The organism is Sphingomonas sp. CROZ-RG-20F-R02-07 (genome assembly GCF_022662335.1).
GTDB lineage: Bacteria > Pseudomonadota > Alphaproteobacteria > Sphingomonadales > Sphingomonadaceae > Sphingomonas.
Window position 1 is genome coordinate 505,863 of sequence record NZ_JAKNQJ010000001.1, and the last position, 56,010, is coordinate 561,872.

The 56,010-nt window shown below is 67.4% G+C and carries 55 protein-coding genes, 1 tRNA gene and 1 pseudogene (2 of these 57 running past the window's edge); 23 read left to right on the top strand and 34 right to left on the bottom strand.

Annotated elements, in window-relative coordinates; translation table 11 throughout:
* The 3 genes in view from L8H00_RS02560 to L8H00_RS02570 are tightly spaced (at most 33 nt apart) and all read right to left on the bottom strand, a layout consistent with a single transcriptional unit that may run on beyond the window.
* Positions 1 to 626 carry the 5' portion of a response regulator transcription factor gene (locus L8H00_RS02560; protein ID WP_242095650.1) on the bottom strand. Its footprint begins 82 nt before the window's first position, so the window shows 626 of its 708 coding nt (coding positions 1-626); the start codon lies at positions 624 to 626; its stop codon lies off the left edge, out of view.
* Between the two features lie 33 nt (positions 627 to 659).
* Positions 660 to 1,142, bottom strand: a complete 483-nt coding sequence (locus tag L8H00_RS02565; protein WP_242095651.1) for an NfeD family protein — start codon at positions 1,140 to 1,142, stop codon at positions 660 to 662.
* Positions 1,139 to 2,143, bottom strand: coding sequence for an SPFH domain-containing protein (locus tag L8H00_RS02570; RefSeq protein ID WP_242095652.1), 1,005 nt, complete (start codon positions 2,141 to 2,143; stop codon positions 1,139 to 1,141). Before L8H00_RS02570 ends, L8H00_RS02565 begins: the two co-directional genes overlap by 4 nt.
* A gap of 281 nt (positions 2,144 to 2,424) precedes the next feature.
* Between L8H00_RS02570 and guaB the strand changes: the two genes are divergently transcribed.
* The 3 genes from guaB (at position 2,425) to L8H00_RS02585 (ending at position 5,719) form a co-directional block, all read left to right on the top strand.
* Positions 2,425 to 3,882, top strand: coding sequence for an IMP dehydrogenase (guaB, locus tag L8H00_RS02575; protein WP_242095653.1), 1,458 nt, complete (start codon positions 2,425 to 2,427; stop codon positions 3,880 to 3,882).
* A 117-nt stretch (positions 3,883 to 3,999) separates the two neighbouring features.
* Entirely contained in the window at positions 4,000 to 5,187 is a 1,188-nt protein-coding gene (locus L8H00_RS02580; protein ID WP_242095654.1) for an RsmB/NOP family class I SAM-dependent RNA methyltransferase, read from the top strand.
* A gap of 31 nt (positions 5,188 to 5,218) precedes the next feature.
* Positions 5,219 to 5,719, top strand: a complete 501-nt coding sequence (locus L8H00_RS02585) for a hypothetical protein (RefSeq protein WP_242095655.1) — start codon at positions 5,219 to 5,221, stop codon at positions 5,717 to 5,719.
* On the opposite strand, the gene rsmA is transcribed toward L8H00_RS02585, so the two are convergent.
* From rsmA to lptD, 4 genes are all read right to left on the bottom strand, one after another.
* A complete protein-coding gene (rsmA, locus tag L8H00_RS02590; protein ID WP_242095656.1) occupies positions 5,703 to 6,545 on the bottom strand; it encodes a 16S rRNA (adenine(1518)-N(6)/adenine(1519)-N(6))-dimethyltransferase RsmA in 843 nt (280 codons plus the stop codon). The two genes, L8H00_RS02585 and rsmA, sit on opposite strands and share 17 nt — an antisense overlap.
* A complete protein-coding gene (gene pdxA, locus L8H00_RS02595; RefSeq protein WP_347340702.1) occupies positions 6,542 to 7,543 on the bottom strand; it encodes a 4-hydroxythreonine-4-phosphate dehydrogenase PdxA in 1,002 nt (333 codons plus the stop codon). Before pdxA ends, rsmA begins: the two co-directional genes overlap by 4 nt.
* Before the next feature lie 13 nt (positions 7,544 to 7,556).
* Positions 7,557 to 8,918, bottom strand: coding sequence for a peptidylprolyl isomerase (locus L8H00_RS02600; protein WP_347340703.1), 1,362 nt, complete (start codon positions 8,916 to 8,918; stop codon positions 7,557 to 7,559).
* A gap of 100 nt (positions 8,919 to 9,018) precedes the next feature.
* On the bottom strand, positions 9,019 to 11,271 hold the full coding sequence (gene lptD, locus L8H00_RS02605; protein WP_242095657.1) for an LPS assembly protein LptD: 2,253 nt from the start codon (positions 11,269 to 11,271) through the stop codon (positions 9,019 to 9,021).
* 178 nt (positions 11,272 to 11,449) lie between these two features.
* Between lptD and L8H00_RS02610 the strand changes: the two genes are divergently transcribed.
* From L8H00_RS02610 to ndk, 3 genes are all read left to right on the top strand, one after another.
* Positions 11,450 to 12,928 (top strand): leucyl aminopeptidase, encoded by a 1,479-nt coding sequence (locus L8H00_RS02610; protein WP_242095658.1) that lies wholly within the window; start codon positions 11,450 to 11,452, stop codon positions 12,926 to 12,928.
* Positions 12,928 to 13,368 carry a DNA polymerase III subunit chi gene (locus tag L8H00_RS02615; protein ID WP_242095659.1) on the top strand — a complete coding sequence of 147 codons (441 nt, stop codon included), beginning with the start codon at positions 12,928 to 12,930 and terminating at the stop codon, positions 13,366 to 13,368. The genes L8H00_RS02610 and L8H00_RS02615 overlap by 1 nt, the downstream gene beginning before the upstream one ends.
* A gap of 90 nt (positions 13,369 to 13,458) precedes the next feature.
* Positions 13,459 to 13,881, top strand: a complete 423-nt coding sequence (gene ndk / locus L8H00_RS02620; protein ID WP_242095921.1) for a nucleoside-diphosphate kinase — start codon at positions 13,459 to 13,461, stop codon at positions 13,879 to 13,881.
* A 42-nt stretch (positions 13,882 to 13,923) separates the two neighbouring features.
* On the opposite strand, the gene L8H00_RS02625 is transcribed toward ndk, so the two are convergent.
* From L8H00_RS02625 to purM, 4 genes are read right to left on the bottom strand one after another with little or no spacing between them, the layout of a single operon-like run.
* On the bottom strand, positions 13,924 to 14,511 hold the full coding sequence (locus tag L8H00_RS02625) for a hypothetical protein (RefSeq protein ID WP_242095660.1): 588 nt from the start codon (positions 14,509 to 14,511) through the stop codon (positions 13,924 to 13,926).
* A complete protein-coding gene (locus L8H00_RS02630; protein ID WP_242095661.1) occupies positions 14,508 to 14,885 on the bottom strand; it encodes an MmcQ/YjbR family DNA-binding protein in 378 nt (125 codons plus the stop codon). The genes L8H00_RS02625 and L8H00_RS02630 overlap by 4 nt, the downstream gene beginning before the upstream one ends.
* Positions 14,882 to 15,460 carry a phosphoribosylglycinamide formyltransferase gene (purN, locus tag L8H00_RS02635; RefSeq protein WP_242095662.1) on the bottom strand — a complete coding sequence of 193 codons (579 nt, stop codon included), beginning with the start codon at positions 15,458 to 15,460 and terminating at the stop codon, positions 14,882 to 14,884. Before purN ends, L8H00_RS02630 begins: the two co-directional genes overlap by 4 nt.
* Entirely contained in the window at positions 15,453 to 16,559 is a 1,107-nt protein-coding gene (gene purM / locus L8H00_RS02640; protein WP_242095663.1) for a phosphoribosylformylglycinamidine cyclo-ligase, read from the bottom strand. Before purM ends, purN begins: the two co-directional genes overlap by 8 nt.
* Positions 16,560 to 16,621: 62 nt before the next feature.
* Here purM and L8H00_RS02645 point away from each other — a divergent pair, with 62 nt between their 5' ends.
* From L8H00_RS02645 to L8H00_RS02660, 4 genes are read left to right on the top strand one after another with little or no spacing between them, the layout of a single operon-like run.
* Positions 16,622 to 17,863: a heavy metal-associated domain-containing protein gene (locus tag L8H00_RS02645; protein WP_242095664.1), complete on the top strand. Its 1,242-nt coding sequence runs from the start codon at positions 16,622 to 16,624 to the stop codon at positions 17,861 to 17,863.
* A 17-nt stretch (positions 17,864 to 17,880) separates the two neighbouring features.
* Positions 17,881 to 18,498 carry a DnaA/Hda family protein gene (locus tag L8H00_RS02650; RefSeq protein WP_242095665.1) on the top strand — a complete coding sequence of 206 codons (618 nt, stop codon included), beginning with the start codon at positions 17,881 to 17,883 and terminating at the stop codon, positions 18,496 to 18,498.
* Positions 18,495 to 20,657 (top strand): RNA degradosome polyphosphate kinase, encoded by a 2,163-nt coding sequence (locus L8H00_RS02655; RefSeq protein WP_242095666.1) that lies wholly within the window; start codon positions 18,495 to 18,497, stop codon positions 20,655 to 20,657. The genes L8H00_RS02650 and L8H00_RS02655 overlap by 4 nt, the downstream gene beginning before the upstream one ends.
* A complete protein-coding gene (locus L8H00_RS02660) occupies positions 20,654 to 22,156 on the top strand; it encodes a Ppx/GppA family phosphatase (protein ID WP_242095667.1) in 1,503 nt (500 codons plus the stop codon). The genes L8H00_RS02655 and L8H00_RS02660 overlap by 4 nt, the downstream gene beginning before the upstream one ends.
* Positions 22,157 to 22,165: 9 nt before the next feature.
* On the opposite strand, the gene rnd is transcribed toward L8H00_RS02660, so the two are convergent.
* Complete coding sequence (gene rnd / locus L8H00_RS02665; RefSeq protein WP_242095668.1) at positions 22,166 to 23,338, bottom strand: ribonuclease D; 1,173 nt, start codon at positions 23,336 to 23,338, stop codon at positions 22,166 to 22,168.
* Between the two features lie 65 nt (positions 23,339 to 23,403).
* Here rnd and aspS point away from each other — a divergent pair, with 65 nt between their 5' ends.
* Positions 23,404 to 25,230, top strand: a complete 1,827-nt coding sequence (aspS, locus tag L8H00_RS02670) for an aspartate--tRNA ligase (RefSeq protein ID WP_242095669.1) — start codon at positions 23,404 to 23,406, stop codon at positions 25,228 to 25,230.
* A 48-nt stretch (positions 25,231 to 25,278) separates the two neighbouring features.
* On the opposite strand, the gene L8H00_RS02675 is transcribed toward aspS, so the two are convergent.
* Positions 25,279 to 25,908 (bottom strand): carbonic anhydrase, encoded by a 630-nt coding sequence (locus L8H00_RS02675; RefSeq protein WP_242095670.1) that lies wholly within the window; start codon positions 25,906 to 25,908, stop codon positions 25,279 to 25,281.
* Positions 25,909 to 25,961: 53 nt separating this feature from the next.
* Here L8H00_RS02675 and lipA point away from each other — a divergent pair, with 53 nt between their 5' ends.
* A complete protein-coding gene (gene lipA / locus L8H00_RS02680) occupies positions 25,962 to 26,891 on the top strand; it encodes a lipoyl synthase (protein WP_242095671.1) in 930 nt (309 codons plus the stop codon).
* The gene (locus L8H00_RS02685; protein ID WP_242095672.1) at positions 26,891 to 27,355 is read left to right on the top strand and encodes a type II toxin-antitoxin system RatA family toxin; all 465 of its coding nucleotides are present in this window, start codon (positions 26,891 to 26,893) and stop codon (positions 27,353 to 27,355) included. Before lipA ends, L8H00_RS02685 begins: the two co-directional genes overlap by 1 nt.
* On the opposite strand, the gene L8H00_RS02690 is transcribed toward L8H00_RS02685, so the two are convergent.
* From L8H00_RS02690 to L8H00_RS02700, 3 genes are read right to left on the bottom strand one after another with little or no spacing between them, the layout of a single operon-like run.
* Entirely contained in the window at positions 27,310 to 27,822 is a 513-nt protein-coding gene (locus tag L8H00_RS02690; RefSeq protein ID WP_242095673.1) for a CinA family protein, read from the bottom strand. The genes L8H00_RS02685 and L8H00_RS02690 overlap by 46 nt on opposite strands.
* Entirely contained in the window at positions 27,819 to 28,340 is a 522-nt protein-coding gene (locus L8H00_RS02695) for a hypothetical protein (protein WP_242095674.1), read from the bottom strand. Before L8H00_RS02695 ends, L8H00_RS02690 begins: the two co-directional genes overlap by 4 nt.
* Entirely contained in the window at positions 28,337 to 29,491 is a 1,155-nt protein-coding gene (locus tag L8H00_RS02700; protein ID WP_242095675.1) for a bifunctional 2-C-methyl-D-erythritol 4-phosphate cytidylyltransferase/2-C-methyl-D-erythritol 2,4-cyclodiphosphate synthase, read from the bottom strand. The genes L8H00_RS02695 and L8H00_RS02700 overlap by 4 nt, the downstream gene beginning before the upstream one ends.
* 79 nt (positions 29,492 to 29,570) lie before the next feature.
* Here L8H00_RS02700 and dusB point away from each other — a divergent pair, with 79 nt between their 5' ends.
* The 7 genes and pseudogenes from dusB (at position 29,571) to hflX (ending at position 38,651) form a co-directional block, all read left to right on the top strand.
* Positions 29,571 to 30,569 (top strand): tRNA dihydrouridine synthase DusB, encoded by a 999-nt coding sequence (gene dusB, locus L8H00_RS02705; protein ID WP_242095676.1) that lies wholly within the window; start codon positions 29,571 to 29,573, stop codon positions 30,567 to 30,569.
* 49 nt (positions 30,570 to 30,618) lie between these two features.
* Complete coding sequence (locus tag L8H00_RS02710) at positions 30,619 to 31,632, top strand: ATP-binding protein (RefSeq protein ID WP_242095677.1); 1,014 nt, start codon at positions 30,619 to 30,621, stop codon at positions 31,630 to 31,632.
* A complete protein-coding gene (gene ntrC / locus L8H00_RS02715) occupies positions 31,629 to 33,044 on the top strand; it encodes a nitrogen regulation protein NR(I) (RefSeq protein WP_242095678.1) in 1,416 nt (471 codons plus the stop codon). Before L8H00_RS02710 ends, ntrC begins: the two co-directional genes overlap by 4 nt.
* A 73-nt stretch (positions 33,045 to 33,117) precedes the next feature.
* On the top strand, positions 33,118 to 35,367 hold the full coding sequence (locus tag L8H00_RS02720) for an ATP-binding protein (protein ID WP_242095679.1): 2,250 nt from the start codon (positions 33,118 to 33,120) through the stop codon (positions 35,365 to 35,367).
* Positions 35,367 to 36,743 carry a sigma-54 dependent transcriptional regulator gene (locus tag L8H00_RS02725; RefSeq protein WP_242095680.1) on the top strand — a complete coding sequence of 459 codons (1,377 nt, stop codon included), beginning with the start codon at positions 35,367 to 35,369 and terminating at the stop codon, positions 36,741 to 36,743. Before L8H00_RS02720 ends, L8H00_RS02725 begins: the two co-directional genes overlap by 1 nt.
* A 118-nt stretch (positions 36,744 to 36,861) precedes the next feature.
* Positions 36,862 to 37,362: pseudogene (hfq, locus tag L8H00_RS02730) on the top strand (RNA chaperone Hfq); the annotation flags it as partial.
* On the top strand, positions 37,359 to 38,651 hold the full coding sequence (gene hflX / locus L8H00_RS02735) for a GTPase HflX (RefSeq protein ID WP_242095682.1): 1,293 nt from the start codon (positions 37,359 to 37,361) through the stop codon (positions 38,649 to 38,651). The pseudogene hfq and the gene hflX, both read left to right, overlap by 4 nt.
* Here the strand turns inward: hflX and mazG are convergent.
* The 7 genes from mazG to L8H00_RS02770 all read right to left on the bottom strand — a co-directional run bounded on the left by mazG (position 38,632) and on the right by L8H00_RS02770 (position 45,728).
* A complete protein-coding gene (gene mazG / locus L8H00_RS02740) occupies positions 38,632 to 39,366 on the bottom strand; it encodes a nucleoside triphosphate pyrophosphohydrolase (RefSeq protein ID WP_242095683.1) in 735 nt (244 codons plus the stop codon). The two genes, hflX and mazG, sit on opposite strands and share 20 nt — an antisense overlap.
* Positions 39,367 to 39,411: 45 nt before the next feature.
* A complete protein-coding gene (locus L8H00_RS02745; protein ID WP_242095684.1) occupies positions 39,412 to 40,182 on the bottom strand; it encodes an MBL fold metallo-hydrolase in 771 nt (256 codons plus the stop codon).
* On the bottom strand, positions 40,179 to 40,955 hold the full coding sequence (locus L8H00_RS02750; protein ID WP_242095685.1) for a TatD family hydrolase: 777 nt from the start codon (positions 40,953 to 40,955) through the stop codon (positions 40,179 to 40,181). The genes L8H00_RS02745 and L8H00_RS02750 overlap by 4 nt, the downstream gene beginning before the upstream one ends.
* Positions 40,955 to 42,499 carry a methionine--tRNA ligase gene (metG, locus tag L8H00_RS02755; protein ID WP_242095686.1) on the bottom strand — a complete coding sequence of 515 codons (1,545 nt, stop codon included), beginning with the start codon at positions 42,497 to 42,499 and terminating at the stop codon, positions 40,955 to 40,957. Before metG ends, L8H00_RS02750 begins: the two co-directional genes overlap by 1 nt.
* Before the next feature lie 9 nt (positions 42,500 to 42,508).
* On the bottom strand, positions 42,509 to 43,474 hold the full coding sequence (locus tag L8H00_RS02760) for an AAA family ATPase (RefSeq protein ID WP_242095687.1): 966 nt from the start codon (positions 43,472 to 43,474) through the stop codon (positions 42,509 to 42,511).
* Between the two features lie 4 nt (positions 43,475 to 43,478).
* Positions 43,479 to 44,642, bottom strand: coding sequence for a D-alanyl-D-alanine carboxypeptidase family protein (locus L8H00_RS02765; RefSeq protein ID WP_242095688.1), 1,164 nt, complete (start codon positions 44,640 to 44,642; stop codon positions 43,479 to 43,481).
* Positions 44,643 to 44,732: 90 nt separating this feature from the next.
* Positions 44,733 to 45,728 (bottom strand): lytic murein transglycosylase, encoded by a 996-nt coding sequence (locus L8H00_RS02770; protein WP_242095922.1) that lies wholly within the window; start codon positions 45,726 to 45,728, stop codon positions 44,733 to 44,735.
* A 154-nt stretch (positions 45,729 to 45,882) separates the two neighbouring features.
* Here L8H00_RS02770 and L8H00_RS02775 point away from each other — a divergent pair.
* The 3 genes from L8H00_RS02775 (at position 45,883) to L8H00_RS02785 (ending at position 46,548) form a co-directional block, all read left to right on the top strand.
* A tRNA-Ser gene (locus tag L8H00_RS02775) sits at positions 45,883 to 45,972 on the top strand.
* Positions 45,932 to 46,201, top strand: a complete 270-nt coding sequence (locus L8H00_RS02780) for a hypothetical protein (protein ID WP_242095689.1) — start codon at positions 45,932 to 45,934, stop codon at positions 46,199 to 46,201. Before L8H00_RS02775 ends, L8H00_RS02780 begins: the two co-directional genes overlap by 41 nt.
* A gap of 65 nt (positions 46,202 to 46,266) precedes the next feature.
* Complete coding sequence (locus L8H00_RS02785) at positions 46,267 to 46,548, top strand: hypothetical protein (protein ID WP_242095690.1); 282 nt, start codon at positions 46,267 to 46,269, stop codon at positions 46,546 to 46,548.
* Between the two features lie 60 nt (positions 46,549 to 46,608).
* Here the strand turns inward: L8H00_RS02785 and L8H00_RS02790 are convergent, their stop codons facing one another.
* The 11 genes from L8H00_RS02790 to pyrH all read right to left on the bottom strand — a co-directional run.
* Entirely contained in the window at positions 46,609 to 46,932 is a 324-nt protein-coding gene (locus L8H00_RS02790; protein ID WP_242095691.1) for a PilZ domain-containing protein, read from the bottom strand.
* A gap of 72 nt (positions 46,933 to 47,004) precedes the next feature.
* Positions 47,005 to 47,235 carry a 50S ribosomal protein L31 gene (gene rpmE, locus L8H00_RS02795; RefSeq protein ID WP_242095692.1) on the bottom strand — a complete coding sequence of 77 codons (231 nt, stop codon included), beginning with the start codon at positions 47,233 to 47,235 and terminating at the stop codon, positions 47,005 to 47,007.
* Between the two features lie 97 nt (positions 47,236 to 47,332).
* Entirely contained in the window at positions 47,333 to 47,815 is a 483-nt protein-coding gene (gene fabZ / locus L8H00_RS02800; RefSeq protein ID WP_347340704.1) for a 3-hydroxyacyl-ACP dehydratase FabZ, read from the bottom strand.
* Positions 47,812 to 48,471: an OmpH family outer membrane protein gene (locus tag L8H00_RS02805; protein WP_242095693.1), complete on the bottom strand. Its 660-nt coding sequence runs from the start codon at positions 48,469 to 48,471 to the stop codon at positions 47,812 to 47,814. The genes fabZ and L8H00_RS02805 overlap by 4 nt, the downstream gene beginning before the upstream one ends.
* Positions 48,471 to 51,272, bottom strand: a complete 2,802-nt coding sequence (bamA, locus tag L8H00_RS02810) for an outer membrane protein assembly factor BamA (protein ID WP_242095694.1) — start codon at positions 51,270 to 51,272, stop codon at positions 48,471 to 48,473. The genes L8H00_RS02805 and bamA overlap by 1 nt, the downstream gene beginning before the upstream one ends.
* Positions 51,273 to 51,342: 70 nt before the next feature.
* Positions 51,343 to 52,476: an RIP metalloprotease RseP gene (rseP, locus tag L8H00_RS02815; RefSeq protein WP_242095695.1), complete on the bottom strand. Its 1,134-nt coding sequence runs from the start codon at positions 52,474 to 52,476 to the stop codon at positions 51,343 to 51,345.
* Positions 52,473 to 53,630 carry a 1-deoxy-D-xylulose-5-phosphate reductoisomerase gene (dxr, locus tag L8H00_RS02820; protein WP_242095696.1) on the bottom strand — a complete coding sequence of 386 codons (1,158 nt, stop codon included), beginning with the start codon at positions 53,628 to 53,630 and terminating at the stop codon, positions 52,473 to 52,475. The genes rseP and dxr overlap by 4 nt, the downstream gene beginning before the upstream one ends.
* Positions 53,627 to 54,415, bottom strand: a complete 789-nt coding sequence (locus L8H00_RS02825) for a phosphatidate cytidylyltransferase (RefSeq protein ID WP_267380209.1) — start codon at positions 54,413 to 54,415, stop codon at positions 53,627 to 53,629. Before L8H00_RS02825 ends, dxr begins: the two co-directional genes overlap by 4 nt.
* Positions 54,412 to 55,080: an isoprenyl transferase gene (locus L8H00_RS02830; RefSeq protein WP_242095925.1), complete on the bottom strand. Its 669-nt coding sequence runs from the start codon at positions 55,078 to 55,080 to the stop codon at positions 54,412 to 54,414. Before L8H00_RS02830 ends, L8H00_RS02825 begins: the two co-directional genes overlap by 4 nt.
* A 109-nt stretch (positions 55,081 to 55,189) precedes the next feature.
* A complete protein-coding gene (frr, locus tag L8H00_RS02835; protein ID WP_242095697.1) occupies positions 55,190 to 55,747 on the bottom strand; it encodes a ribosome recycling factor in 558 nt (185 codons plus the stop codon).
* Positions 55,734 to 56,010 carry the 3' end of a UMP kinase gene (pyrH, locus tag L8H00_RS02840; RefSeq protein ID WP_242095698.1) on the bottom strand. It continues 455 nt past the right edge of the window, so 277 of the gene's 732 nt are visible here — the last part of the coding sequence; its start codon lies beyond the right edge, outside the window; its stop codon occupies positions 55,734 to 55,736. Before pyrH ends, frr begins: the two co-directional genes overlap by 14 nt.

A 56,010-nucleotide genomic window follows, 5' to 3' on the forward strand; every position in this document is an offset into this window, starting at 1 on the left:
CGCAGGCGCTTGATGTGGCTGTCGATGGTGCGATCGTCGACATAGATGTCGTCCTGATACGCCGCGTCCATCAACTGGTTGCGCGTCTTGACGATGCCCGGCCGCTGCGCGAGCGTCTCGAGGATCATGAATTCGGTGACCGTCAACGTGACCGGCACATCGCCCCAGGTGGTGCGGTGCCGGGCCGGGTCCATCGTGAGTCGGCCACGGATGAGCGGACCGGCGGGCTCGCCGCCGCCCTCCGCGCCGTCCGCCTGCACGGGCTCCGCGCGGCGCAGGATGGCGCGGATCCGTGCGATCAGCAGGCGCTGCGAAAACGGCTTGGCGATATAATCGTCCGCGCCCATCGCGAGCCCCAGTGCCTCGTCCAGCTCGTCGTCCTTGCTGGTGAGGAAGATCACGGGCACGCGGCTCTTCTCGCGAAAGCGGCGTAGCAGTTCGAGCCCGTCCATCCGCGGCATCTTCACGTCGAAGATGGCGAGATCGGGCGGGTTGTCGATCAATGCCTTCAGCGCCGTCTCGCCGTCCGAATAGACGCGCGTCAGGAACCCCTCGGTCTGGAGCGCGATCGATACCGAGGTGAGGATGTTGCGATCGTCGTCGACGAGCGCGATCGAGGCCGTCATGGATGCGCCTTGCTCGGGACCGGTGCGCCGCGACTAGGGCAAAGCGGGCGGCGCTTCAACCATCTCGGGCAGCAACTCGACCAGCAGCGTGCCACCATCGATGCCCACGACCCGCACCCGCGCGCCCGTCGCCGCGGCCGCGCCGCGCGCCGGCCACGATCCGTCGCCGACCCGCACGCGCCCGCCATCCGCGGCGATCGCGCGCTCCACGCTCACCACCTGCCCGATCAACCGCGCCGCGCGATCGTTCAGCAGCGGATCGGACGCATCGACCGGGTAATCGCGATACCAGCGTTTGCCGATCAGCACCGCCACCGCGCTCCACACCGCGAACGAGGCGATCTGCGCGGCGATGGGCAGGGCAGGGAGCGCCAGCAGCGCCAACCCCGTGATCGCCGCGGCGATGGCGAGAAACACGAGGAACACGCCCGGTATCGCCAGCTCGGCGATGCCGAGCAGGATGGCGGCGGTCAGCCAGACGCCCGCCGCGCCGATCGCCACGCCCCAGAGCGTCATTGGTTCTGCTCGAACGGCCCCCGGCGAATGGCGGGTGCCGACGGAGCAGGGGCGGGGCCGGGGGCGGGGGCGGGGGCGGGGGCGGGCGGCGTCACCTTCAGCGCGTCGCGCGCCAGCTCGCCGATGCCGCCCAGCGTGCCCATCAATTGCGTCGCCTCGACGGGGAAGAGGATCGTCTTGGCATTGGGGCTGGTGGCGAACTTGCCGATCGCCTCGACATATTTCTGCGCGATGAAATAGTTGATCGCCTGGGTGTTGCCGCCCTCGATCGCGTCGGAAACGGCGCGCGTGGCGCTCGCCTCGGCTTCCGCCGCGCGCTCGCGCGCCTCGGCATCGCGGAAGGCGGATTCCTTGCGGCCCTCCGCCTCCAGGATACGTGCCTGTTTCTGGCCCTCGGCGCGCAGGATCTCGGAGGCGCGCGTACCCTCGGCGTCGAGGATGTTGGCGCGCTTCTCGCGCTCCGCTTTCATCTGCCGGCCCATCGCGTTCACGATGTCCGCGGGCGGGCGGATATCCTTGATCTCGACGCGGGTGATCTTCACGCCCCAGGGCGTCGTCGCGTGGTCGACCACGTTCAGCAGCCGAGCGTTGATCTCGTCGCGCTTCGAGAGCGTCTCGTCGAGGTCCATCGAGCCCATCACCGTGCGCAGATTGGTCGTGGTGAGCTGGAGCAGCGCGAGATACAGGTCCGACACCTCGTATGCGGCCTTGGCGGCGTCAAGCACCTGGAAGAACACGACGCCGTCGGTCGAGATCATCGCATTGTCCTTGGTGATGATCTCCTGCCCCGGAATGTCGATCACCTGCTCCATCATGTTCACCCGCCGCCCCACGCGGTAGAAAAAGGCGGGATAGAAATTGAAGCCGGGGCGCGCGACCGTGGTGAAGCGGCCGAAATGCTCGATGGTATATTGATAGCCCTGATTGACGATCTTGATGCTGGTCATCAGGTAGAACAGCACCAGCACGACCAAGGCGGCCATGAAGATCAGGAACGTCATCGCGCACTCCCCCGTGATTGTCGCGCCGATATAGCAGGTGGCGAAAGCGAGGGCCAACGGCGGCTGGGCTTGTTTAAGTGCACCGTTCCCCGGCGAAGGCCGGGGCCCGGTTGGGGGACCATGCGATGGGCGCCTCCCCCCCGCCATGAGCGGCTTCCCACCTGGGCCCCGGCCTTGGGCGGGGAACACGAGCAGGAACGGCCTCCCGCCACTAGCCGCGGCCGGCCACACTGGTTACATGGCCCGCCACTTGCTCCCCCCACGCGAGAGAATCGGCACCCATGGACATTCGGCTCGGCCTCACTTTCGACGACGTCCTGCTGGTGCCCGCGGAAAGCGAGGTGTTGCCGAGCCAGGCGGACACGCGGACCATGCTGACGCGCGGGATCGCGCTCAACATCCCCGTGCTGTCGTCGGCGATGGATACGGTGACCGAAGCCGACATGGCGATCGTCATGGCGCAGCTGGGCGGTATCGGCGTGTTGCACCGCAATCTCGAAGTTCCCGAACAGGTCGATGCGGTGCGCGCGGTGAAGCGGTTCGAAAGCGGCATGGTGGTCAACCCGATCACCATCCTGCCGACCGCGACTTTGGCCGATGCGCAGGCGCTGATGGCGCGTCACCGGATCAGCGGCATTCCCGTGGTGGAAGCGGGCGGGCGCCTCGTCGGCATCCTGACCAACCGCGACGTGCGCTTCGCCGAAAACCCGAAGCAGCCGGTCAGCGAGCTGATGACTCACGACAATCTCGTCACGGTCGGCGTGGGCGTCGGGCAGGACGAGGCCAAGCGCCTGCTCCACCAGCGCCGGATCGAAAAGCTGCTGGTGGTGGACGATGCCTATCGCTGCGTCGGGCTCGTCACCGTGAAGGACATGGAAAAGGCGGTCACCTATCCCGACGCCACCAAGGATGCCGCGGGTCGGCTGCGCGTGGCCGCCGCGACGACGGTGGGCGACAAGGGCTTTGCGCGCACCGAGGCATTGGTCGATGCCGAATGCGACCTGATCGTGATCGACACCGCGCACGGCCATAACCGCGACGTCGCGCGCGCGGTGGAGCGCGTGAAGAAGCTGTCCAACTCGGTTCAGGTCGTCGCCGGCAACGTCGCCACCGCCGAGGCGACGCGCGCGCTGATCGGCGCGGGGGCCGACGGGATCAAGGTGGGGATCGGGCCGGGCTCGATCTGCACCACGCGCGTGGTGGCGGGCGTGGGCGTGCCGCAGCTCACCGCGGTGATGGATTGTGCCGAAGCCGGGCAGAAGGCGGGCGTTCCGGTGATCGCCGATGGCGGCCTTCGCACCTCGGGCGATCTCGCCAAGGCGCTGGCGGCGGGCGCATCGACCTGCATGGTCGGCTCGCTGCTGGCCGGCACCGAGGAAGCGCCGGGCGAGACGTTCCTCTATCAGGGCCGCGCGTACAAATCCTATCGCGGCATGGGCTCCGTCGGCGCGATGGGCCGGGGCTCGGCCGACCGTTATTTCCAGGGCGACATCAAGGATCAGATGAAGCTGGTGCCGGAGGGGATCGAAGGCCAGGTGGCGTTCAAGGGCCCGGCGCGCGACGTGATCCACCAGCTCGTCGGCGGGATCAAGGCGGCGATGGGCTATACTGGATCGCAGACGATCGCCGCGCTCCAGGAACGCGCGCAGTTCGTGCGGATCACCGGCGCCGGGCTGAAGGAAAGCCATGTCCACGACGTCACGATCACGCGCGAGGCGCCGAACTACCCGACGCGCTAGGCCTGCCGCCTTACGGCTGTCCTATGCCGGCCCGATGTGCGAGGAAGCGCCGATGATCGAGCCGAACCAGACACCGCGCCAGCACCTCCACTTCCTCCACTTCGCCCGCGCGCGCGCATGACTCCCGGCGCACGGGCGCAGGCCGCGATCGACCTGCTCGAAGACATCGTCGCGGCCGCGCGCGAGCGCGGCGCGGCCGCGGACACGCTGATCGCGCGCTATTTCGCGACGCGACGCTATGCCGGGTCGAAGGATCGCAGGGCGGTGCGCGAACTCGTCTATGCCGCCGTCCGCCATGCCGGCGAACGGCCGGCAAGCGGCCGTGCCGCTTTGGTCGCGCTCGCCGATCGCGATCCCGGTCTTGCCGCCGCCTTCGACGGCGCGCCGCATTGCCCCGCGCCGATCACCGCGGAGGAACCGCGCGCCAAGGCCGGCGTCGCGCCGCTCTGGTTGCTGAAGGCGCTGACCGCATCGGGGCTGCCGCGCGACGCGATGCCTGCGCTGGTCGATCGCGCACCGCTCGACATCCGCGTCAACCGGCTCGTCACCACCCGCGAGGCCGTGATGGCCGGGCTGGCCGACGCGGTGCCCACGGCGCACGCGCCCGACGGGCTGCGACTGTCGTCGGGAACCAACGTCGAGGCGCTGCCGCTGTTCGCCGAAGGCGCGATCGAGGTGCAGGACGAGGGCAGCCAGATCGTGACCGCGGCGCTGGACGCCAAGCCGGGTGAGCGCATCGTCGATCTCTGTGCCGGTGCGGGCGGCAAGACGCTGGCGCTCGCAGCGGCGATGGCGAGCCGGGGCAAGCTGCTCGCCTGCGACGTCGACCGCAACCGCCTGCAACGGCTCGCGCCGCGCGCCGAGCGGGCGCAGACGACGATCGTCGAAACGCGGCTGCTGAACCCGCAGCGCGAACGCGAGGCGCTGACGGATTGGCAGGCGCGGGCGGACGGCGTGCTGATCGATGCGCCCTGTTCCGGCACAGGCACCTGGCGGCGCAACCCCGAGGCGCGCTGGCGGCTCTCGCCCGATCGTATCGCGCGGTTGCGCGATACGCAGCGGCACATCCTCGGCGTGGGTGCCACGCTCGTGAAGCCCGGCGGCGCGCTCGTCTATATCGTCTGCTCGCTGCTGGATGCCGAGGGGGCGGGGCAGGTGGCGATGTTCCTCGACGGCCATCCCGGCTGGCGTGCGGAGCCGCTGGCACTCGGCGCGGGGCGCACTCATGGGCCGGGTATCCGGCTCGATCCCGCGCGCGACGGCACGGACGGTTTTTTCGTCGCGCGGCTGCGGGCACCATGCTAGCGGCTATGCCGTGTTTCGAGCGGAGCCGATCATGCGTTATTCGTCCGTAGCCCTGGCCGCCGCGCTCGCCGCGGTGTGTATGGGAACCTCGCTCAGCGGGCAGAAGCCGGACGACCGGGTCGATCCGCGTTCGATGGCCTTGCTGGCGCAGGGCCGTGCCGCGCGCGCCGCGGGCAATCTCGACGGCGCGACGGACCTGCTGGAAACCGCCGCCGTGGTCGATCCGCGCAACCGGGGCGCCTTCGTGACGCTCGCCGAGGTGGCGCAAGCGCGTGGCCTGCCTGGCAAGGCAATCCGCCTCTACCGCGAGGCGCTGCTGCTCGAACCCAACGACGTGGCCGCGCTGCAAGGGCAGGGCGATGCGCTGGTCGCCAAGGGCGCGATCATTCGCGCCCAGGCGAACCTCGCGCGCATCCGGACGCTCTGCAAGACGGGCTGTGCCCCCGCCACTGAATTGGCCGCGACGATCGCCAAGGGTCCGCCGGTGACGACCGCGCAGATCGACAAGCCGGCGGTCAAGTCGGCCGAATAGCGCGCGCCAGGTCGACGAAGTCGGCGACGCTCAGCGTCTCGGCGCGGCGGGTGGCGTCGATCCCGATCCGCTCCAGCGCGTCGAGCGCACCGGGAACGCTCTTCAGGCTCTGCCGCAGCATCTTGCGGCGCTGTCCGAACGCTGCCCCGGTGATCCGCTCCAGCATCGGAAACGCGACGCCCGCCGGGGCCTCGCCCGGCACGATATGCACCACCGCCGACATCACCTTGGGCGGCGGGGTGAACGCCGAACGGTGGACGGGCATCGCGATCCGGGCGGTCGATCGCCACTGCGCCAGCACGGCGAGGCGGCCATAGGCATCGCTGCCCGGCGCCGCCACGATCCGCTCGGCGACCTCTTTCTGGAACATCAGCGTGCAGGAGGCCCACCACGGCGCCCAGGCCGCGGACAGCCAGCCGACGAGCAGCGCGGTGCCGACATTGTAGGGAAGATTGGAGACGATGTGCGGCTTTCCCGCGAACAGCGACGGCGCATCGACCTTCAGCGCATCTTCCTCGATCACGCGCAACCGGCCCGGGAAATGCGCGCCCAGCTCGGCCAGCGCCGGAATGCAGCGGCGATCGCGTTCGATCGCGGTGACGCGCGCCCCCGCACCGAGCAGCGCGCGCGTCAGGCCACCGGGACCGGGGCCAACCTCCAGCACTTCGGCATCGGCGAGATCGCCCGGCACCGCAGCGATGCGCGCCAGCAACTGCCCGTCGAACAGAAAATTCTGCCCCAGTGCCTTGCTGGCGGTGAGCCCATGGCGCGCGATCACCTCGCGCAGCGGTGGCAGCGCGCTTGCCGACGGCACCGGATCGCTCACCCTGCCTGCGCGTCCCGTGACCGGCGTTCGGCCGCTTCGCCCGCCATTGCGATCGCCGCGATCATCGCACCCGGTTCGGCCTGATCCCGACCGGCGATCCCGAACGCCGTGCCATGATCGGGCGAAGTGCGCACGATCGGCAGCCCGAGCGTCATGTTGACGCCCTCGTCGAAATGCAGCGTCTTGATCGGGATCAGTGCCTGGTCGTGATAGCAGCACAGCGCCACATCATAGCCCGCCCGTGCTCGCGGATGGAACATCGTGTCGGCCGCGAACGGCCCCGTCGCGTCGATCCCCTCGTCGCGCAGCATGGCGATGGCGGGTTCGAGGATATCGATCTCCTCGCGGCCGATCGCGCCGCCTTCGCCCGCGTGCGGATTGAAGCCGGCAAAGGCGAGCCGCGGGGCCTCGATCCCGAAATTGCGTGTGAGCCCCCGCGCGGTCGCACGCGCCTTGGCGACGATCAATTCGATATCCAGCAGCGCCGACACCTCGGCGAGCGGCACATGCGTCGTGATCGGCACGACGCGGAGGCTCGGCCCTGCCAGCATCATCACCGCATTCTCGCGCGCAATGCCGCAGCGCTCCGCGACGAATTCGGTCTGGCCGGGATGCGTGAAGCCGATTGCGTAGAGTTGCGCCTTGGACACAGGGCCCGTGACCAGCGCCTGCGCGGCGCCCGACTTCACGAGCCCCGCCGCCATCTCGAGCGAATGAAGCGCGCAGCGGGCGCCCTCCGCATCGGGAACGCCGGGCACGATGTCGCCCGCATCCTCGATCGTCAGCACGGGGAGCGCCTGATCGAACACCGTGGACACCTCGGCCAGATCGGTGATCGGCCGCACCGGACCCGCCCAAACCCGCGTGATCGCGCGAACGTCGCCTACCGCGACGAACGGCGGCAACCGATGCGCGTGCCGCGCCGCCCATGCCTTGGCGATGATCTCGGGGCCGATCCCGGCGGGATCGCCCATCGATACGGCGAGCGGCAAGGTCACCTTCGGTCGGTCCTCAGCGATATTCGATCACCGCGTCACGCCGCAGATCGCGGAGTTTCTGTTGCGCGCGCAGGTTCACGCGCGCCTCCTGAAGCTGGTCCTGCACCTGGTCGGCGCGGGGCAGGGCGCCGCTCTTGGGATCATCGCGACCGCACAGCACCAGCGCGCGGACGCCTTCCTCGGGCGAGCCGAAGGGCGGCGTCGACTGACCGATCTGCATCTTCAGCAGGATTTCCTGAAGCTGCGGCGGAAGGTCGCGGATCCGGACCGTGTCATTGTCGACCACTTCGGCGCCGATCGAGGCGGCGACCTTTTCCACCGTGCCGCAGCCGGCGATCGCCTGCGTCGCCTTGGCGAACACTCCCGCTCGGGCGGTCGCATCGGCCTGGCTGGTGTGCGGCGGGAAGCGGATCGTGAGCTGCTTCAGGTTCAGCCGTGCATCGCGCGGATCGGCGGTGAGCACCTGGCGCTTGTCGGTCAGATACAGGATCGAATAGCCACCGGGGATCTCGATCGGCCCCGCGACCTGCCCGACCTGCATCTGCGTCACGGCGTCGGCAAGAGACCCAGGCAGCGCGGCCACGCGCACCCAGCCCAGATCGCCGCCGACGCCGCGCGTCGAGGCTTCCGAATATTGGCGGGCAAACGCATCGAACGGCTGTTGCCCCTTGCGGATCTCCTGAATGAGCTGACGCGCATTCGCATAGACCTGCTGCCCCGTGGCGGGCGTCGCGCTCAGGTAGATTTCCTTGACGTTATACTCTTCGGTGCCCTTGGCAGCCTCCAGCCGGGCGAGGATCGACTTGACCTCCTCGTCACCCACATTGACGAACGGCTCCACCTTCCGGCGCAGATAGCGTTGCCATGCCAGCTCGCCCTCGATCTGCCGCTTCAGCGACCGTTCGGAGGATCCCGACTGGCGGAGAAACGTCCGCATCTCGGCGGGCGTGTGGCCGAAGCGTTTGGCCACCGCGTTGTAGCTCTGGGTGATCTCGTCCTGCGTGATCGTGATATCGCTCGACTTGGCTTCCTGGATCTGGAGCGTCTCGTCGATGATCTGGCGCAGCACCTGAAGCTTCAGCCGCTCGCGATCCTCGGGCGACAGCGTCTGGCCGCCATTGGCCGCCGCGATCAGGCCGACCCGCTGGTCGACATCGGTGCCGGTGATGACGGAATCGTTCACCACCGCTGTGGGCTTGCGGACGTTGGGATCGAGCTTGCCGAAAATCTGGAGGTTGGCCGGGATGTCGAGGCCGGTCGACGGCACGCTGGCGTCGGGGACGGTCTGCGCGAGGGCACCCCCGGCAACGACCGCCAACATTGCGTTGCCGAGCGCCACGCGGCGGACGGCCGTCGATCGAAAGAAATTCTTCACGGTCGTTTCATATCCCATCATAGCCCCGCCGTGTCGCCAGCCCGGCCCATCGCGGTTGAAGCACCAGATCGCGGCTGCCGCATCATGCCTGAACCGCGGCTTAGCGACCGAGGCTGGTGAAGGCCAGCGTCAACAGATAGCTGTTGCCGGCCTTGGCATCGCCGGTCGCCTGATAGTCGCGCCGCCACGTAAAGCCGAGCCGCAGACAATCATCCTCATATTGCACGCCCGCGCGGGTCCGCACCGGCTCGAAACCATCGGCGAGCGAGGTGGGATCTTCCTTGCGGTCGGTCAGATCGATCACGGTGGATCCGAACGCAGACCAGAAGCGCGAGATCTGCACGCGACCGGCGACACGCGCCTCCTCGCTGTTCAAGAGATCCTCGGTGACCGGCACGATGTTGCGGTTGAGCCGCAGATACCCCAGCAGCAGGTAGGTCGCCCGGCTGCCGATCGTCGCGTCGACTTCGTTGCGCCGGACGGCGAGATCGTCCTTGTCCAGCCGGTAGCGATGGACGAGCGAGACGAAGTCGCGAAACCGCACTTCGGTGCGCCCGACGATATCGGATAGCCGATCCGAAAGGCCGGTTCCGGGATAGAGGATCGTCGGCCGGTCATCGAGGCGGTAGCTTTGCCCCACCTGCGCGTCGATGCTAAGACCCGGCAGATCGGCCGCCCATTCGACGCCATAGGTGGCGCGGCTCGAATCCTCGAACCGATCATAGCCGGGAAAGCGGTTGAGCGCGAACAGGTTGGTATCGTCCAGGTCGATCGATCGCGAATCCTCGTTCGGCACCTCGTAATTCGCGATGTGCGGCGAGGCGACGATCTGAAAGCGCGGCGTGAACCGCTGGGTGCCGCTCAGGAAGGTGCCGACGAACGGCCATTTCACGTCCACCGCCAGCGCGCCGATCGCGCGGCCGTGAAAACCCTCCAGCCCGCGATAGCCGACGATGTCGGTCGCCAGCGTGTCGCTCGTGTTGTACACGTCTCCGCGCGCAAAGGCGGTGAAGGTCACTTCCTGGCCCCAGCGGGTGATCTTGCGCAGATCCCATTCGAGACTGGCAAAGGCGCGCTGCGTATCCTGGCCGCCGGTGCGGGTCAGCGCGAGCGTGTTGAGCTGGAGTTCGAAACGGCCACCCAGCAGCGGGTCGGCGATCCGGCGGCGATAATCGATCTCGGGCAGGGCGATCGGCTGCTGCCCTTGCGAGTCGCCCACGCGGAGAGTCTGCACGAACCAGCCGTCGATCGCAAAATAGCTGTCGTCGTCGATCCGCTGGATGCTGGCGGTGCTGCGCAGCCGGTCATCGCGTGAGATGTCGTACCGGCGCAGGAAGGTGCGGTCAGACGCCAGGCGGATGGAGGAACTGATGCTCCAATAGGGCGATAGCTGATAGCGGGCGATGCCGTCGATATAGCCGCGCACCGCCTGCGACGTATCGGTGGGGTTCTGCGTGTCCAGGTCGTCGCTGCGGCGACTCGAGGTGAGATAGCCGGTGAGATGGAACGCGCCCGTCGGATCGAGCTCCTGATAATCCATCTGAAGCATCGGCGCGACCGCGCTGAAGATGCGCGGCGTGATCGTGAGCCCGCGGTCCGTCCCCATGCGCCAATAATAGGGTATCGCCACCTGAAGCCCGTTGACGCGCATCAGCCGGATATCGGGGCTGAGCAGCCCGCTGCCGGCCGTGCCGGCGACCGGTGCGGAGAAGTTGGGCAGCGGGAGCGGCGGCAGGCCGAAAAGGTTCATGCGCGGGCCGCGGAAATACACGCGGCCCCGATCGGGGCGGTAGGTCACGCGAACCGCGGTGATCTTCCACGTCGGCGATTTCGGACAGCCCGAGGCGTTGGTCACCGCGCAGGGGGTATAGGCCGCCTGCTGCAGATCGAGCGTGCCGTCGGCCTGCCGCGTACCGCGCTCCGCTGCGATCCGGCCGCCCTGTTCGAGCACGACGAGCATGTTGTCGACCACGCCGTCCTTCAGCGAATCGGTCAGGTCGATCGAGTCGCCATAGGCGATGTCACCCTGGGGGTTGGTGACCGCGACATTGCCGGTGGCGAGCACCTTGCCGGTCTTGCGGTTCCAGACGACCTTGTCCGCGCGCAGCCTTTGTCCCGCGCGAAACATGCGGACGTCGCCAGTGGCAGTGACGATGTCCGCCTTGCTGTCATATTCCAGGCCGCCGGCCGAGAACTGGACCTGATCCTCGCCGTTCGCCGCGGGTGGCGGCGGAGCGGCGTCCGACGGGGGCGGTGGCTGGACCGTGCGGTTCTGGAGATCCTGGGCGGCCAGCGGCGATGCCGCCAGCGCAAGGGGCAAGGCACAACCGGCCAACAGGGCAAGACGCAACACGATGTTCGTAACCACCCCATCCAACCGGTGCGCATCGGGCCCCGAACCGCGACGCTGCCCCCACCGCCTATCGCACCGCCGACGCCGCTGCAATCGCCGCTCGGAAGCATCGCCGCTTTGCCAGCGCCACCGCATCGGCCTAAGAGATGGGCCATATAGAATTTGTTCGAGGATTTTCATGAAGATCGACTTCGCGCCCTCCGTTTCCGCCGATGCGGCGATCCTCGTACTGCCCGTCGCCAAGGATGGGCTGGGTGCGGTGAACTGGAGCAGCGGCGGCGCGAACGTCTCGACGATCGCGACCGCCGCGGCGACGGCGGCGCGCTTCGCCGGCGAAGCGGGTGGCGTGGTCGATGCGTTCGTCGCAGATGGTGAACGTGTCCGCCACATCATGCTTCTCGGCACCGGCGCCGGCACCGAGGCCGATTTCGAACAGGCGGGCGGGGCGCTGACGGCACGGCTGCTCACATCGGGCGCGACCGAGGCGAGCGTCGATCTCTCCGCGCTGGCTGCCGCTCCCGCGCCGAGCGCCGCGGCCCGTCTGGCCGCCGCGATCGTCCAGCGTGCCTGGCGTTACGACGTCTATCGCACCAAGCTCGCCGAGCGTTCCAAGCCGACGCTCGCACGGGTGACGATCGTGGGAGCCCCGACGGGCACGGATGCGGCTTGGCCCGGAGCGGACGCCGCGACGCAGGGAATGGACCTCACCCGCTGGCTCGTCGCGACGCCGCCCAACATCCTCTATCCCGAAAGCTTCGTGGAGAAGGTCCGCGCCGAGGTGGAAGGGCTGGGTCTCGACATCACCGTGCTCGACGAAGCCGATATGACGGCCCACGGCATGGGCGCGCTGCTCGGCGTCAGCCAGGGATCGCGCCGCGACGCTCGCATCCTCGCGCTGAAGTGGAACGGCGCTGGGGAGGGCGCACCGACGCTCGCGTTGGTGGGCAAGGGCGTGACGTTCGACACCGGCGGCATCTCGATCAAGCCTGCCGCGGGCATGGAAGACATGAAGTGGGACATGGGCGGTGCGGGCGCCGTGGCGGGCGCGATGAAGGCGCTGGCGCTGCGCGGCGCCAAGGCCAATGTCGTGGGCGTCATGGGTCTCGTGGAGAACATGCCCGACGGCAACGCCCAGCGCCCGGGCGACGTGGTCACGTCGATGTCGGGCCAGACGATCGAGGTCATCAACACCGATGCCGAGGGCCGGCTGGTGCTGTGCGACTGCATCACCTGGGTGCAGAAGACGTTCGCGCCGACCACGATCGTCGATCTCGCCACGCTGACCGGCGCGATGATCGTCGCGTTGGGCAGCGAGCATGGCGGCCTGTTCGCCAATGACGATGCGCTCGCCGACACGCTGCTGGCGGCCGGAAAGGCGACCGGCGACCTGTTGTGGCGCTTCCCGCTCGCGCCCGCTTACGACAAGCTGATCGACAGCCCGATCGCCGACATGAAGAATGTGGGGCCGCGCGGCGCGGGTTCGATCACCGCGGCGCAGTTCATCCAGCGTTTCGTGGACGAGGGCGTGAAATGGGCGCATCTCGATATCGCCGGCATGGTGTGGGCGGACAAGGCCGGCAGCACGTACGACAAGGGCGCGACCGGTTACGGCGTCAGGCTGCTCGACCGGTTCGTGGCGGAGCATTTCGAGGGCTGATGCAGGTCGATTTCTACCACCTGACCGGAACGCCGATCGACCGGATCCTGCCGCCGATCGCGGAAAAGGTGCTGGGAAGCGGCGGCCGGTTGGTGGTGGTCGCCGACGATGCGGAGCGCCGTGCCGCGCTAGACCGCCTGCTCTGGGCCTATGCGCCCGACAGTTTCCTGCCGCATGCCCAGGCGGGTGCGGCCGATGATGCGGCGCAGCCGGTGTTGATCGCGGGTGACGCGGTCGGGACCAACCATGCCCGCAACATCGCGGTGGTCGATGGCGTCTGGCGCGACGCCGCGCTGGATTTCGACCGCGTGTTCCACATGTTCGACGACGATGCGATCCGCGAGGCGCGGCTTGCCTGGAAGGCACTGGCGGATCGCGACGGCGTGGAGCGGCGCTATTGGAAGCAGAACGAGGCCGGGCGCTGGGAACAGGCGGCCTGAGGCAGGGGCTTCGGCTTGCATCGCCGCAGGCGCACGACTAGGGAACCGCGACTTTTCCGCCACCGTCCAACTTGGGAGCCCGTGACCATCATGGCCGCGAACCGTACCTTTTCGATCATCAAGCCCGATGCCACCCGCCGCAACCTGACTGGCGCCGTCACCAAGATGCTGGAAGATGCCGGCCTGCGCATCGTCGCATCGAAGCGTATCCAGATGACCCGCGAACAGGCCGAGGGCTTTTACGACGTTCACCGCGAACGCCCCTTCTTCAACGATCTGGTCGAATTCATGATCTCCGGCCCGGTCGTCGTTCAGGTGCTCGAGGGCGAGAACGCCATGCAGCGCAACCGCGACATCATGGGCGCGACCAACCCGGCGAACGCCGAGCCCGGCACGATCCGCAAGGAGCTGGCGGAATCGATCGAGGCGAACACCGTCCACGGTTCGGACTCGGACGAGAATGCCGAGATCGAGATCGCCTATTTCTTCCAGCCGAGCGAAATCGTCGGCTGACTCCGGCGGGCGGCGGCGTCCTCCGGAGCGCCGCCGCCCATTCTACTGGTGCGCCGGCTTCCAGAGCGCATCCACACGGGCGACGCTGCCGCCGCGTTCGCGCAGACGAAAGCCGATGATCCGTGCGACCCGGCCGCGCAGCAGGCGCGCATCGGTGCGCCACACGATATCGTAAATCCCGCTCGTGGTGCGCGTCGCGTCGCCGTCGAGAAAGCGCGCGGTGACCAACACGGGAAGACGCCCCTGATGCGCGTCGCCCACCGCTTCGGTCAGCGGCCCGGAAAACATGTCGACTCCGATCGCGTTGTCCGCCGGCGTCTGTGCGGACAGGCCGAGCGACGTGGGGAAGGCGATGGTCAGATCCGTCACGTCATGCGCGGGATCGGCCAGCACCAGCCGCCGACCGCCGTCGCTCACCGTGCCGCGAAACTGGACGCGCCCGTGCGCCTGCGTGGCGGACGCGACCGCCTCGGTGTGCTCCGCTTCCTGCGCGCGCCGCTCCTGCCAGCTATTCCATAGCGTCAGCGCCGCGATGACGACGCCGGCCAGCGCGACGATCTCCGCTAGCGTCACCCAGCGCCGCCGCGTGGCCGCCGCCTCGCGGCGTTCGTTCGGGGTTTCGCCGCTCATCGTCCGCCAGCCTCCAGCAAACGGCGCGGCGCGGCCAGTTCCCAGCTGATCGCGATCCGATCGCCCACCCGGTCCCAATCCACATCGGCCCGATCGAGCCGCATCGCGATCCATCCCGACGGCCCGAGATAGGGCGGGCTGTAATAGCAGGCGGGATCCGCTTCGATCAGCATCGCCTGCTCGTCGGCGCCGCTCGTCTTGACGATCACGACCGTCTCGCCGTCGCCATGATGGTCGTGCCAGAAATAGGCGAAGAACTTGCCGTCTTCGATGTGGAAGCCGGGTGCGCCGTGCGAGACACGCTCGGCGGCCTCCGGCATGGCGAGGCAGAGGGCGCGCACCCTGGCCAGTGGGATCTCGGGATCGGGACTCATCGTGCGACGAACTCCGCAAGCGTTGCCGGATAGAGGCGGTGTTCGGCGGCGAGCACGCGCTCGGCAAGCCGGTCGGCATCGTCGCCCGGCAGGATCGGCACCTCCGCCTGGCCGAGCACCGCGCCGCCATCGAGTTCCTCGGTGACGATATGCACCGAACAGCCCGCTACCGCATCGCCCGCGGCGATCGCGCGCGCATGCGTATCGAGCCCCTTGTAGCGGGGCAGCAGCGACGGATGGATGTTCACGATCCGGCCCCGCCACTTCGCGACGAAGCCGTCCGACAAGAGACGCATATAGCCGGCCAACGCGATCGTACCCACCTCCGCCGCGCGGAGCGCCGCGTCGAGCGCCGCCTCATAGGCGGGCTTGCCAAGCCCCTTGGGCGAGAGCGCGAAGATGGCGATGCCGCGCGCACGCGCCCAGGCCAGACCCGGCGCATCGGACTTGTCGGAGGCGACGAGGACGACCTTGTAGGCGGCATCCGGCGCGTCCGCTGCCTCGACCAGCGCCGTCATGTTCGATCCACGGCCGGAGATCAGGATGGCGACTGAGCGGGCGTCCGCCTCAGCCATGATGCGTCGCGCTCCAGTCTTCGCGCGCGCTCCACGTGTCGGTCGATCCGCGGACGGTGCAGCCGCGCTGCCCCGCCTCGACCCGGCCCATGGTGACCACCGTTTCGCCAGCGGCTTCCAGCGTAGCGGTGACGGGTGCGGCCTCGTCCGGCGCGACGACGGCGACCATGCCGATCCCGCAGTTGAACGTGCGCGCCATCTCGCCCGGTTCGATCGCGCCCTGCGCCTGGAGGAACGCCATCAGCCGCGTCTGCGCCCAGCCATCGGCATCGACCATCGCATGCACGCCCTCGGGCAGCACGCGCGGGATGTTTTCGAGCAAGCCGCCACCGGTGATGTGCGCCAGCCCCTTGATCCGCTTCTCGGCCAGCAGCGGCAACAGGCTCTTCACATAGATTCGTGTCGGCGCCATCAGCAGGTCGATCAGCAACCGATCCTGGTCGAACAAGGCGGGGCGATCGAGCTTCCAGCCGCGATCGGCTGCCAGACGGCGCACCAGCGAAAAGCCGTTCGAGTGCACGCCGGTCGAGGAGAGCCCCAGCAACACGTCCCCGGCTGCGATGCCGCGGCCGTCGAGGACGCGGTCCCGCTCCACCGCGCCGACGCAGAAGCCCGCCAGATCGTAATCGCCCGCGGCATACATGCCGGGCATCTCGGCGGTCTCGCCGCCGATCAGCGCGCACCCAGCCTGTTTGCAGCCTTCGGCGATCGAGGCGACCACCTGCTCGGCGACGGCGGCATCGAGCTTCCCGGTGGCGTAATAGTCGAGGAAGAACAACGGCTCGGCACCCTGCACGATCAGGTCGTTCGCGCACATCGCGACGAGATCGATGCCGACGCCGGCGTGCCGATCCCATTCGATCGCGAGCTTCAGCTTGGTGCCGACGCCGTCGTTCGCCGCCACCAGCAGCGGATCGACAAAACCTGCCGCCTTCAGGTCGAACAGGCCGCCGAAGCCGCCCAGTTCCGCATCGGCGCCGGCACGGCGGGTGGACTTGGCGAGCGGCGCGATCGCCCGGACCAGCGCGTTGCCGGCGGCGATCGAAACCCCCGCATCGGCATAGGTATAGGATGCGGCGGAGGGCGTGGGATCGGTCATGCCCCATGCTGCTAGACATATCGCGCTTGGATTTCCACGCCTGCTTCGCCAAAAGGCATCGGATGCGCGCCCGACCGACCCTCAAGCCGTTCGCGGCCGCAACGCTGCTGCTGCTCGCGGGCGGTGCGGTCGCCCAGATCGACGGCACGCGCGGGGTGGCCCCGGTGGACAGCGGCGGCGCCTACGAGGTGAGCGGCGTCGCGGTGGATGTCGCGGCCAAGACCGCCGATGCCGCGCGGCTGGGCGGCTGGCGCCTCGCGCAGCGCAGGGCCTGGGTGCAGCTTTCCAATCGGCTCGGCGGGGGCGGGGGGTTGATCTCGGATGGCGCACTCGATTCGATCGTGTCGGGCATCGTGGTCGAGAACGAGCAGATCGGGCCGCAGCGTTACATCGCGAAGCTCGGCGTGTTGTTCGATCGCACGCGCGCCGCGTCGATCCTCGGCATCTCGACCTACGCCACGCGCTCGCCGCCGATGCTCGTCATCCCCGTCATCTGGTCGGCGGGCGTGGGCACCGTCTTCGAACAGCGCAACCCCTGGCAAGAGGCTTGGGCCCGGTTCCGCACCGGCAACAGCACGATCGACTATGTCCGCCCATCGGGCACCGGGCCCGATTCGCTGCTGCTGAACACCGGGCAGATCGGCCGGCCCGGCCGCGGCTGGTGGCGCACCATCATCGACCAATATGGCGCGACCGACGTCCTGATCCCGGTCGTGCGGCTATACCGGCAATGGCCCGGCGGCCCGGTCATCGGGGTGTTCCAGGCGCGCTACGGCCCGGACAACCGGCTGATCGGCGGCTTCACCCTGCGCGTCGGCAGCGCGGACGGGGTGGCGCAACTGCTCGACACGGGCGTGAAGCGGCTCGACGATCTGTATCAGCAGGCGCTGCGCAGCGGTGCGCTCCGCCCCGACGTCAGCCTCCTCCCGCTGCGGACGGAGCCGGATCCCGCCACGATCGCGGCAGCCGAAGACAGCGTCGGCGCGCTGATCGACGGCACCACACCCGCCGGCCCCGGGATCGCGGTCGTGGTACAGTTCGATACGCCCAATGCGGGCACGGTCTCCGCGACCGAAGCCGCGTTGCGTGGCTTGCCGGGGGTGCGATCGGCCACCACCACCAGCCTCGCGCTTGGCGGCGTGTCGTTGCTGCGCATCGTCTATGACGGCGATCCCGCCGCGCTGAAGGCCGCGATCGAAGGCCGTGGCTACCAGGTCTTCGGCGAGGGGCAGACCCTGCGCATCCGCCGCGCGCCGCAATTGCTGCCGCCGGACCTCCCGACGGACGACGCGACCACGCGATGAGCCCCGCCGGGACCCAGATGGCGCTTCCGCTGGACTGGCCAGCGGATCCGCGCGACGACGCCTTTCTCGTGACACCGTCCAACGCGCGCGCGGCGCATACGCTCGAACATTGGGCCACCTGGCCGGTGATGACGGCGGTGCTGACCGGCCCGCGCAAATCCGGCCGCAGCCTGCTCGCGCGAATCTTCGCCGCCAAGAGCGGCGGGACGATCGTCGACGATGCCGAGCGCCTGCCCGAGGCGCAGCTCTTCCATGCCTGGAACCGGGCGCAGGAGGCGCACCGGCCGCTGGTGATCGTCGCCGACGCCGCGCCCCCCTCCTGGTCGGTCAGGCTGCCCGATCTCCGCTCGCGCCTGGCCGCCAGCCCGATCGCCGCGATCGGCGCGCCCGACGACGAACTGGTCGTCGCGCTGCTCGCGCATCTGTTCCACCGCCGCGGGCTGGACGCGCGTGCCGATCTGATCGAGTGGCTGGCCAGCCGGATCGAACGGAGTCACATCGCCGTCATGCGGACGGTGGATATACTCGATCAGGAGGTGATGGAACGACGCAAGCGTCTGTCCATTCCCTTTGCACGAAGCACGCTTGCCGAGGCCGGCCTGATCGCCGTGCCCAACCCTGTCGAGGTACGATGACCCGTCCCGCTCACATCGCGCGCATCGCCGACGATGACGAACCCTTCGCCACCGACGCCACCGATCGCTATTTCAACCGCGAACTCTCCTGGCTCGCGTTCAATCGCCGCGTGCTCGAAGAGGCATGCAATGCCGCGCATCCGCTGCTGGAGCGGCTGCGCTTCCTCTCGATCTCGGGTTCCAATCTCGACGAGTTCTTCATGGTCCGCGTCGCGGGGCTGAAGGGGCAGCAGTTGCAGGACGTGGAGAAGCGCTCCGCCGACGGGCTGACGCCGTCGCAGCAGCTCAGTGGCATCACCGCCGCCGCCGATGCGTTGATGCTGAGCCAGCAGCAGGTCTGGAGCGATCTGCGCCTGCTGCTCGACGAGGCGCAGTTGTTCGTGCTCCGCCGCGACGAGATCGACGAAGAGGCGTCGGACTGGCTTGAGACGCATTTCCGCGAACAGATCTTCCCGATCCTGACGCCGCAGGCGCTCGACCCGGCGCACCCGTTTCCGTTCATCCCGAACAAGGGACTGTCGGTCATCTTCGATCTCGTCCGCCGGTCGGACAAGGAGCCGATCCGCGAGCTCGTGATGCTGCCCGCGACGATGGCGCGGTTCGTCCGCATTCCGGGCGAGGTCGCGCGCTATGTCGCGATCGAATCGATCCTGAAGCGGTTCGCACCGTTGCTGTTCCCCGGCTATGAGGTCCACGGCGCCGCGACGTTCCGCGTGCTGCGCGACAGCGATATCGAGATCGAGGAAGAGGCGGAGGATCTCGTCCGCTATTTCGCCAATGCCATCAAGCGCCGCCGCCGCGGCCGCGTGATCCGGCTGGAGCTGGAGACGGGCACCGCCGATGCGCTGGCCGCGGTGCTCAAGGACGAGCTGGGCGGGGCGGACGCGATCATCACCGAAAGCGGCGATCTGCTCGGCATCGGCGATCTGGACGGGATCGTGGACGAGGATCGGCCCGACCTCAAATTTCCGCCCTTCTCCCCGCGCTTTCCCGAGCGGATCCGGGAATTCGGCGGTGACTGTTTCGCAGCGATCCAGTCGAAGGACATCGTCGTCCATCATCCGTACGAGACGTTCGAGGTGGTGCTCGCATTCCTGAAACAGGCGGCGAACGATCCCGACGTGGTCGCGATCAAGCAGACGCTCTACCGCGCGGGCAAGCAATCCGCGGTCATCAACGCGCTGATCGCCGCGGCCGAAGCGGGCAAGTCTGTCACCGCTGTCGTGGAGCTGAAGGCGCGCTTCGACGAGGAGCAGAACATGCTCTGGGCCTCGGCGCTGGAGCGGGCGGGCGTCCAGGTCGTCTATGGCTTCATCGACTGGAAGACGCACGCGAAGGTGTCGATGGTCGTGCGGCGGGAGGGCGGTGCGTTTCGCACCTACTGCCATTTCGGCACCGGCAACTATCACCCGATCACCGCGCGGATCTACACCGATCTCAGCTTCTTCACCGCCGATGCGCGGATCGGGCGCGATGCGGCGCAGATGTTCAACTACATCACCGGCTATGTCGAGCCGGTGGACATGAACGTCATGAGCCTGTCGCCGCGCGACCTGCGTCCGCGGCTCGTCGGCCTGATCGACGCCGAGATCGCCAACGCGCATGCCGGCAAGCCGGCCGCGATGTGGGCCAAGATGAACAGCCTGGTCGACCCCGCGATCATCGAGAAGCTGTACGAAGCCAGCAACGCCGGCGTCGAGATCGAGCTCATCATCCGCGGCATCTGCTGCCTGCGGCCGGGCGTCGAGGGCATGTCGGAAAATATCCGGGTGAAATCGATCGTCGGGCGGTTCCTCGAACACAGCCGCATCTGGGTGTTCGGCAACGGCAAGGCGCTGCCGAACGACGGCGCGCGGATCTTCATTTCGTCGGCCGACTGGATGCCGCGCAATTTCGACCGGCGCGTCGAATATATGCTGCCGATCGAGAACCCCACCGTTCACGACCAGATCCTGGACCAAGTGATGGTGGCCAATCTGATCGACAACGAGCAAAGCTGGGAGCTGGAACCGGACGGGAGCTATACGCGTGAGGTCCCCGGCGACAAGCCGTTCAATCTTCACCGTTATTTCATGACCAATCCCTCGCTCTCGGGCCGGGGCGCGTCGCTCGCGACGGCGGGCTCGGTGCCGACGTTGTCGCTCAGGCGGCAACGTTGAGCATCCTCCCGCTCCGCAAGCCGATCGTTGCCGCACCGCCTTCGGACGTGCAGCCGCGCACCGCGATCATCGACATCGGGTCCAACTCGATCCGTCTGGTCGTGTATCAGGGCCATGCGCGGCTGCCCGCGATCCTCTTCAACGAAAAGGTGCTGGCGGGGCTCGGGCGCAGCCTCGCGGTCAGCGGCAGCATCGATTCGCAGGCGATGGCGGCGGCGCATGTGGCGCTCGCGCGCTTCGCTGCGGTGGCACGCGCGATGGAGGTCACGAATCTGCGCACGGTGGCGACCGCCGCGGTGCGCGACGCGAAGAATGGCGGCGAACTGATCGCCGCGGCCCAGGCCTTGGGGCTTACGGTCGAGATGCTGTCGGGCAAGCAGGAGGCGCGCGCGGCGGGCGAGGGCGTGCTCTCCGCCATTCCGCAGGCCGACGGCATCGTCGGCGATCTCGGTGGCGGCAGCCTGGAGCTGGTCCGCGTTCGCGCCGGCAAGGTGGAGGACCGCGTGTCCTTCCCGCTCGGCGTGCTGCGTATCGCGGGGGCGCGTGCCAAGCGTGGCAAGGTGCTCGAACGGCTCGTCGCGCGGATGGTGCGCGAGGCGGGATGGACCGGAAAGGGCAAGGGGTTGCCGCTGTATCTCGTCGGCGGCTCATGGCGCGCGCTGGCGCGACTCGACATGACGCTCTCGGGCTATCCGCTGCCCGTGATCCACCAATATGTGATGACGCCGACGACCATCGCACAGCTCGGCCGGCGCGTGGCGCATTTGAGCAAGGCGCGGTTGAAATCGGTGGCGGGGCTGTCGTCGGGGCGCGCGGGAACGCTCGGCGACGCCACCGCATTGCTCGGCGTGCTGCTCCGCCAGATCGGCAGCAGCACGACCATCACCTCGGCGTTCGGCCTGCGCGAGGGGCTGCTCTATGGCGCGCTCGATGAGGAGACGAAGCGGCTCGACCCGCTGATCGTGGCGGCGCGCGAGGAGGGGCGGATCATCGGCCGCTTCCCCGAACATGGCGATCTGCTGGATGCGTGGATCGCGCCCCTGTTCGCGGGCCAGCCGCTCGCCGTCGCGCGGCTCCGCCACACCGCTTGCCTGCTGGCGGATGTGGGCTGGCGCGCCAATCCCGAATTCCGGGCCGAACGCGGCGTCGAGGTCGCGCTTCACGGCAATTGGGTGGCGATCGAGGCGAGCGGTCGCGCGATGCTGGCCCAGGCGCTCTACACCAGCCTGGATGGCGGGATGACCGCGCCCGACCCGGTGGGGCAACTCGCGAGCGCGGCCGAATTGCGGATGGCGTCCGCCTGGGGCCTCGCGATGCGACTCGGCCAGCGACTGAGCGGCGGCCTTGCTGGCCCGCTCCAATGCTCGCGCCTCACGCTGGAAAACGGCATTCTGACACTCGCGCTCAAGGATCGCGCGCTTTACGGCGAGGCCGTCGAAAAACGCCATCAGGCGCTAGCGGCCTTGTGGCAGGTCAAGGCCGTCGTCCGCGATCTCTGAGGCGCCCGCTCAGCCGTCTTCGGTTCGCGTCATCTTCAACTTGCCGCCGATCACGGCGAAGGCGAGGCGCCCCTCCACCAGATCGAGCGCATCGCGGCCGAACTGATCGAACCGCCAGCCCTCCAGCATGGGCAGCCCCGTGCGCACGCCCGCCGCCAGCGCCTCCAGTTCCTCCGTCCGCGCCAGCAGCTTGGAGGCGACGTCGATGTCGCGCGACCGAATCTTCAGCAGCAGCTTCAAGAGATCGGCGACGAGCGAACCTTCCTTGCCCATGCCGGGCTTGCGATCGTCGCGCGGCGGCATCTCGTCCGCCGTCATCGGCACCGCGCCCTCGATGGCCGCCATCAGCCGCGCGCCGATCTCGTTGGCCGCCCAACTCGCCGAAAGCCCGCGCACCTTCGCCAAATCGGCCTGACGTTTGGGCGGATGGCCGGCGATGTCAGCGATCGTCTCGTCCTTGACGATGCGGCCGCGCGGCAAGTCCTTGCCCTGCGCCTCCAGCTCGCGCCACCGGGCGATCGCGCGCAGCCGCCCGAGCAGATCGGGCTTCCGCCCCGAGACGCGCACGCGCTTCCATGCGAGCTCGGGATCGTTCGCGTAATTGGCGGGATCGCCCAGCCGCTCCATCTCCTGGTCGAGCCAGGTACCTCGACCGGTCTTCTTCAGGCGTTCGAGCATCTTGGGAAAGATCTTGGCCAGATGCGTCACGTCGCCGATCGCATATTCGATCTGCCGCGCGTCGAGCGGTCGCCGCGACCAGTCCGTGAAGCGCGCGCCCTTGTCGACCGCGATGCCCAGCCAGCTGTCGACCAGGTTCGAATAGCCGATCTGTTCGCCTTGCCCCAGCGCCATCGCCGCCACCTGCGTGTCGAACAGCGGGTGCGGCGTCTTGCCGGTCAGATTGTAGACGATCTCCAGATCCTGACCGCCCGCATGCACGACCTTCAGCACGTCCTCATTGTCGACCAGCAGGTCGAGCAATGGCTTCAGATCGATGCCCGGCGCCATGGGGTCGATCGCCGCGGCCTCGTTCGCATCGGCGATCTGGATCAGGCAGAGTTCAGGGTAATAAGTGCTCTCGCGCATGAATTCGGTGTCGACGCACACGAAGTCGGCTTCGGCCAGGCGGGTACACAGGTTCGCGAGCGTCGCGCTGTCGGTGATGAGCGGATGGATATGCATCGCCCGTCCATAGCGAGGGTCGTTCGGGTTGACAAAGGCGGGTCGGGCGAGGAAGCGCGGCGCCCATGAGCACCACCCTGCACGCCTACCGCACGCACACCTGCGCCGATCTCCGCCCCGAACAGGTCGGCCAGACGGTCCGCCTCTCCGGCTGGGTCCACAAGAAGCGCGATCATGGCGATCTCGTCTTCATCGATCTGCGCGATCATTACGGCATCACCCAGATCGTCACCGATGTGAGCGGCCCCGCCTTCGCCGTGATCGAGAAGCTGAAGAACGAAAGCGTCGTGACGATCACCGGCATGGTGACGGCACGCGCCGCGGACGTGGTGAACCCCAATCTTCCGACCGGCGCAATCGAAGTGCGCGCCGCCGAGGCCGTCGTCCAGTCCGCCGCGCAGGAGCTGCCGATGCCGGTGGCGGGCGACGCCGAATATCCCGAGGATATCCGGCTCCGCTACCGCTATCTCGATCTTCGCCGCGAGCGGGTCCATGCCAACATCATGCTGCGCTCCAAGGTCATCACCTCGCTGCGCCAGCGGATGGAAGGGCAGGGCTTCACCGAGTTCCAGACGCCCATTCTCACCGCGTCGAGCCCCGAGGGCGCACGCGATTATCTGGTGCCGAGCCGCGTCCATCCCGGCCGCTTCTACGCGCTGCCGCAGGCGCCCCAGATGTTCAAACAATTGCTGATGGTGGCGGGCTTCGACCGCTATTTCCAGATCGCGCCCTGTTTCCGCGACGAGGACGGTCGCGCCGACCGCAGCCCGGGCGAATTCTACCAGCTCGATTTCGAGATGAGCTTCGTGACGCAGGAGGATGTGTTCCAGGCGATCGAACCCGTCCTGCACGGCGTGTTCGAGGAATTCGCCGGCGAACGCTCGGTGTCGCCGAGCCCGTTCGTTCGCATCCCCTATCGCGAATCGATGCTGAAATATGGCAGCGACAAGCCCGATCTGCGCAACCCGATCGTCATCACCGACGTGTCGGAGCATTTTCGCGGCAGCGGCTTCGGCCTGTTCGACCGGATCGTTTCGGGCGGCGACGTGGTGCGCGCGATCCCCGCGCCGGGCACGGCGGGCAAGAGCCGCAAATTCTTCGACGATCTGAACGAATGGGCGCGCAGCGAGGGCCATGCCGGCCTCGGCTATATCACGCAGAAGAACGGCGAACTGGGCGGCCCCATCGCCAAGAACCATGGCGAGGAGGCGACGCGCAAGCTGATCGCGGACCTGGGACTCGGCCCCGATGACGGCATCGTCTTCGCCGCGGGCAAGGAACTCGCCGCGGCCAAGCTCGCGGGCGCGGCGCGCACCCGGATCGGTCAGCAACTGGAACTGATCGACGAAAATCGCTTCGAATTCTGCTGGATCGTCGATTTTCCGATGTTCGAATATGACGAAGACGCCAAGAAGGTCGACTTCAGCCACAACCCGTTCTCGATGCCGCAAGGCGAGATCGCGGCGCTGGAAAGCCAGGATCCGCTCGATATTCTTGCTTACCAATATGACATCGTCTGCAACGGCGTGGAGCTCTGCTCGGGCGCGATCCGCAACCACAAGCCCGAGATCATGTACAAGGCGTTCGCGATCGCCGGCTATAGCCAGACCGATGTCGACACCAATTTCGCGGGCATGATCAACGCGTTCAAATATGGCGCCCCGCCGCATGGCGGTGCCGCACCGGGCGTCGATCGGATCGTGATGCTGCTGGCGAACGAGCCCAATATTCGCGAGGTGACGCTGTTCCCGCTCAACCAGCGCGCCGAGGATCTGATGATGGGCGCGCCGAGCTTCGTGAGCGCCAAGCAGTTGCGCGAACTGAACCTGCGCTCGACGGCGGAAGTGGGCAAGCCGGTCGACAAGCTGGTGGCGCCGAACGCGGCGAACTGATCGAACGGCGCCGCTGCGTCGCCTTGGATGCGACGCAGCGGCGCTGCCTCAGGCGGCCTCGAACGCGCCGTCGTCGCCCAGGATGCGCAACTTGCCATCGGCGATCGCGAACACCGCGCCGTGCAGCGTCAGCGTGCCGGCCTCGATCCGTTCCTTGACGAACGGGAACGTCTGGAGGTTGGCGATCGACACCTTCACGCCCTCCTGCTCCAGCGCTTCCTGACCTTCGGCGCCGGTGCCATGCTCCGCGACGACGCGCTCGCGCGCCTCGTCCAGCAGCTTGATCCATGCGGCCACGAAACCGCCTTCGCCTGGGCGTGCATCGGTGAGGGCGCCCGAGAGCGACGCCTTCACGCCGCCGCATTGGCCATGACCGAGAACGAGGATCTCCTCGACCTCCAGGCTGGTGACGGCGAATTCGAGCGCGGCGGAAACGCCGTGCAGACCGCCGCTCGGATCGAACGGCGGTACGAGATTGGCGACGTTGCGGACGACGAACACCTCGCCCGGCCGCGTGCCGAAGATGGTGGCGGGATCGACGCGGCTGTCGGAACAGGCGATCACCATGATCCGCGGCGTCTGCCCGCCCGCCAGCTCGTTCCACCGTTCGCGCTCGTCGATCCACTCGTTACCGCGAAAGCGATAATAGCCGTCGATCAGATCCTTGAACTTTCTCATCCCACAAAAGCCCTTCGTTGTTTCGGCGCGTCACAGGCGCTATCTGCCCATGCATGAACGCCATGCCCCCTCTTCCGGCTCCCACCCGGCAACGCAAGCCCGACTGGATCCGCGTCAAGGCACCCACCTCCGCCGGGTTCGCCAAGACCCGCGAGCTGATGCGGTCGAAAAGCCTGACGACGGTCTGCGAAGAGGCGGCTTGCCCGAATATCGGCGAGTGCTGGTCGAAGAAGCACGCCACGGTGATGATCCTGGGGGACACGTGCACCCGTGCCTGTGCCTTCTGCAACGTCAAGACCGGCATGCCGCGCGCGGTGGATCCGATGGAGCCGCAGAATGTGGCCGATGCCGCGCTGCAGATGGGGCTGCAGCACATCGTCATCACCTCGGTCGATCGCGACGATCTGCCCGACGGCGGCGCATCGCAGTTCGTGAAGGTGATCGACGCGCTGCGCCGCACGACGCCCCACACCACGATCGAGATCCTGACACCCGATTTCCGCAACAAGGCGCAGGCCGCGGTGGAGTCGATCATCGCCGCGCGGCCCGACGTCTATAACCACAATCTGGAGACGGTGCCGCGGCTCTATCCCACCATCCGCCCCGGCGCGCGCTATTACGCGTCGCTGCGCCTGCTGGAGAGCGTGAAGCGTCATGATCCGTCGATCTTCACCAAATCGGGCGTGATGCTGGGGCTGGGCGAGGAACGGCTGGAGATCCATCAGGTGATGGACGACATGCGCTCGGCCGACATCGACTTCCTGACGATGGGCCAATATCTGCAACCCACCCCGCGCCATGCGAAGGTCGCCGAGTTCGTGACGCCCAAGGCGTTCGACGCCTATGCCGGAATTGCACGCGCCAAAGGCTTTCTGCTGGTGGCATCGTCGCCTCTCACCCGTTCGAGCTATCATGCCGGCGACGACTTCGCGCGCCTGCGCGCCGCGCGTGACGCCAGGCTCGGCCGTTCGCGCGCGGCCTGATGCCCAAGCACCACGAGACGCGGCATCTGCCCTACACCGCCGAACAGATGTTCGATCTGGTCGCCGATGTCGGCCGCTACGCCGAATTCCTGCCCTGGGTCATCGCGATGCGCGTCCGCAGCGACACGCCGACCGATACGCTGGCGGACATGGTCGTCGGCTTCAAGGGCTTGCGAGAAACCTTCACGTCACGCGTCGAGAAGGTCCGTCCCGACACGATCATGGTGGATTATGTCGACGGGCCGCTCAAATATCTGCGCAACGAATGGCGGTTCCGCAACGAGCCGGGCGGCTGCGCGGTGGAGTTCAGCGTGGATTTCGCGTTCAAGAACCGCATGTTCGAGATGCTGGCCGGCCAGGTGTTCGGTGCCGCCCTGCGGCGGATGATCGGGGCGTTCGAAGAACGGGCCGCCGTCCTCTACGGCGTCGGCAACAGCAGTTCGAGCGCGCACAGCGCCGCCTGAAGGCGGATGCCGCCACGGCCGATCTCGCCGAAGTCGCGGCGATCGGCATGGACGTCGGACGGATCGCCGCCGCGCTCGGCGCGCGCGAACACCACCGTGCCGACCGGCTTCTTCGCGCTGCCGCCGCCGGGGCCGGCGACCCCGGTGATCGCGACCGCGACATCGGCCCCGGATTGCGCCAGCGCGCCCTGCGCCATCCGCCACGCCACCGCGATCGAAACCGCGCCGAACGTGTCGAGCACATCCGCGCTCACCCCCAGCAGCGCCATTTTGGCGTCGTTCGAATAGGTGACGATCCCCGCCTCGAACACGTCGGAGGATCCCGGCAATTCGGTAAGCGCCGCCGAGACGAGCCCGCCGGTGCAGCTCTCGGCCACGGCGACCGTGCGGCCGAGCGCGCGATTGGCCTCGATGACGCGCCGCGCGGCGTCGACGAGCTCGGGTGGCAGGATCGTGTCCATCGTCATCGTCCGTCCGTGCACAGCGGCAGGTCAGGCACCGCGACGTTCTTGCCGCGCGCCTTCTGCGTCTTGAGGTAGCGAAGCGTCGCGACGACGATCCCGGCGGTGTTGCGCGGCGGGAGCGGATCGAGCAGCGTCACCAGCCGGTCGATCGTGCCGCAATCCTGCACCGCGATCCTTCCGACGATCAGCGGCACGATCGTGGTGACGATCAGCGGCCGGGCATATTCCGACTGGAGCAGGATCTCGACCATCGGATCGCTGAGCTTGACGATCGCACCGCGTGCCGCCGGCCATGCCCGGTCGGCCTCGGCCTGATAGCGGCCGATCATCGCGCCCTCAGGCTGGCGGATCAGGCTGGAAGGCGGCAATTGCGCCGCACAGACCCGGCCCGTCTCGCGCAGGATATCGGGCAGCGCGACGAGCGCCATTGCCTCCGCATCGCCTTCGGTCAGGCACTTCGTCTGCGCGGTCGCAGGAGCCGCGAGCGCCAGCGCCGCGATCAACGCGACGAGGCGCTTCATCGCGGCTGTTCCGGCAGCCGAATCGACGCGGCAGCCTGCGCGGCGATGCCCTCGCCGCGGCCCGTAAAGCCGAGGCGTTCCGTAGTGGTCGCCTTCACGCTCACGCGTTCGGGCGAGATTTCCAGCAACGCCGCGATGCGCGAAACCATCGCGGCACGGTGTGGGCCGATCTTCGGCGCCTCGCACATCAGCGTCAGGTCCACGAAATCAATTCGGCCGCCCTTGTCCGTGACGAGCTTGGCGGCGTGGCGCAGAAACCGGGCGGAGTCGGCGCCCTTCCACTGCGGGTCGCTGGGCGGGAAATGCGTGCCGATGTCCCCCGCCGCGATCGTGCCGAGCAGCGCGTCGGTGATCGCGTGAAGCGCGACATCGGCATCGCTATGGCCGGACAGACCCTTGTCGTGCGGGATCAGAACGCCGCCGAGCCAAAGCTCTTCGCCGGTTTCGAGCCGGTGCACGTCGAAGCCGGTGGCGGTGCGGAATTCCCAGGCGATCCGCGCCTCGGCCGCGGCGAAATCCTGCGGGTATGTGACCTTGTCGAGCATCGGATCGCCCTGCACCAAAGCGACGCTGCCGCCAAGCCGGCGCACCATCTGCGCGTCGTCGGTCGCGGCTTCGTCCGCCGGCCACGCCGCATGGGCGCGCCGCAGCGCCTCCAGACGGAAACCCTGTGGCGTCTGTATACGGACGAGACCGGTACGATCGACCACCGCGCCGAGCAGCGCATCGCCCCGCGCCAAGGTGTCGGCCACCGCCAGCGCCGGCGTGGCGCCGTCGTGCGTGTCCAGCGCGGCCAGCACGCCATCGATGACCGCAGCCGGGACGAAGGGTCGGGCGGCATCATGGATCAGCACATGATCCGCACCCATTCGCGTCGCCTCCGCCAGTCCGTTCGCCACCGACCCCTGGCGGGTGGCGCCACCCAGGACGAAATCCACATTGCCAAGCGCCGCACGGAGGCGCGGTTCGTCGCCACGGGCGATCACCACGAGCACGCCGTCGATCCCGGCATGGCCGGCGAACGCGGCATGGGCATGCGCGATCATCGGCCGGCCCGCCATGGCGGCATATTGTTTGGGAACATCGCCGCCGGCTCGGCTGCCCGAGCCGGCCGCGACGATCAGCGCGATGGTGCGCGGTTGGTCGGTCATGCGCCGTCTTTAGCCATCCCGGCGGCGCCTTGCCAGCACCGCCATCTTCGCGTATCTGCCCATTTTTCAGGCAGTATCGATGCGCAATCTCGCTCCTCTCCAGATCGGCCCCGTCCGGATCGAAAGCCCCGTCGTGCTCGCGCCGATGACGGGCGTGACCGACATGCCGTTTCGCACGCTCGTCCGCCGCTATGGCTCGGGGCTGAACGTCACCGAGATGATCGCGAGCCAGGCGATGATCCGCGAGACGCGGCAGTCGCTGCAAAAGGCGGCGTGGCACGCGACCGAGGAGCCGGTTTCGATGCAACTCGCCGGCTGTACCCCGCGCGAGATGGCGGAGGCGGCCAAGCTGAACGCCGATCGCGGCGCGGCGATCATCGACATCAACATGGGCTGCCCCGTGCGCAAGATCGTCAATGGCGATGCCGGATCGGCGCTGATGCGCGACATTCCGCTCGCCGCGGCGATCATCGACGCGACCGTTCGGGCCGTGGACGTGCCGGTCACGCTCAAGATGCGGATGGGCTGGTGCCACGATAGCCTGAACGCGCCCGAATTGGCACGAATCGCCGAGGATCTGGGCGTGAAGCTCATCACTGTCCACGGCCGCACACGCAACCAGATGTACAAGGGCACCGCGGACTGGGCGTTCATCCGCCGCGTCAAGGATGCCGTGTCCGTGCCGGTGATCGCCAACGGCGACATCTGCACGGTCGAGGATGCCGAAGCGGCCCTCGATCAGTCGGGCGCCGACGGTGTGATGATCGGCCGCGGCGCCTATGGCCGGCCGTGGCTGCTGGGGCAGGTGATGGCGTATCTGGCGACCGGCCGGCGCGTGCCCGATCCGTCGCTCGACGAACAATATCGCGTCATCGCCGAGCATTATGATGCGATGCTCGATCATTATGGTGACGAAACCGGCGTCAACATGGCCCGCAAGCATATCGGCTGGTACACGCGCGGGCTGCACGGATCGGCCGAGTTCCGCAACCGCGTGAACCAGATCGCCGACCCGAAGGTAGTGAAGGCCATGCTCGCGGAATTTTACGCGCCCTGGCGCCAGCTTGCTGCCGCCTGAAGCAGCCCGGGTGGGGACGGGGCGGGGGCGCCCGGGGTTCGGCGAACTCATGGCCGCGCTTCCCGTGGCCGTGATCGTGATCGATCCGGACGACCGCATCGCCCATGCCAATGCGCAGGCCGAACAACTGCTCAACTTGTCCGAACGGCTGATGCTGGGGCAACCGCTCAGCGCGATCATGCCGTCGCCGCCCGCCGCCCAGGGTCTCGATCGCCAAGCGCTGGCCGTGTTCGACGTGGAGATCGCGACCGTGCGCGGGGTAAAGCTGCGCGTCGATTTCGCCGAAGCCGAGATCGCCGATTATCCCGGGTGGCGCGCCATCGCGCTTCACCATGCGGCCACCGCGCGCCGGCTCGGCCATTCGGCCGACCGGGCCGGCGGTGCGCGCGCGGCGGTCGGCGCAGCCGCCATGCTCGCGCACGAGATCAAGAACCCGCTTTCGGGCATCCGCGGTGCTGCGCAGTTGTTGGGCGCCGGCGAACTCACCACGCTCATCACCACCGAAGTCGATCGGATCGCCGCGTTGATCGATCGCATGCAGGATTTCAGCGACACGCGTCCGCTGCCGCTGGCGGGCGAGAACATCTATCCGCTGCTCAGCCACGCCCGCGCGCTGGCACTGGCGGGGTTCGCGCGCGGGATCAGCGTGGAGGAACGATTCGATCCGTCGCTGCCGCCCGCACGGATCAACCGCGACGCGCTCTTGCAGATCCTCATCAACCTTCTGAAGAACGCGCGCGAAGCCGTTCGCAACGAACGTCATCCCCGGATCGTGGTGACCACCGCCTATCGCCATGGGCTCGCGCTCAGTCTCGCACCCGGCAAGCCGCGCCGCCCCTTGCCGATCGAGATCTGCGTGATGGACAACGGGCCAGGCGCACCCGCCGACATCGCCGAACACCTCTTCGATCCGTTCATCTCGGGCCGCCCGGAAGGCCGGGGTCTCGGGCTGGCTCTGGTCGACAAGTTGACCCACGACATGGAAGGCATCGTGCAATATGCGCGAGAAGGCGAGACGCCGATGACCGTGTTCCGCCTGCTACTGCCCAGGGCGGCGGCATGACGCGCGTGCTGGTGGTGGACGACGACGCGGCGATCCGCACCGTCGTGGCGCAGGCGCTGCGCCGCGAGGGCCATGAGGTGGTGCCCGTCGAAAGTCTCGCGCGGATGGAGCAGGCACTGTCGCAGGCGCTTCCCGACGTGCTCGTCACCGATGTCGTTTTGCCCGACGGCGACGGCCTCGAACGTGCCCGGGACGTGGCGATCCGCTATCCTCAGTTGCCGATAATCATCCTATCGGCCCAGAACACGCTGACCACCGCGGTGCGCGCGGCGGAGGTCGGCGCCTATGACTATCTGCCCAAGCCGTTCGATCTGGACGTGCTCGCGCGTGCCGTGCGCGGCGCGCTGGCGCGCGGCGCTCTGGCCGCGGACGAAGGGCTCGGCGCGGACGATCGCGCACTGCCGCTGATCGGCCGGTCGCCGGCGATGCAGGACGTGTATCGCACCATCGCGCGTGTCGTGTCGAACGACCTGACCGTGCTCGTGTCCGGCGAGTCGGGAACGGGCAAGGAGCTGGTGGCGCGCGCCATCCACGATCTGGGGCAGCGCCGCGGCGGTCCGTTCGTCGCGATCAACATGGCCGCGATCCCGCGCGAATTGATCGAGGCGGAGCTGTTCGGCCATGAGCGCGGGGCGTTCACCGGCGCCGCGGCGCGCAGCGCGGGCCGCTTCGAGCAAGCCGCCGGGGGCACGCTGTTCCTCGACGAGATCGGCGACATGCCGATGGACGCCCAAACGCGTCTGCTGCGCGTGCTGCAATCGGGAGAGTTCACCAGCGTCGGTGGCGCGCGGTCGATCCGCGCCGATGTGCGGATCGTCGCGGCGACCAACCGGGCGCTGGCGCAGGCCGTGGCAGGCGGGCAGTTTCGCGAGGACCTGTTCTACCGGCTGAACGTCGTGCCGATCGCGTTGCCGCCCTTGCGCGAACGCCATCACGACATCGCGCTGCTGGCCCGGCATTTCCTCGATCACGCAGCGAACGAAGGTCTGCCGCGCCGCCAATTGGCCGCAGAGGCGATCGCGGCGCTCGAGGCGTATGACTGGCCGGGCAATGTGCGCGAGCTCGAAAATCTGATGCGGCGCCTGGCCGTGCTGGCCCGGGACGAGCGGATCGACGCGGAAGCGGTTCGCGGCATGATCGGCGGCAGCGCGCCGGCGGTCGAGACGGCCGATACGGGGATCGCCGACGCGGTTCGCGCCCTGATCGAGCGGATCGCGCGCGAGCGCCCCGGTGCGCTTGACGATGGCAGTCTTTACGACCGGGTGATCGGCGAGGTCGAGCGGCCCTTGATCGAGGCGATGCTCGCGCGCCATGGCCGCAACCAGCTTCGTGCGGCGCGCGCACTGGGAATCAACCGCAACACCTTGCGCAAGCGGCTGGATACGCTTGGTATCAGCACCGAGCCGGGATGAAAGGGCTCAGCCCTGCATCGATTGCGGCAGATTGTGGTTTCGCGGCAACGGTGGACGTTGTATTGCGGCAACGATGATCGCCGACGCGACGCCCTACATCGACGACGGCGAGCAGCCCGCGCGCTTCTCGATCACGCCTGCCTTGGAGCTGATCGTGCTGGGCGTGGCCGGCGCGATCGCGGTGGCGAGCTATTTCGTCGTGCGGGGCGAACTTGCCTCGTCAACGCCACTGACGCCTGCGGTTGTGGCCTCTTTGCTTGTCGCAAACATGGTGCCGGGAATTGCTCTCCTCGTCTTGATCGGGCGAAGGGTGGCGCGACGCAAGGCAGCCAAGTCGCCCGTTGGCGGCAACGGCCAGTTGCACGTACGCCTCGTGGTTCTTTTTTCATCGGTGGCTGCGATCCCGATGATCCTCGTTGCGATCATAGCCTCGCTGTTGTTTCAATATGGCGTGGAATTCTGGTTCTCGGATCGTGCGCGCGGCATGTTGGAGAATGCCCAGAGTCTTGCAAAAGCTTCCTACTCGGAATTGCTACGGTATGTGGATAACGAGAACGTTGCCATGGCTAACGATGTCAGCCGGATGCTTCTCGAGAAACACTGGATGCCAGACAGCCAGCAGTTTATAGCACTGTTCGGCCAAGATGTGTTTCAGCGCAGTCTGTCAGGAGCGGTTTTATTCTCGATAACACCTTCAGGAGAGATCCACACCGAGGCCTTGGTCAAGAATTCCGACCGTAGCCCGGTTCAGGACATTGACGCACGCGAGATGCGGACCATCCTGCAAGGAGCGCCCAGCGTGGCGGGTACCGACTCGCTGCGTACCCACTCGATAACCCGTGTGTTGGGCACGCCACTCTTTCTCTATGCGACCCGAGAGGGCGGGGCCAAAGTCATGGCGGAGCGCATGGAGCGTGCGCGGGCTGTGTTCACCGATTACCGGACGCTGCTGTATCGTTCGCGAGCGATTCAGCTTCGCTTCAACATCGCGCTTCTTGCACTCTCTTTGTTCGTCGTCGCAATCGTGGTGTTCGTGGCCTTGACCGTCGCCGATCGCCTCGTACGGCCGGTCAACGAACTGGTCGACGCCGCGCGGCGTGTGGAAGGCGGGGACCTTACCGCGCGCGTGCCCGATCCCCGCACGCGCGACGAAGTCGGCACGCTCGCCAAGGCGTTCAACCAGATGACGGGGCGACTTCAGGAGCAGAACACCGCGCTCGTGACCGCCAACGACCAGCTCGACAGCCGTCGCGCGCTGATCGAAGCGGTGATGAGCGGCGTGTCGGCGGGGGTGATCGCCACGACGCCCGATGGCATCGTGAGGATCGCGAACAGTTCGGCCGCGGCCTTGCTCCACGCCGGCGATGACGGGCTCGCCGGACAGCCTCTGGCGGCGCGCGCACCGGAACTCGGCGCGCTGATCGTGGAAGGCGCGCGCGAAGCAATCGTCCAGGTGGGGGAGGGTGCCGAGGCCCGAACGCTTGCAGTGCGGATCGCCCGGACGGATGCCGGGCCGATCCTCACCTTCGACGATATCACGCAGCAATTGCTCGATCAGCGGCGGGCCGCCTGGTCCGACGTCGCCCGGCGGATCGCGCACGAGATCAAGAATCCGCTGACGCCGATCCAACTGGCGGCCGAACGCCTCCAGCGCCGCTATGGCGCCAAGATCGAGGGTGACGATGGCACGTTCACGCGGCTGACGGACACGATCGTTCGGCAGGTGGGCGATCTGCGGCGGATGGTCGACGAATTCTCGTCGTTCGCGCGCATGCCCAAGCCCGTATTCCGAGAAGAATCGTTGGTCGATGCGGCACGCCAGGCGCTGTTCCTGCACGAGGTCGCGCACCCCGGTATCCGTTTCGCGCTGGTGCACGACGATCCCGGTCCCAATCTCGTTTGCGATCGGCGCCAGATCGGCCAGGCGCTGACCAATATCGTCAAGAACGCGGTCGAGGCGATCGAGGCGAAAGGCGGCGACGGCGGCACGGTGACGATGACGCTCACCGAAGAGCCCGGGCACGGCATCGGGATCGCGGTCGCGGACTCGGGCGTCGGCCTTCCTGCCGAGCGGGATCGGATCATCGAACCCTATATGACGACGCGCGCGCGCGGCACCGGGCTGGGGCTCGCGATCGTCAAGAAGATCATCGAGGAACATCATGGGACGATCCAGTTTTCGGATCGCCCCGGCGGCGGCACGGTCGTCACGATGATGTTCGACGTGGCCGCACTCGCTGCGCTCGATCAGGGGGCGTCGACGCCCGAGCTGGCAGGGGAGGGCCAGCTCGCTGCACTTACTCGAAACCGGATGATGGGCTGATGGCACTCGATATTCTCGTCGTGGATGACGAACGCGACATCCGCGAGCTCGTCGCCGGCGTGCTGGAGGACGAGGGCTATGGCACGCGTTCCGCCGGCGACAGCGACTCCGCGCTGGAAGCCATCGCCGTACGGCGGCCCTCGCTCGTGCTGCTGGATGTGTGGCTTCAGGGATCGCGGCTCGACGGGCTCGAACTGCTGGAGGAGATCAAGCGGCGCGATCCCTCGATCCCGGTGCTGGTGATCTCGGGCCATGGCAGCATCGACACGGCGGTGGCCGCGATCCGGCGCGGCGCGGTCGATTTCATCGAAAAGCCGTTCGAGGCCGAACGCCTGCTGTTGATGGTGGAACGCGCCACGGAAACCGAGCGACTGAAACGCGAAGTCGCGTCGTTGCGCGCCAGTGTGGGCCGCGAGGATGATCTGACCGGCAGTTCGGGCGCCATCAACGGCGTTCGCGCGACGTTGAAGCGGGTGGCGGGAACGGGCAGCCGCGTGCTGCTGATGGGCGGCGCCGGCGTCGGCAAGGAGGTCGCCGCCCGCCTGCTCCACGGCTGGAGCCAGCGCGTGAGCGCGCCGTTCGTGATCGTCAGCGCGGCGCGGATGACGCCCGAACGGGTCGACGAGGAGCTGTTCGGCGTCGAGGAAAGCGGCGATCTCGTGCGCCCCGGCCTTTTCGAGCAGGCGCATGGCGGCACGCTGTTCCTCGACGAGATCGCCGACATGCCCATCGCGACGCAGGCGCGGATCCTGCGCGTGTTGACCGACCAGAGCTTCAGCCGGGTCGGGGGTACGCGCACGGTGAAGGTCGATGTGCGCGTCGTCTCTGCCACCGCGCGCGATCTGGTCGAAGAGATCGCCGCCGGGCGGTTTCGCGAAGATCTCTATTACCGGCTCAATGTCGTGCCCGTCGTCATCCCGCCGCTGGCCGACCGGCGCGAAGACATCCCCGCGCTCGTCGCGCATTTTCTCGCGCATTACGCCTCGGAACGTCGCGTGCCGACGCCGGAGATCGCGCCCGATGCGGTGGTGGCGATGCAATCCTATGATTGGCCGGGCAATGTCCGCCAGTTGCGCAACGTGGTGGAACGGACGATCATCCTCGCGCCGGGCGACCGGGTCGGCCGGATCGACCTCGACATGCTGCCCGCTGAGGTTCTGGGAGAACAGGCGAGTGGCGGCGGCGGCGGCTCGGGCGCGATCATGGGCACGCCGCTGCGCGAAGCCCGCGAGACGTTCGAACGCGAATATCTGCGGGTGCAGATCCGGCGCTTCTCGGGCAATATCTCCCGAACTGCGAGCTTCATCGGGATGGAGCGATCCGCGCTTCACCGCAAACTGAAGCTGCTCGGCATCACCGAAACGCGTGACGATTGAGGGCGTCGGGGTGGACGAAGCGCCTCGCCAACCATAAGTACCGCGCGTCGCCCGTAACGGGCGCAACTCCGACGCCGAGGAACGGCGCTATCGCGGGAAACATCCCGCCAAGAACAAAGGGCTAAGCATGGCCGAGAAACCGGGATCGCTTCAGGATCAATTCCTCAACGCGCTCCGCCGATCCAAGAGCCCCGTCACGATGTTCCTCGTGAAGGGCGTGAAGCTCCAGGGGATCGTGACCTGGTTCGATAATTTTTCCGTGCTGCTGCGCCGCGACGGGCAGTCGCAACTCATCTACAAGCACGCCATCTCCACCATCATGCCGTCCGGCGCGATAGATATCGCCGCCATCGTCGAGAGCGCTGCGGAGGGGCAGAAGAAGAACCCGCTGCTTCAGGAAATCTTCCTGAACGCGGTGCGCAAGTCCGATGCGAGCGTGACGATGTTCCTCGTCAACGGCGTGATGCTCCAGGGCTATATCGCGGGCTTCGACCTGTTCTGTATGCTGTTGCAGCGCGAGGGACTCGCGCAGCTCGTCTACAAGCATGCGGTTTCGACCATCCAGCCTTCGCAGCCGTTGAACCTGGCCGAAGAAGCGACCGGTTCGGACGAGGATTGAGTACGGGTTTCGAACGCGATCGGGACGAGTTTGCGCGGGGTACGCGCGCCATCGTCGTGTTGCCCGATCAGGGCGATCCACTGCGCGACGCGGGCGCACGGCTTGAGGAAACCGCGGGGCTGGCGGCCGCGATCGGGGTCGAGGTCACCGAAAAGATCGCCTATCGCGTCCGTACGCCGCGTGCGGCGACGCTGATCGGCAGCGGTCAGGCCGACCTGCTCGCCGTCGAGGTCCAGCAGGAAGAAGCGGGGCTCGTCGTCTTCGATGCCAGCCTGTCGCCGATCCAGCAGCGCAATCTCGAGACCATCCTGAAGACCAAGGTGATCGACCGGACCGGGTTGATCCTCGAAATCTTCGGGGAACGCGCGGCCACGGCCGAGGGGCGACTGCAGGTCGAGCTGGCGCATCTGGATTATCAGGCGGGGCGGCTGGTGCGCAGCTGGACCCATCTCGAGCGGCAGCGCGGCGGCTTCGGCTTCCTCGGCGGCCCCGGTGAGACCCAGATCGAGGCCGATCGTCGCCTGATCCGAGATCGCATGGCCAAATTGCGCCGCGAACTCGATCAGGTGAGCCGCACGCGCGGCCTTCATCGCGACCGGCGCCAGCGCGCGCCCTGGCCGGTGATCGCGCTCGTGGGCTATACCAATGCCGGAAAGTCGACGCTGTTCAACCGGCTGACGGGCGCCGACGTCATGGCCGAAAACCTGCTGTTCGCCACGCTCGACCCGACGCTGCGCCAGATCCATTTGCCGGGGATCGACAAGGCGATCCTGTCCGACACGGTGGGCTTCGTATCCGACCTGCCGACCCAACTCGTCGCCGCGTTCAAGGCAACGCTCGAAGAGGTGGTGTCGGCCGACCTGCTGATCCATGTCCGCGACATCGCGCATCCCGATACGGAGGCGCAGCGGGCCGATGTCGAGACGGTGCTGACCGAACTCGGCGTCGACGAACAGACGCCGCGCTTCGAGGTGTGGAACAAGCTCGACCTGCTGCCGCCCGAGGAGCATCAGGCCGCGGTCGCCAAAGCCGATCGCGATCCCGATCTCATCGCGATCTCGGCGTTGAGCGGGGAAGGGGTGCCCGCGCTGATCGAGCGCGTCGCGGCCAAGCTGACGGGTGCGCACCGGCGTTACACGATCGAACTCGACGCTGGCGACGGTGCCGCGGCGGCGTGGCTGCACGCGCATGGCAAGGTGATCGATCAGAGCGCCGATGACCTGAAGGCGACGTACACCGTGCGGATGTCGGACGCCGATTTCGATCGCTTCAGCCGCCGCGGCGCTTGACGGCCTGCCAGAGCGCTTCCTTCGCATCGAGGTCGAGCGCGGCGAAATCCTTGCCGCCATCGGCCTCGATCGCGCGGAAGCGGCGCTCGAACTTCGCGTTGCCCGCGCGCAGTGCCGCTTCGGGATCGATGCCGCGATGCCGCGCCCAGTTCACGACCGCGAAGAGCAGATCGCCGAACTCTTCCTCGATCGTTTCCGCCGGTGCTTCGTCGATCTCGGCGATTTCCTCGATCACCTTGCCGCGCGGGCCGTCGGCTTCGGGCCAATCGAAACCGACCCGTGCGGCACGCTTTTGCAACTTTTCGGCGCGAGACAAGGCAGGCAGGCCGATCGCCACGCCCGCCAGCGCGCTGGCATCGGCCTTGCCGGCCCGTTCGGTGGCTTTGATCGTCTCCCAACCGGGCGATGTGGTCGCGCCGCCGAAGATATGCGGGTGGCGGCGCTCCATCTTGTCGCCGATCGCAGCGGCGACGTCGGCGAGGGAAAACAGCCCGGCTTCCTCGGCGATGCGGCTGTGGAACACCACCTGGAGCAGGAGGTCGCCGAGTTCGTCCTTCAGATCGGCGGCATCGTCACGCGCGATCGCATCCGCGACTTCATAGGCTTCCTCGATCGTGTAAGGCGCGATCGTCGCCCAGGTCTGCACGCGATCCCATTCGCAACCATTCAGGGGGTCACGCAGACGCGCCATGATATCCACGAGCCGCTCGATCATGTCGCATCTCCAAAACCGATAATATACATTATGTAAGTTACGGATCTATCGATTGAGGTCGAACGTCAGTCCGTCATAGCCCGGTTCGATCCCCCCCGGCAGCTCCACCGCCAGCGTCGCATAGTCCATCGTCTGATCCATATGGATCAGCGCGGTTCGATCCGGGCGAAGGCGCTCGACCCATTCGAGCACCGTTTTGAGGTTCGCATGCGTCGGATGCGGCCGGCGGCGGAGCGCGTCGGCGATCCAGACGTCCAGCCCTTCATACAGCGTCGCCATCTCGGGCGTCACGTGGCTGAAATCCGTCGCATATCCGACGGCCGCGCCACCGGCCTCGAAGCGCAATCCTGCCGAGCGGATATTGCCATGTGGCTGATCCACCACACGCACCGTGATCCCGCCGATCGTCAGCATGTCCGGCAGGATCGCCGCCGCGATCGTCGGCGGATAGCCCGTGCGCCCGGCAAACGCATAGGCGAAGCGTGCCGTGATCGCATCCAGCACCTCGGCCCGCGCATAGCCGCGCACCGGATGGCCCATCGCGTGATAGACCTGCCGCAGATCATCGATGCCATGGCAGTGATCGGCGTGATCGTGCGTCCAGATCACCGCGTCGATCCGCGCCACATCGGCCGCCAGCAGCTGCTCGCGCATGTCGGGCCCGGTGTCGACGAGGATCGTCGTGCCGTCATGCTCCACCAGCAACGACGCCCGCGTCCGGCGATTGCGCGGCTCGGCCGGATCGCATTCACCCCAATCATTGCCGATCCGCGGCACACCGGACGATGTGCCCGAGCCGAGGATGCGGACCTTCATGCGCGCGTCCGGGCGAAGAGCGTGTGGAAATTCTCCGCCGTGCGCGCGGCTAGCGTTTCAGCATCTTCCCCCCGCAGCTTTGCGAGGAAGGCCGCGGTATCGGCGACGAAGCCCGGCTCGCCCGGCTTCCCGCGATGCGGCACGGGCGCGAGAAACGGCGCGTCGGTTTCGATCAGCAGCCGGTCGATCGGCAACCGTGCGGCGGTGTCCTGAATATCGCGCGCGTTCCTGAACGTCACGATCCCCGAGATCGAAATGTAGAAGCCCAGCGCCAAGGCGTGATCGGCGAATGCGCCGCTCGCGGTGAAGCAATGGATCACCCCGCCGAAGCGCCCCTTCCCCATTTCCTCGGTCAGGATCGCGGCGGTATCCTCCTCGGCATCGCGGGTGTGCACGACGATCGGCAGCCCCGTCTCGCGGGCGGCCGCGATGTGCGCGCGAAAGCTCGCCTGCTGGCGTACGCGGTCGGACCGTTCGTAATGATAGTCGAGGCCCGTTTCGCCCAGCCCCACCACGCGGGGCTGCCGCGCGCGTTCGATCAACCGTGCGACGCCCACATCCGGGTGCGCGTCGGCCTCATTGGGATGGATGCCGATCGTCGCCCAGACGTCCGGCTCGCGCATGGCAGTGGCGAGCACCGCATCCCATTCGCTCTCCCGGGTGGCGATGTTGAGCATGGCGGTCACGCCGCGCGCGCGCGCGCGTTCGAGCACCGCCTGCTGCTGTTCGAAGACACCCTCGTAATTGAGGTGGCAGTGGCTGTCGGCGAGCATCAGCCGGCCTCCACCGGAAGTTCGAGCCGGGGGAAGATCGGGCTCGGCGGGGCGATCCGGTGGGTCGCGGCCGCCCGATCGTACCAGCGGTCATCGTCGATCGCGGCATGGGCGCGCTGGTCGGCGCCGATCTGATCGAGCATCCGCGCGGCCGATCCGGGTACCACCGGCAGGATCGCGATCGCGAGCATGCGGATCGCCCGGATCAGCGTGCCGAGCACGGCGTGCATCCGCTCGGGATCGGTCTTGCGCAACGCCCAGGGCGCCTGCGCATCGATATATTGGTTGCAGGCGAACACGCCGCGCATCCAGGCCTCGATGCCTTGCGCGAGTGCGAGATCCTCGAACGCGGATTGGAGCGCCGCACATGCCACGACGACCTCCTCGATCAGCATCGCATCGGCCGGATCGCTGCGCCCCAGCGCGGGGAACGCGCCGTCCAGATTCTTGGCGACGAACGACAGCGTTCGCTGCGCCAGATTACCGAAGCTGTTGGCCAGCTCGGCATTCACGCGCGTGACGATCGCTTCGGCCGAATAGGATCCGTCCTGCCCGAAGCTCACATCGCGCAGCAGGAAGTATCGCAGCGCATCGACGCCGAATGCCTCGGCCAGCTCGCCGGGAGCCACCACATTGCCGAGCGACTTCGACATCTTCTCGCCGCGATGAAGCAGGAAACCATGGCCGAAGACCTGCTTGGGCAAGGCGATGCCGGCCGACATCAGAAATGCCGGCCAATAGACGGCATGGAAGCGCACGATGTCCTTGCCGATCAGATGGAGGTCGGCAGGCCAATAGCGCCATTCCGCAGCCGCATCGGGATAGCCCAGCCCGGACAGATAATTGGTGAGCGCATCGACCCACACATACATCACATGGCCGTCGGAACCGGGAACCGGCACGCCCCAGTCGAAGCTGGTGCGCGAGATGGACAGATCGGACAGGCCCCCTTCCACGAAGCGGATCACCTCGTTGCGGCGGCTCTCCGGCCGGATGAAATCGGGGTTCGCGGCGAAATGGTCGAGCAGCGGCTGTTGATAGGCGGAGAGGCGGAAGAACCAGCTTTCTTCTTTCGTCCATTCGACTGGCGTGCCCTGTGGCGACAGGCGCGCGTCCCCCTCACCGATCAGCTCCTTTTCGTCGTAGAACGCCTCGTCGCGCACCGAATACCAGCCTTCGTAGCGGCTGGGATAAAGATCGCCCTTCTCCGCCATCGCGCTCCAAAGCGCTTGGCTCGCGCGGTGATGGCCGGGCTCGGTGGTGCGCAGGAACCGGTCATAGGAGATATCCAGCGCGTCGCACATCGCCCTGAAATGCGACGACATTTCGTCCGCCAAAGCACGGACTTCCACGCCCGCCCCCCGCGCGGCCTGAACCATCTTGAGGCCGTGTTCGTCGGTGCCGGTCTGAAAGCGGACGTCGCGCCCGGCCTGACGCTGGAAGCGGGCGATGGCATCGGCGGCGATCGCCTCATAGGCGTGGCCGATATGCGGGCGGCCGTTGGGATAGCTGATCGCGGTGGTGATGTAATAGGGTTCGGCCATGCCGATGCCCTAACCAATCGGATCCTTCAGGTGAAGCCCGGCGACGATGCCGCCGATTTCGAATATGGTGGCTTGCGGATCGAGCGACAGCCCGATCGCGGCGCCGGCGATCTCGCGCACCTTGGCATGCGCGGCGATGGCATCGGCGAGCGCGGGCCCGGTGCGCTGCCTTGCGGTTCGGGCGATGAAGCTCGGAACGCGTTCGAGGAAGGCGGCATAACGTGGCGCGGCCGCTTTCCCGGCCAGCGCCTTGGCCAGCGCCGCCCGGCGCGCGTTGTTCGGATCTCCCTCCGCGAGGCCGGCGATCGCGGCGTCCAGGCCGGCGATATCCAGCCCTGCATAGCGCAGCGCCTTGCCCGGCGCGCCGTCCGCCGCCCGCACCAGCGCCTCCACCTCGGCGTTCTCCGCCTCGGGGCGGAGCTCACGAATCGCCGCGGCGACATCCTCGTCCGACAGCCGTTCGAAGCGGAGCAGCCGGCAGCGCGAGCGGATCGTCGGCAACAAGCGACCGGGCGCATGGCTGACGAGCAGGAAGATCGTTCCGGCGGGTGGCTCCTCGAGATTCTTGAGCAGCGCGTTGGCACCGCCGCGTTCGAGATCGTCGATCGAATCGATCAACACGACGCGCCGCGAACTCATCGACGGCGCGGTCGCGAACAGCGGCTGCAACGTGCGCACCTGCGCGATCGTGACGCTCCGTGCGAGATCCTGATCCGGCTTTTCCGCATCTTTGGGAAGCCGGGAAAGGATGCGGAAATCGGGGTGCGATCCTGCATCGACCAACGCGCGGGTACGCGGCATCGGCGCCCCCTCGCCCGCCGCCTCGCCGAGCATCCGGATCGCCGCCTCGCGCGCGTATCGCGCCTTGCCGACGCCCTCGGGGCCGGCGAACAACCATGCGTGATGGAGCGTTCCGCCCCGTGACGCCGCCGCAAAGGCCGCGTGCGCCGGGGCATTGCCGTAGATCGGCGTCACGGCGTCACAGGAACGACTTCAGCCCCGCCCAGGCACGGCCGAAGAAACCGGCGGCCGCGACATCCTTGTCGGCGACGAGCGGCAGCCGCTGTTCGGGCACGTCCGGCGACGACACGACCAGATCGGCGATGTGCTGCCCGGCCTTGATCGGCGCCTTGATCGGACCTTCGTACACGACCTTGGCCTGCATCACCGGCACCGCACCCGCGGGCAGCGTGACCGTCAAGGCGTTCGCCGCAACGAGCCCGACCGTGGCGGAGTCGCCGAGTTGAACCTCGGCGGTTTCGACCTTCCGGCCCTTGGCGACCAGCGGCTTGGCCTGCCAGGCGCGGAACCCCCACTCCATGAAGCGAACCGACTCCTCGATTCGCTGGTTGAAGCTCGACAGCCCGGCCATCACCATCACGAGGCGGCGACCGTTTTGCTGGGCGGAGCCGGTGAAGCCATAGCCCGCTTCGTCGGTATGCCCGGTCTTCAGGCCATCGGCCCCGGCGACGCGGCCGAGCAGCGGATCACGATTGGCCTGCGTGATGTCCGTGCCGGCGCCGAGCGTCTTGCCCCAAGTGAAATTGGGAAGGGAGTAGAACTTCTTGTAGAGGTCGGGAAAGTTCGTGATCGTCGCGGATGCCAGCTTGGCGAGGTCGCGCGCCGTGACATAGGTCACGCCATTGTCGGGCCAGCCATTGGCGGTGCCGAAATGGCTGTTCGTCAGACCGAGCTGCTTCGCGCTGTCGTTCATGCGGCTGACAAAACCTTCTTCGGTGCCCGAAATCCCCTCGGCGAGCACGACGCAGGCGTCGTTGCCCGACAGCGTGACGATGCCCTTCAGAAGATTCTCGACGCTGACATTCTCGCCGGTCGCCAGGAACATCGTCGATCCGGCTTTGGGTCCATGCCACTTCGCCCATGTCTCCGGGCGGACCGGGAAGGTCTGGTCGAGCTTCAGTTCGCCTTTGCGGATCATGTCGAACGCGACATAGACCGTCATCATCTTGGCCATCGAGGCGGGCGGCATGCGCTTGTCCGCATCGCGGCTGTAGAGCACCGCGCCCGACGACAGGTCCTGCAGATAGGCGATCGGCGCCGGCGTCTGAAACTGCGGTGCCGCCGCCATCGTGGGCACGGCCAGCAACGCGGCGATAACGGGGGCGGCGATCAGCTTGTTCATGGGGGCGGGTCCGTGGCGTTTGGAGAAGCGATGGGATTGGCGGCGAATGGCCAAGGCCGCCATAACCCTCGAAGAACCCGCCGTCACGCGTTAGCGCGCGACGGCGTCGGCGAGCAGCCCCACCGACAGCGCGTAGAAATTCGAGCAGTTGTAATCGAGGATCACGCGGTAGTTGCTGGTGAGCAGATAGGCCGTGGCACCCGGGCCATCGGGCTCGAATAGGGTCGCCATCACATGGTCGCCGGGCCAGATGCCCGATTGGGGCGCGATCCCGAGCGCCCGCCATTCGGCCATCGTCCGCCAGCCGCTGGCGCGCGCGAACACGCGTGGGCAGCGCGGCGAAACCAGCCGATTGGCGACCTGAGACCGATCGAACCCGCCCGGCACCGTCACGGCGATGCCCCAGGGCTGCCCCGTGCGCCAACCGGCATCGACGAAGTAATTGCCGATCGAGGCCAGGGTGTCCGCCTCGCTGTTCCAGATGTCGACCCGGCCATCGCCATCGCCGTCGCGGCCGACGCGCAGATACACCGAAGGCAGGAACTGCGGATTGCCGGTCGCACCCGCCCAACTGCCCTTCAGCCGTTCGCGCGGCACGCCGCGATCGATCATCTTGAGCGCGGCGATGAACTCGCCGGCGAACAAAGGCCGGCGCCGTCCGTCATAGGCCAGGCTGGCGAGCGACCGGAGGAGGTCGAAATTGCCCGTATAGGCGCCGTAGTTCGTCTCATGCCCCCAGATCGCGACCATGATCGATTCGGGAACGCCCGTCTCGCGCTCGATCGTCTGGAGCCGCCATCGCTGCGCGCGATAGACGCTCTGGCCGCGCGCGATGCGGGCAGCGTCGACATGCTGCGTCCGATAGGGCGCGAACATCGATACCGGGCCGTACACGTCGCTACCCGGTTGCTGGCGATCGAGATCGACCACCCGCTGGTTGAGCGTCAGCGTCGGAAACACGGCATCGGCGGTCTGGCGCGACACGCCTTGCGCAAGCGCCTGGGTGCGGAGCACCGAGAGATAATCCTGGAAGCCGTTGTCCTGGCTGGTAGCCGGTTCCTGTGCGCAGGCCGGCCCCGCCAGCATCAGCGCCAAGGCCGTGCCGAATGCCCGCAACGCCATATCGATCCGTTTTATCCCACCCATGCGAACGAGAGTGGCACAGTGGCACGGATGCCGGAACCCCGCATCGTCGCAGCGCTTGCACAGACCGGCGCGAGGCGCCTATCGGAGCAGCCGAGGAACGGTGGCCGAGTGGTTTAAGGCAGCGGTCTTGAAAACCGCCGTGGGTGCAAGCCCACCGTGGGTTCGAATCCCACCCGTTCCGCCACTTCAGTCCCAAGCTGGGCACGCCGATTTCCCGCTGGAAACGGCCGAAAGCGTGCGAAGCAGTTCTCCCTTCGATCCCATATGGCGTTCGCGCGTTCGGCATCGACCGCAACCTGTTCGACACCTGTTATTCGAGCGGCTGGCAGATCTACGGCGCGCTCGGCCTGCTCCACTACACGACGCCCAACGCGTATCACACCGTCGGCGGTTTCGCGCAGTTCAAGGGCTGACCGACGCAACCGGCGTCGCGGCACGGGTCGCGGCGCCGCCCTCACGCATGATGCAGGATCTCGCCATGAACAAGACCGTGATCGGCCTGGGCCTTGCCATCGGTTGCGCCACCGCCGCGCTGGCGGGCGACCGCGCGAGGCCGGCCGATGCCGACATCCGGCTCAACCAGCTCCAGGTGCCGGGTACGCACAACGGCTGCTCGCAAGGAGTCGATCCGATCCTTCGCGATGCCGCCGATGCCGCGATCGGGCCGCAGCTTGCCGCCTTCGTCAGCCACCTGACCGGCGGCGGCACCATGCGCTGCAACCTCGTCAACGCGCCCCGGACTTGCCGGCTGACGCGCTGACGGACCGGTCCGCAATCCCTCTGCCGTCCGGCCATCGTCGGGCGCGGACCGCCGATCGGATCACGATACCGGGTGCCTCTCGGTCAGCGTTTCGAACGCGGCGAGATCCAGCGGCGCGCGGAACTGGCAGCCGGCGTTGAAGTCGTCGGCCCACATCACGTCGGCCGCCACCGCACCGATCAAGGGCAAGGTCAGCCAGATCATCGCGCCGCGCTTGAGAGCCGAATAGGTCTGGATCCGCGCGCCATGGATCGACACGTCGATGACCTTGCACAGCGTGCGCTCAAGACCGTCGCCGCCCACCTTGGCCTCCAGCGCGACCGGGGCGCGGGCGGAGCGGCGGCGGCCTTGATCCTGGAATGGCTGGAATTCGGCGGCGAACATCTCGTCCTCTCATGTGACAGGAGAGACGTGTACGTCCGCCACCCTAACGCGCCGTTAACGACGCGCGGTCGGTCACTTGCGGAGCGTGAGACCGCCACCGAAGCGCTTGTTGAAGCGCGCGACCTGGCCACCGGCATCGAGCATCGTACCGCGACCACCGGTCCAGGCCGGATGCGCCAGCGGATCGATGTCGAGCTGCATCGTGTCGCCCTCCTTGCCCCAGGTCGAGCGCGTCTCGAACACGGTTCCGTCGGTCATCTGGACCTTGATCATGTGGTAGTCGGGATGGGTATCGGTCTTCATGGGGAACGCTCCGGCTATGGCTGGTTCCGACCAGCCTGAAAGGAGGCGCGCCCTTAGCCGAGCGCGGCGCCTTAGTCAAAGTTGGCGAAGTTGGCGCCTAGGCGCTGGCCGGCGGATCGGCGATCATGGCGGTGAAGTTCGCTTCCGCAACCACTTGGCCCGCGATCTTCGCAACGCCGGCGAACTTGCAGACCGTGGCGCGCTTTTGCACGAACGCCACCTCGAGCGAGAGCAGCACGCCCGGTTCGACCGGCTTGCGGAACTTCGCGCCGTCGATCGCCATGAAATAGACGAGCTTGCCCGAGCCGGCGAGCCCGAGTGATTCCACCGCCAGGATCCCTGCGGCCTGCGCCATCGCCTCGACGATCAGCACGCCGGGCATGATCGGCCGCCCCAGGAAATGGCCCTGGAAGAAGCCCTCGTTGATCGTCACCGCCTTGATCGCGACGATCGACCGATCGGGGACGAGCGTCTCGACCCGATCGACCAGCAGCATCGGATAACGGTGCGGCAGCGCCGCCATCACCCGCCCGATATCGAGCGGACCGATGGCGGCGCGGCCCTCGGCGGCTTCGCTCACCGGCCCGTCGCGCGGCCTGCGGGGGTGGCGCGCGCCGCCGGCGCCGTGGCGGCGGGCGCCGCACCGGCGGCACCGTTCTGGCCGGGCTGCCAGCCGGCCGGCGGCGTGATGCCGACGCTCGGCACGACGCGGTCGAGCTCGGCGGTGATCGCCGGGGTTACGTCTGCCGCCGGCTGGGCGAACGAGGCGGCTTCCGGACGGAGCAGCAGGCTGACGTTCTTGGCGCGCACAGCGGCCTGAACGGCCTCGTTCATATGGCCCGAGATCTGCTCGATGGCATAGGCCTGCGCACGCTGGACCGGCGCGGTGATGCGGTTCAGTTCCTGCTGGGCCGACGCCTCGCGCGCCTGGATCGCCTGATATTGCGGCTGGAGCGACGCCTGGGTCGCGCCCGGCGCGGCCTGCGCGGCCTGGAACTTGGTCACCATCGGCTGAAGCTCGGCCTGCAGTGCGGCGCGGCGTGCGTTCGACTGATCGATCTGCGCCTTGTAGGTCGTCTCGATCTGGGTGCGTGCAGCAGCCCAGGCCTTGGTGTTGGCAACGGCGGCCTGGAAATCGGCAACGCCGACGCCGTTGACCTGCGCGCTCGCCTGGCTGGCGACGACGAGGCCGGGCGTGGCGAGAGCGGCGGCGAGAAGAAGCGTCTTGATGGTCATCAGAACTGTGTCCCTACGTTGAAGGTAATGAGCTTGGGATCGTCGCCCGGCTGGGTGAGGATCGCCTTGGCAAGATCAATGCGCAGCGGGCCGAACGGCGAGTTCCAGTTGACGCCGATGCCGATCGAGATGCGCGGCGTGGCGTTGCTGCCGTAATAGCGTTCGTACACCGGCGTCGTGGTGGTCGTATATGGGGTGTTGGCCATCGTCCCGACGCAGGTGCCGCCATAGGTCGAGGACGATCCCACCGCGCAGGTCGTGTAGACGATCGTCCCGCTGGTCGTGCCGTTGGTGAGCGGATCGGAATTGGTATAGACCTGTTGCCCGTTCGACGTGACGTTGCGCGTGAGCGGCAGCAGCGAGGGCGACCCGTCCTTGTTGTACGCCAGGCTGCCATCGGGATTGAGTGCCTGCGGGAACGTGCCGTTCACTGCGGGCGTCCGCAGACCCCAGAGCGAGCCGGCCTGCACGTAGATCGACGGCCGCAACCCGAGTTCGCGCGCGCCCGAGCCGAGCGGCAGTTCGAGTTCGATCCGGCCGAGATAATATTTGTTGCCGCCCAGCGCGTCGTCGACGCGGCTGTCCTTCGACGTGGTCAGAAGCTGATCGCCCGTCGCCACCGATCCGGTATATTGCACGCGCTGCACGCGCGGTCCGACGCCGCGGATGTCGAAGCCGCGGAACTGCGGCTCGCCGAGATAGAAACGATCGGTGATCCGCGCATCGGGGCCATCGAACGAGTGGATATAGCCCGCCTCGCCCACCGCCGACAGAATGAAGCCGCTGCCGATATTCTTGTACTTGGACGCCTCGATCCGGGTGCGCGCATAATGCACGTCCCCGCCGAGCCCCGCGAGATCCTCGCTGATCGAGAAGCGCTTGCCCGCGGTCGGGCGCAGGCGGCTGTTGAGGCTGTCGTAGATCAGCGATGCGCCGACTGACGAGGTGATCCGGTTGCCGAGCGCCTCGCAGAGATAGCGCCCCGCGATCGCCGGATCGCAGACGCCGTTGGTGTAATAGGTGTCCTTGTCGAGGCTGACCTGATCGTAGGACAGGCCATAGCGGCCCGCGAGCGACCAATATTCGGTGAGCGGCAGGCCGGCGCGAAGCTGGAAGCCCGTCGACACCTGGCTATAGGTCGTCTGGCGCGTGTCGCCGGCATAGTTGAACGAGTTATAGTCGCGGCGGAAGATGTCACCGCCGACCGCGATGTTCTTGTCGAACAGATAGGGTTCGGTGAAGCCCAGCTCGATCGACTTGGAATAGCTCGAATAGTTGACGCCGGCGCGCAGCTCCTCGCCCTTGCCGCGGAAATTACGCTGGGTGATGTTCGCCTGGATGATGAAACGCTCCAGGCTCGAATAGCCCGCCGAAAGCTGCAGCTCGCCCGTCGACTTCTCCTCGACATTCGCCTCGAGTTGAACGCGGTCGGGCGACGAGCCCGGGTTCTGCTTGATCTCAAACTTGTCTTGGAAATAGCCGAGCGAGTTGATCCGGTCCTGCGAGCGCTTCACCTGAAAGCTGTTGAACGCATCGCCCTCCGCCAGACGGATCTCGCGGCGGATCACCTTGTCCTGCGTCTGCGTGTTGCCGTTGATGTCGATGCGCTCGATATACGAACGCTGCGCCTGCGCGATGTGGAAGTTGATCCCCATCGTCAGCGTGTCCTTGTCACGCTGGAACTCGGGATTGGTATCGGTGAAGGCATAGCCGAACAAGCCGGTCGCCTGGTTCAGCTGATCGACCGAATCCTCGACCTGCTTGGCGTTGTACCAATCACCCTTCTTCATCGGCAGCGAGGCGGCGAGCTTCTTGTTGTCGAAATCGCGGATGTCGCTGTCGACGGTCACGTCGCCGAACTTGTAGCGCGGCCCCTCCTCCACAACGTAAGTGATGATGAAGTCCTTCTTGTCCGGCGTCAGCTCGGCGACCGCGGAGGTCACGCGGAAATCGGCATAGCCTTCGGTCAGGTAGAATTGGCGCAGCTTCTGCTGGTCATAGGCCAGCCGATCCTGATCGTAGGACGTGTTCGAGGACAGGAGGCGGAAGAAGCGCGACTGTTTGGTCGCCATCTGCTGGCGGATCTTGTCGTCGGAAAACACATGGTTGCCGATGATGTTGATCTGCTCGACCTTGGATTTCGGGCCCTCGGTGATCTCGAACACCACGTCGACGCGATTCTGGTCGAGATTGACCATCTTTGGATCGACCGAGGCAGCGAAACGGCCCTGACGGCGATACAGTTCGATGATGCGCGCGATATCCTGGCGGACGGCGGTGCGCGTGAAGATCTGCCGCGGCGCGAGCTTGATCTCCTTCTTGATCTTGTCTTCCTTGATGCGCTTGTTGCCCTCAAGGATCACCCGGTTGATGATCGGGTTCTCGCGCACCTTCAGGACGATGTCGCCGGTCTCGACGCCGCTGATCGAGTAATCGGCGAACAGTTCGCTCGCCTGCAGGTCCTTCAGCGCCTGATCGAGCGATTCCGCATTGTATTTCGCGCCTACGTGAAGGCGGGTGTAGGACAACACCGTTTCCGGCTCGATGCGCTGCGATCCTTCGACGCGCAACGATTTGATGGTGAGCGCGTTGGGATCGGTGACGGTGATGGCGGGACCGGTAGGTCCCGCAGCCGGCAGCGCACGAACGGGGCCTGTGGCAGGGCGCCCGGCACTCGGCGGTCCGCCGCGACCACGACCGCCGCCGCCGCGCTGGGCCTCGGCGGGGACGGACAGGCCTGCGAGCATGCTTCCCGTGAGAAGCAGGGCAACAGCGCGCACGCCGAAAGAGGAACCGTTCATCGCTGTCACTGAAAACCCACCCAAGATAAGCCGCACCGACCCCTGCGTTCGCCGCCCTGCCCCAACAGCGTCAACCAATCAACCCGGCAAGCCCTTTCCAGAGCCCGAAGCTGCCCAGATCGTTGAACGTCACGAGCAGCATCAGCGCAAGGATCGCGGCAAGGCCGCCACGATAGGCCCATTCCTGAACATGCGGCTCGACGGGGCGCCGACGCACCGCCTCGATCGCATAGAAGAACAGATGGCCGCCATCGAGCATGGGTATTGGCAGCAGGTTGATGAACCCCAGATTGATCGAGACGAGCGCGATCAGGAACACGAACGCGCCGACACCCAGGCTCAACTGTTCGCCCGACACCTTGGCGATGCTCAAGGGGCCGCCGAGTTCCTTCACCGATCGACGGCCGGTAACCACCTGCCCCAGCGTCTCGACCATCATCGATACAATCTGCCCGGTGCGCCGCACCGCGACGATCGGCGCCTCGACCACGCTTACCGGCACGATCACCGGGCGCGGTCCTTCGATCCCCAGCCGGCCGATGCGGTAATCATTGCCGAACCGGTCGCGTTCGTGATCGGTGGCGACGGTGACGCTGCGCGTCAGCCGCGCGCCGCGCCGATCGAGATCGATCGCGACCGTTTCGCCTGCACGGATGCGGACATAGCGTGCGATGTCGTCAAACGTGTCGACGGGCCGGCCGCCGATCGCGATGACCCGGTCGCCGGGCATCAGCCCCGCCGTCGCGGCGGGGCTGCCGGCGACTGCCGCGCCTACGACCGGCGCCATGCGCACATCGCCATAAGCGAGCGCGAAGCCGGCGAGAATCAGCAGCGCGACGATGAAATTGACGACCGGCCCCGCCGCCACGACGATCGCGCGCTGCCATACGGATTTGGCCTGGAACGTCCGCTGGCGTTCGAGGGCGGGAAGCGCGAGCCAGTCGGCGCTGGGCTGGCTGCCCGCGTTCATGTCGCCCGCGAACTTCACATAGCCGCCGAGCGGCAGCCAGCCGAACTTCCACCGCGTGCCGCGCCGGTCGGTGAAGCCCGCCACCTCGCGGCCGAAGCCGATCGCGAACGCGTCCGCCTTGATGCCGAACATCCGGCCGGCGAGATAATGGCCCATCTCGTGGACGAACACGAGCGGCCCGATGACGCACACGAACGCGACAATGGTCAGCAGGATTCCCGGAGTCTGGATCAAATCACGCCATCCTCGATACGCTCGCCCGCTAGGACCCGCGCGTGCGCGTCGATCGCGAGCACCGCGTCGAGCGTCTCCGGCGCGGCCGGGTCGTAACGATCGAGGATATGCTCGACGATTGCGGCAATTTCGAGGAAGCCGATCCGGCGGCGGAGAAACGCCGCCACCGCCACCTCGTTCGCCGCGTTCAGGATCGCGGGCCGCGCGCCGCCGGCCACCAGCGCCTCGCGCGCCAGCCGGATCGCGGGAAAGCGCAACGGATCGACGCTCTCGAAATCGAGCCGCCCGATCGCCACCAGGTCCAATGGCGCCATCGGGGTCGCCATCCGGTCGGGCCAGGCGAGCGTGTGCGCGATCGGCACGCGCATGTCCGAGGGGCCAAGCTGCGCCAGCATCGATCCGTCGACATAATCGACCATCGAATGGATCACCGACTGCCGGTGCATCACCACCTCGATCCGGTCGTCATCCACCGGGAACAGCCGGGCGGCCTCGATCAGCTCGAGCCCCTTGTTCATCATCGTGGCCGAATCGACTGAGATCTTGGCGCCCATCGACCAATTGGGGTGCGCCACCGCCTGTTCGACCGACACGCCGCGCATCGCGTCGAGCGTCCAGTCGCGAAACGGGCCGCCGCTCGCGGTCAGGATGATCCGCCGCACGCGCTCGGGCCGGGCGAAATCGAAACACTGGTAGATCGCGTTGTGCTCGGAGTCGGCGGGCAGCAGCGTCGCGCCCGATCGCGCGGCGGCGGCGAGGATCACGTCGCCGGCCGACACCAGCGGCTCCTTGTTGGCCAGCACCACGGTGCGGCCGCCCTCGATCGCCGCCATGACGGGCTTCAGCCCCGCACAGCCGACGATCGCGCCCATCGTCCAGTCCGCGCCGCTGCGCGCGGCGTCGCACACCGCCTCCGCACCGCCCGCCGTTTGGATCCCGGTGCCCGCCAGCGCCTCGCGCAAGGCCGGCAGGCACGCCGCGTCGGCGACCACCGCCAGTTCGGCGCGGGTGCGGATCGCGGCGGCGGCGAGTTTCGCCACATCGGCATTGGCGGTGAGCGCGACGACGCGGAACGCATCGGGCTCGCGCTCCACCAGGTCGAGCGTCGAGGTGCCGACCGAGCCGGTCGCGCCGAGAATGGTGATGGTCTTCATGTCAGCCAGATGAGTATCGTGGGAAGGACGGCCAGAAAGGCGGCAACCGGCGCCACCGGGACGATGCCGTCGAGCCGGTCGAGCACGCCGCCATGGCCGGGGATCAGCGTGCCGCTGTCCTTCACGCCCGCGCGGCGTTTCAGCCAGCTTTCGTAGAGATCGCCGCCCTGCGCCAGCACGGCAAGGAACGGCGTCGCGAGCGTGAAGCGCAGCGGCAGGCCATAGGCCACGTGCAGCGCGGCGCCGAGCAGTGTTGCGAGCAGCACGCCGCCACCCAGCCCCGCCCAAGTCTTGGCCGGGCTGATCCGCGGCGCGAGCTTCGGCCCGCCGATCGCGCGGCCGGCGAAATAGGCGCCGATATCGGTCGCCCAGACGAGCGCCAGCGCCCACAGCGTCCAGACGATCCCCTCATGCTGGCGGCGCAGCAGCAGCAGCGCCAGGATCGGCAGCCCGACATAGATGGTGCCGAGCGCCAGCGCCGGGCGGCGCGTGACGATCACGGTGAAGAACGCGGCCCCCGCGAGCAGCCCCAGCGCGAAGAAATCGGGCCCCGCCGCGATTGGCGCCATGATCGCCAGCGGCACCGACAGGCTGAACAGCGCCAGCCGCTTCGTCTTGGCCGGGATGGCGTGGAGATCGCACCACTCCGCCATCATGAACAGCCCGGCGACCACCGCGAGCAGCCAGAAGAGGAGCCCGCCGGCGACGAGCGCGAGCATCGCCACCGCGATCATCGCCAGCCCCGCCGCGGCACGCACCGGCAGGTCGGACGGCCCGGTGCTCACAGGCCGCCGTAACGGCGTTGCCGCCGCCCGAACGCGGCCACCGCGGCGACCAGCGCTTCGGCATCGAAATCGGGCCAGAGCGTATCGACGAACAGCAATTCGGCATAGGCCGCCTGCCACAGCAGGAAATTGGACAGCCGCTGCTCGCCCGAGGTGCGGATCACGAGATCGAGCGGCGGCAGCGCATGGGTGTCGAGCGCGGCCTCGATCATGCCCGCATCGATCGCGGCCGGATCGAGTTCGCCGTCGCGCGCGCGTTCGGCCAGGCGCCGGGCGATCCCGGCCAGCTCGGCCTGCGACCCGTAGTTGAGCGCGATCGCCAGGATCGGCCCGCTGTTGCGCGACGTCCGTTCGACCGCATCATCGACCAACGCGACAAGATCGGGCGAGAAGCGCCGATAGTCGCCGATGATCCGCAGCCGGACATTCTCGCGGACCATCTCGTCGATGTCGCTGCGGATGAACAGCCGCAGCAGCCCCATCAGGTCGCTTACCTCGGCTTCGGGCCGGCGCCAGTTCTCCGAGGAAAAGGCGTAGAGCGTCAGCGCCTCGATCCCCATCTCGCGCGCGGCGCGGGTAACGCGGCGCACCGCCTCCACCCCAGCCCGGTGCCCGGCCAGTCGCGGCAGCATCCGCTTCTTCGCCCAGCGGCCGTTGCCGTCCATGATGATCGCGACATGGCGCGGCACCGTACCACCCGCGGGAACGGGCGTCAGCTTAACGGCGGAGCTCAAAGCCCCCGCCCCGCCGTTCGACCGGAACGCGCCGCGGCGTTCACTTGCCGAGGATTTCCTTTTCCTTGGTGGCGAACACCGCGTCGATATCGGCGATCGTCGCGTCGGTGATCTTCTGCACCTCGGTCTCGTGGCGCTTGCGCTCGTCCTCGCCGAAGACGCCCTTCTTCTCGTCGGTCTTGAGCGAGTCCATGCCGTCGCGGCGCACGTTGCGCGCGGCGATCCGTGCCTTTTCGGCATATTGGCCGGCCAGCTTCGCCAGCTCCTTGCGGCGCTCCTCGGTCAGGTCGGGGATCGGGAGGCGCAGCGTCTGGCCGTCGACGATCGGGTTGAGCCCCAGCCCCGCCGAGCGGATCGCCTTGTCCACCGGGCCGACATTCGTCTTGTCCCACACCTGCACCGACAGCATCCGCGGCTCGGGCGCGGAGACGGACGCGACCTGGTTGAGCGGCATCGACGATCCATAGACGGTGACCGTCACCGGATCGAGCAGGCTGGTCGCCGCACGCCCGGTGCGCAGGCCGCCCAGATCGTGGCGCAGCGCCTCGACGCTCCCGGCCATGCGGCGTTCGATATCGGCCTTGTCATAGGCGGGCATTGGTCATCTCCTGGCTTTGCACGGTCGTCGACACGCCATCGCCCGCGAGCACGGCGGCCAGATTGCCGGCTTCGCGGATGTTGAACACGACGATCGGAATATGGTTGTCGCGGCAGAGCGCCACGGCGCTCGCGTCCATCACCTGCAGGTTCTGCGAGAGCACCGCATCATAGGTAACGGTTTCGTAGCGGGTCGCGCCCGGCACCTTCTTGGGATCGGCATCATAGACGCCGTCCACGCTGGTGCCCTTGAAGAGCGCGTCG

Coding starts and splice junctions, on each gene's coding strand:
- L8H00_RS02565 (WP_242095651.1), bottom strand. CDS start 1,142: ATGACGCTCTGGGGCGTGGCGATCGGCGCGGCGGGCGTCTGGCTGACC.
- L8H00_RS02570 (WP_242095652.1), bottom strand. CDS start 2,143: ATGACGTTCCTGATCTTCATGGCCGCCTTGGTCGTGCTGGTGCTGTTC.
- guaB (WP_242095653.1), top strand. CDS start 2,425: ATGGACATTCGGCTCGGCCTCACTTTCGACGACGTCCTGCTGGTGCCC.
- L8H00_RS02580 (WP_242095654.1), top strand. CDS start 4,000: ATGACTCCCGGCGCACGGGCGCAGGCCGCGATCGACCTGCTCGAAGAC.
- L8H00_RS02585 (WP_242095655.1), top strand. CDS start 5,219: ATGCGTTATTCGTCCGTAGCCCTGGCCGCCGCGCTCGCCGCGGTGTGT.
- L8H00_RS02610 (WP_242095658.1), top strand. CDS start 11,450: ATGAAGATCGACTTCGCGCCCTCCGTTTCCGCCGATGCGGCGATCCTC.
- L8H00_RS02615 (WP_242095659.1), top strand. CDS start 12,928: ATGCAGGTCGATTTCTACCACCTGACCGGAACGCCGATCGACCGGATC.
- ndk (WP_242095921.1), top strand. CDS start 13,459: ATGGCCGCGAACCGTACCTTTTCGATCATCAAGCCCGATGCCACCCGC.
- L8H00_RS02625 (WP_242095660.1), bottom strand. CDS start 14,511: ATGAGCGGCGAAACCCCGAACGAACGCCGCGAGGCGGCGGCCACGCGG.
- L8H00_RS02630 (WP_242095661.1), bottom strand. CDS start 14,885: ATGAGTCCCGATCCCGAGATCCCACTGGCCAGGGTGCGCGCCCTCTGC.
- purN (WP_242095662.1), bottom strand. CDS start 15,460: ATGGCTGAGGCGGACGCCCGCTCAGTCGCCATCCTGATCTCCGGCCGT.
- purM (WP_242095663.1), bottom strand. CDS start 16,559: ATGACCGATCCCACGCCCTCCGCCGCATCCTATACCTATGCCGATGCG.
- L8H00_RS02645 (WP_242095664.1), top strand. CDS start 16,622: ATGCGCGCCCGACCGACCCTCAAGCCGTTCGCGGCCGCAACGCTGCTG.
- L8H00_RS02650 (WP_242095665.1), top strand. CDS start 17,881: ATGGCGCTTCCGCTGGACTGGCCAGCGGATCCGCGCGACGACGCCTTT.
- L8H00_RS02655 (WP_242095666.1), top strand. CDS start 18,495: ATGACCCGTCCCGCTCACATCGCGCGCATCGCCGACGATGACGAACCC.
- rnd (WP_242095668.1), bottom strand. CDS start 23,338: ATGCATATCCATCCGCTCATCACCGACAGCGCGACGCTCGCGAACCTG.
- aspS (WP_242095669.1), top strand. CDS start 23,404: ATGAGCACCACCCTGCACGCCTACCGCACGCACACCTGCGCCGATCTC.
- L8H00_RS02675 (WP_242095670.1), bottom strand. CDS start 25,908: ATGAGAAAGTTCAAGGATCTGATCGACGGCTATTATCGCTTTCGCGGT.
- lipA (WP_242095671.1), top strand. CDS start 25,962: ATGAACGCCATGCCCCCTCTTCCGGCTCCCACCCGGCAACGCAAGCCC.
- L8H00_RS02685 (WP_242095672.1), top strand. CDS start 26,891: ATGCCCAAGCACCACGAGACGCGGCATCTGCCCTACACCGCCGAACAG.
- L8H00_RS02690 (WP_242095673.1), bottom strand. CDS start 27,822: ATGACGATGGACACGATCCTGCCACCCGAGCTCGTCGACGCCGCGCGG.
- L8H00_RS02695 (WP_242095674.1), bottom strand. CDS start 28,340: ATGAAGCGCCTCGTCGCGTTGATCGCGGCGCTGGCGCTCGCGGCTCCT.
- L8H00_RS02700 (WP_242095675.1), bottom strand. CDS start 29,491: ATGACCGACCAACCGCGCACCATCGCGCTGATCGTCGCGGCCGGCTCG.
- dusB (WP_242095676.1), top strand. CDS start 29,571: ATGCGCAATCTCGCTCCTCTCCAGATCGGCCCCGTCCGGATCGAAAGC.
- L8H00_RS02710 (WP_242095677.1), top strand. CDS start 30,619: ATGGCCGCGCTTCCCGTGGCCGTGATCGTGATCGATCCGGACGACCGC.
- ntrC (WP_242095678.1), top strand. CDS start 31,629: ATGACGCGCGTGCTGGTGGTGGACGACGACGCGGCGATCCGCACCGTC.
- L8H00_RS02720 (WP_242095679.1), top strand. CDS start 33,118: ATGATCGCCGACGCGACGCCCTACATCGACGACGGCGAGCAGCCCGCG.
- L8H00_RS02725 (WP_242095680.1), top strand. CDS start 35,367: ATGGCACTCGATATTCTCGTCGTGGATGACGAACGCGACATCCGCGAG.
- mazG (WP_242095683.1), bottom strand. CDS start 39,366: ATGATCGAGCGGCTCGTGGATATCATGGCGCGTCTGCGTGACCCCCTG.
- L8H00_RS02745 (WP_242095684.1), bottom strand. CDS start 40,182: ATGAAGGTCCGCATCCTCGGCTCGGGCACATCGTCCGGTGTGCCGCGG.
- L8H00_RS02750 (WP_242095685.1), bottom strand. CDS start 40,955: ATGCTCGCCGACAGCCACTGCCACCTCAATTACGAGGGTGTCTTCGAA.
- metG (WP_242095686.1), bottom strand. CDS start 42,499: ATGGCCGAACCCTATTACATCACCACCGCGATCAGCTATCCCAACGGC.
- L8H00_RS02765 (WP_242095688.1), bottom strand. CDS start 44,642: ATGAACAAGCTGATCGCCGCCCCCGTTATCGCCGCGTTGCTGGCCGTG.
- L8H00_RS02770 (WP_242095922.1), bottom strand. CDS start 45,728: ATGCTGGCGGGGCCGGCCTGCGCACAGGAACCGGCTACCAGCCAGGAC.
- L8H00_RS02785 (WP_242095690.1), top strand. CDS start 46,267: ATGAACAAGACCGTGATCGGCCTGGGCCTTGCCATCGGTTGCGCCACC.
- L8H00_RS02790 (WP_242095691.1), bottom strand. CDS start 46,932: ATGTTCGCCGCCGAATTCCAGCCATTCCAGGATCAAGGCCGCCGCCGC.
- rpmE (WP_242095692.1), bottom strand. CDS start 47,235: ATGAAGACCGATACCCATCCCGACTACCACATGATCAAGGTCCAGATG.
- L8H00_RS02805 (WP_242095693.1), bottom strand. CDS start 48,471: ATGACCATCAAGACGCTTCTTCTCGCCGCCGCTCTCGCCACGCCCGGC.
- bamA (WP_242095694.1), bottom strand. CDS start 51,272: ATGAACGGTTCCTCTTTCGGCGTGCGCGCTGTTGCCCTGCTTCTCACG.
- dxr (WP_242095696.1), bottom strand. CDS start 53,630: ATGAAGACCATCACCATTCTCGGCGCGACCGGCTCGGTCGGCACCTCG.
- L8H00_RS02830 (WP_242095925.1), bottom strand. CDS start 55,080: ATGGACGGCAACGGCCGCTGGGCGAAGAAGCGGATGCTGCCGCGACTG.
- frr (WP_242095697.1), bottom strand. CDS start 55,747: ATGCCCGCCTATGACAAGGCCGATATCGAACGCCGCATGGCCGGGAGC.